The sequence below is a fragment of the Acinetobacter bouvetii genome (assembly GCF_902753875.1).
GTDB lineage: Bacteria > Pseudomonadota > Gammaproteobacteria > Pseudomonadales > Moraxellaceae > Acinetobacter > Acinetobacter bouvetii_A.
This window is the reverse complement of the sequence record NZ_CADDTS010000019.1, coordinates 1-41,773: the sequence shown is the minus strand read 5'-3', so window position 1 is coordinate 41,773 and position 41,773 is coordinate 1. Positions and strand designations below refer to the sequence as shown.

The window sequence follows — 41,773 nt, the reverse complement described above, 5'->3', positions numbered from 1 at the left end:
TAACGAATGACGGCTTTGTTTGAGAAATTTCCAATAAGTTGCTTCAAATTTCAGAAAGAAATCATCAATTACGCAGAATAATTCGGTACTATTGAACATCAGGACTAGGGCTTTAGGTTTTGTGTGGTAACTCAACTGATGGCTCTAGTCCTCTTATTTTTCAAGTCATTTTCTTATCCGCGATTCGGGTTATCTAGTGCTTATCCTCTACAAATAACGTAACCTTAACTTTAGAGAGCCTTGGTTGCAAAAACCACTTTTTCGGAAATTATTCAGCCATATAATGCCTATAGGAATGCGCTTACATCTAAAATTTATCGCATTTTTTATATTGATATTGGCAAAATATTTCTGTTGATTTTGACTGAGTCTGAGGGATCTTTACAGATCCCACAAAATGTATCCTTAAAACCACTGGATCAGGAATCCACCATTTTTCATGGCTTGAAGCAAACAAACCAAATTTGAATCTATTTGATCATGTCATAAAGTGTTTGATTGAAAACCTGTGGCTGTTCAATATTGGAAATATGCGATGCATCAATTTCAAATAGCGCACTGTTTTTTATATGGTTAACCATATATTGACCATCCGCAACGGTGGTTACAGGGTCTTTTTGACCTGCAATGACCAGCACAGGAACAGAAATTTCTTTTAACTGTTCACGTAAATCCGCTTTTGCCAAAGCTTCACAACAACTAGCATAGCCTTCTGGACTACCAGCACCTAGATCACGGCTTAAAGTTTCTACAATCGTTGACTGACTTTGAATGAAAGGTTCAGTAAACCAGCGTGAGGCCGCTGTATCTGCAATGGGTTTAAGCCCTTGTTCACGGACTAAAGCTGCACGCTCATTCCATACTTGTTCCTGACCAATTTTAGCCGCTGTATTGCACACAATCACATGTTTGAAACGTTCAGGATGATGGATTGCTAACCATTGACCTGTCAGTCCGCCCATGGAAATACCGCAAAAAACTGCTTTTTCAATTTTTAAATGATCCAGCAGATTAATCACATCTTCACCAAGTAGATCTAGGCTGTAAGGGCCTTTCGGTGCACTGGATTCACCATGACCGCGAGTGTCGTAGCAAATGACATAGAAATCTGTTTTAAAGAAATCAATTTGTGGTTGCCACATACTGAACTGTGTGCCCAGCGAATTGGAGAAGATAATCGCTGGCTGTGTAGCATCACCAAAAGTTTGATAATTGATTTCAGCATTATTGGATGTAAATTTTGGCATTGAATTCCTCCCGACCTCCCTTTAACAAAGGGAGGAGAAATATTGAAATGATTTTGTGATTTATACTCGTTCAATAATCAGCGCAATGCCTTGACCAACGCCTATACACATTGAGCAAAGCGCATATTTTCCTGAAATGGCTTCTAACTGATTTAACGCTGTAGTCACCAAACGTGCACCGGATGCACCGAGTGGATGACCAATGGCAATCGCCCCACCATTCGGATTTACGTGTAGGGCACCATCTTCCAGCCCCAAGTCACGTGTGACTGCGAGTGCTTGCGCTGCAAAGGCTTCATTCAGCTCAATCACATCCATATGGTCTAAAGTTAAACCGGTTTGTGCCAGTAATTTCTTGATGGCCGGTGCCGGACCAAAGCCCATGATGCGCGGTTCAACCCCGACTACTGTGGCACCAATGATTTTGGCACGTGGCTTAAGGCCGTATTTTGCAACGGCATCATCCGAGGCAATCAGCAGTGCTGCCGCGCCATCATTAATTCCCGAAGCATTACCGGCTGTAACCGTACCCTCGGCTTTCACCACGGGCTTGAGTTTCGCTAAACCTTCTGCAGTGGTCGAGGCACGCGGATGTTCATCCGTATCCACAATAAGCGGATCACCTTTGCGCTGCGCAATTGACACCGGGATGATTTCATTTTGAAAGAACCCACGGGCCTGTGCAGCTGCAGTACGCTGCTGGCTTTCTAGCGCAAATTTGTCCTGATCGGCACGGTTGATGTTGAACTGTTCCGCCACGTTTTCAGCGGTTTGCGGCATGGTTTCCACGCCGTACAACTCTTTGAGTTTCGGATTGATAAAACGCCAGCCCATGGTGGTGTCTTCAATCTTCTGACTGCGTCCGTAAGCGCTTTCCGATTTGCCCATCACAAAAGGTGCACGCGACATGCTTTCCACACCGCCCGCAATGATGAGATCCGCTTCGCCGGCTTTAATCGCACGGGCAGCCATCGCAATGGCATCCAGTGATGAACCACAGAGACGGTTCACGGTAGTCGCAGGTACCTGATACGGCACACCGGCAAGCAGTGCCGACATACGACCGACGTTACGGTTGTCTTCACCGGCCTGATTGGCACAGCCGTAGATCACATCATCCACATTGGCAAAGTCGACCGATGGATTACGTTCCATCAGGGCTTTAATCGGCAGTGCACCCAAGTCATCGGCACGAACCGGGGCAAGACCGCCGGCATATCGGCCGAATGGGGTGCGGATGGCATCAATGATGTATGCGTTTTTCATTTTAATCTTTTCCTTTGAATCCCCCTAAATCCCCCTTTTTCAAAGGGGGACTTTCTCAGGGAGTATTCTTTCATGTCCTAAATTCATTTCGTGTAGCTCCTCCCTTTATCAAAGGGGGGTTGGGAGGGATTTAATGAAGTGGATTTATTCCTTAAATCCTCCCTATTGCGAAGCAAGTGCTTCTCATCCTTTAATAAAGGAGGGACTTCCCCTAAATTTGATTAGGTCGCATCAATCAGCTTCGCACCTGTCATCGCCTGCAATTCTTCAAAGGACAGCCCGTCGACTTTTTCAATCACTTTCATCCCTTCAGGAGTGACATCAATCACGCACAGGTCGGTATAAATGCGGTCTACACATTTCAGGCCGGTAGCCGGATAAGACAGTTCCGCGACAATTTTAGGTTCGCCTTTTTTGGTCACGTGGTCGGTGGTGATAAACACTTTTTTCGCGCCCACGGCCAAATCCATCGCTCCACCTACGGCCGGAATGGCATCCGGTGCACCGGTGTGCCAGTTGGCCAAATCACCATTTTCGGCAATCTGGAAGGCACCAAGGACTGCAATATCCAGATGTCCGCCGCGCATCATGGCGAATGAATCACCATGATGGAAAAAGCAGCCGCCAGTGAGCATGGTGACAAATTCTTTGCCGGCATTGATCAGTTCAGGGTCTTCTTGGCCTTTAGCTGGCGGAGGGCCGAAAGCCAATAAACCATTTTCAGAGTGTAAAAACACATCTTTATCGGAAGGTAAGTAATTCGAAATTTTGGTCGGCAGGCCGATACCTAAGTTGACATAAGCACCGTCTGGAATGTCTTGCGCTACACGCTCGGCAATTTGATCACGGGTCAGTTTGATATAGCTCATAGTATGTTCCTCGCGTGATTAAGCCGATTGCTCAAGTTGTTTAGTGCCCACTGCCACCACATGCTGCACGAAAATGCCCGGGGTGATTATGTGTTCAGGATCAAGCGCACCCAGTTCAACTACTTCTGACACCTGTGCAATGGTGACATCTGCAGCCATGGCCATAATCGGGCCAAAGTTGCGAGCGGACTTGTTATACACCAGGTTGCCCCAGCGGTCGCCTTGATGCGCTTTAATCAAGGCAAAATCGGCCTTGATCGGATTTTCCAGCACAAAATCTTTGCCTTCATAATTCAAGGTCGGTTTGCCTTCAGCCAGCAACGTCCCGAAACCGGTAGGCGTATAGATCGGACCTAGGCCCATGCCTGCGGCCTGAATGCGGCAAGCCAGGTTGCCTTGTGGTACCAGTTCCAGTTCAATTTTTCCGGCACGGTAGATTTCGTCAAATACCCAGGAGTCGGACTGACGCGGGAAAGAACAGATAATTTTACGCACAGCGCCAGCTTTAAGCAGTTTTGCCAAGCCGTAGTCGCCATTACCAGCGTTATTGTTCACAATCACCAAGTCTTTGATCCCGAGTTCAATCAAGCCGTCAATCAATTCAGCCGGTTGACCTGCTGTGCCGAAACCGCCAATCATGATGGTGGAGCCATCCTGAATTTGGGAGAGGACTTCTTTAATCGAAGTCGTGCTTTTATCAATCATAATCGTTCCTAACGCTAAAACTATTTACTTTCTGTTTGCGAAATCACAGTAGATGTTGCTACAGCGGTTTCGGGTTTGGGTTTGCTTAAAATGAGATGGGCGAGGATGCCTATGCAGATCCCCCAAAACACAGAACTGAGTCCAAGGAAATGCATACCTGATGCGGTGGCTAAAAAAGTGATTAATGCAGCATCGCGTTGCTGTTCATCTTTCATGGCGGTAGTAATGTTGATGCCAATTGCACCCAACAAAGCCAGCCCTGCCAGTGCGGCGACCAGCTCTTTTGGCAATAAACTGAACAGCATGACGATGCTGCCTGCAAACAGACCACCTAAGATGTAAAACAGCCCATTGGCAATGCCTGCGATATAGCGTTTGTCTTTGAGTTCATGTGCATCCTTGCCCATACATAAAGCAGCAGTAATCGAGGCTAAAACGATGGTAATGCCACCGACACAGGCCACAGCAAGAGAAGCAATACTGGTTACGGTAATAATGGGTTTGGCAGGTGTGTCATAGCCACTGAGTTTCATAATTGCCATGCCGGGTAAAAATTGACCGCTCAGACTGACTAAAATCAGGGGCAGGGCAAGATTGAGCAGGGCGTTCAGGGTCCAATCGGGTGTAATCCATTGCGGAATGGCAAGACTAAAATCAACTGTAACTGGGTTCATTTTGCCTAGAATCAGGCTTAGAACGATGCCTGAAACCAAAACCCAGATCATGCTGTAGCGGGGGGAAGCGCGTTTGCTGATGAGGAACACTAACAACATACCAAATACAATCAGCGGCATGCTATCGGTTGCAGTGAAAAGTCCTAGACCAAACTGGAATAAAATGCCTGCCATCATGCCTGCAGCAATTGACTGGGGAATCCATTTCAATAATTTGTCAAAATAGCCACTCAGACCTATCAGTAAAATGACAACTGCAGCCGTGATATAGGCTGCAACTGCTTCATTGAGTGAAATATTGGGAAATAGGGTGACTAAAAGAGCTGTACCAGGTGCAGACCAAGCCGTAATTACAGGCACTTTGTATTTGACTGAAAGAAAGATTCCTGCAAGTGCAGCACCAATAGAAATGCCCCAGATCCATGAAATCATCATGCTGGGTGCAACATGGGCCTTTTGTGCGGCCTGGAAAAAGATGATTAGAGGACCTGAATATGAAATCAGTACGGCTAAAAATCCTGCAACCGTAGCTGAAATAGACCAGTCCTCTTTGAGCGTTTGAAACAGGGTCGCCATTGTTTACTGCCTCCATGCTGAGATTTCAATGATCCTGTTAAAATGTAAATGGAATCAGGTTTAACCCTGATCACCGCCACCAACAGGAACCACTGTTCCTGTCATATAAGACGAGTCATCAGATGCCAGGAAAGTGATGGCATTGACCTGTTCCTGAATAGTGCCGTAACGGCCGAGGAAAGTACGGTCGATGGTTTGATCGACCACTTCCTGCATCCATTGCTTTTCATTATCTGAAAGCGGATTGGCATTACGTGGTACTTTGCGCGGTGGCGCTTCTGTACCGCCAGTGGCTACAGCATTGACACGGATACCGTCTTGCGCATGTTCAAAGGCAAGGGCAGCGGTCAAGCCATTCACACCGCCTTTAGATGCAGAATAAGGCACACGGTTAATGCCGCGGGTTGCAATTGAAGAGACGTTTACAATGGTGCCTTTCTGATTTTTGATCATCTCAGGCAATACTGCACGGCAGCACCACATAGTCGGAAACAGTGAACGGTTGACTTCCTTGATGACTTCTTGTTCAGAAAATTCCTGAAAAGGCTTCATCCAGATCGCTCCGCCAACATTGTTGATCAGCACATCCACACGGCCATAAGTTTCAATGGCTTTGGCAACCACTGATTCTGCACCGGCGAAGGTTTCAAGATTGGCCTTGATGATAATGCCATCACCATCATGTGCTTCAATTTCTGCCAGCGTTTCTGATACATAGTCAGACAAATCTGCCAATACAACTTGAGCGCCTTCGCTAGCAACCTGTAGGGCAACACCGCGACCGATACCTTGTGCGGCACCGGTGACAATTACGACTTTATTTAAAAATCTTTGATTTGAAGTCATTTCAAACTCACTTATCATCTTGGTTTAAAGATGACTTTTTAAAATTTATAAATTTAAGGACATGCCGGAGTTTTGAGTTATTTATGTCAACCACCGGATTAACCTTCGGTTCGACTTAGTTTTCTTTAGGGAAAAGTAAGCAAAACCATTGTCATTCGCAAAACTCGTCAAAAACTTTCTAGCTGACCTATATTTCGCCGAAACAGTTCATTTCGAAGTCGTCCTGCCTCAAACAGTTGCGAATGACTTTTCGCGTATCACTTTGCGGTGATCGCTACGCAAATTAATCTAGACATTAATTCGCGGAGAATTTTTCAAACAGGAAGTTTGCAGGCTTAATGCCTTCTGCTTCTAACCAGCCACGTACTGCTTCGACCATCAGCACAGGACCACACAGATAAATATCCACGTCGCCACCGTTGAGCCATTCATTTTCAACATGACCGGTCACATAACCTTTACGTTCATGATTCGATTCAGGGTTGGCAATTACAGTGCGATATTCAAACCAAGAGAATTTTTCTTGCAGTTCATTCAGCTTTTCAATGGCCACCAAGTCAAAGTCATTGGTCACACCAAAAACCAGACGTACAGGTTGTTCAGAACCTTTTTCTTCAAGTACTTGCAGCATAGACAGGAACGGTGCAATACCTGTACCACCTGCCAGCATCAGCACTGGACGCACGACATTACGCAAGTAGAAACTACCGAAAGGACCGGTAAAGCTCATCTTGTCGCCAGCCTGAGCAGTTTTGCTCAAGAATTCACTCATTTTGCCATTAGGCACATTACGCACAACAAAGCTGGTTAAGCGGTTGCCCGGTTTTGAACTAAATGAATAAGAACGGGTTTCAGTAGTGCCTGGAATACCGACATTGACATATTGACCGGCCAGGAAGTGAATGTCCGGTTGACCTTCATCCAGCTCAATATCAAACGTGATGGTAGATTCAGACAGGTTTTCGACACTGGCCAACGTACCTTTAAACTCATGAATTTCAGTTTTGCAGACTTCTGATGAAGCCTGGATCTGGAATACGGCATCCGAAGTTGGCTTACATTGGCAAGCCAGGATATAACCTTCGGCTGCTTCTTCAGGGCTTAATGCATCTTCGATATAAGTATCTTCAGGCATGTCATAAGTACCTGATTCACAAAATGCACGGCATGTTCCACATGCACCGTCACGGCAGTCCAAAGGAATATTGATCTTTTGACGGTAAGCTGCATCAGACAAAGTCTCGCCTTGAGCAACAGAAATAAAACGTGTAACGCCATCTTCAAATTGAAGTGCAACATTGAGGTTTGACATGGCTGAATATCCTATATAAATCTTTGAAACTATGCCTTTCAGCCAAATTTCCTTCTGGCTGAAAGGTTTTACCTTGCTGTATGAACAGTCTTAGAGGTGATAAATATCAATCACCTGATTGATATAATCGTTTTTCAGAACAACGTATTTGCTTAAGATTTTTGGTGTATCGCCTGAAAAATCAATTTCATAGCGAGACATGCCAAAGTAGCTGTAATTGGTTTTGTAACGGAAACTCAAGGTGTTCCAGTTAAAGCGAACCGTTACCTGATCTCCGTTTTGCTCAACAATCTCAATATTGCAGATGTTGTGACTGGTACGGGTGTCCGGCATGGTCGCAGAAGAACGTTCAGTCTTAATACGGAACACACGGTCTTCTAAACCTTGACGGTCAGGATAATAAATCAAAGAGATTTCAGACTCTGGGTCTGTGGTCAATTTGTCATCATCATCCCAAGACGGCATCCAGAACGAAGCAGATGGGGCATAGCACTGTAACCAGTCATCCCATTGTTCATCATCCAGAAAGCGCGCTTCTTTGTAGAGGAATTGAGCAATATTTTCTAAAGTAATCGCGCTCATGCGTTTTCTCCTTCAGTTGCAGCAAGTTCTTTTTCAGAAGCAATCGCGTCTTTCATTAGATGTAACCAGTGTTCATGTTGAGCCAGGTATAGACCTTCATCTTCAGTTTTAATGCCTGAAAGTTTTGGTTTTAAACCAATTTCATTGGCTGCATCATCCGGACCTTGAATCCAATGCTTAGAACCACGGCTCATATCATTCCATTCAAGGGCAATACCTGCATATCCGGCTTGGCATGCACGGAATTCTTCCAGGTCATCTGGTGTTGCCATGCCTGAAGCGTTGAAGAAGTCTTCATACTGGCGAATACGGCGTGTACGTGCTTCTTTTTCTTCACCCACAGGGGCGATACAGTAAATGGTGACTTCAGTCTTAGAGGGAGATAAAGGACGAAGTACACGAATTTGTGAACCGAACTGATCCATAAAATAGACGTTTGGATAAATACACAGGTTACGAGAGCGCTCGATCATCCATTTCGCCATTGCAGCACCGAATTTCTCGGTATATTCGGCTGCTTTCGGGAAGTTTGGACGGTCTTCAGGATTGCCCCATTGCGTCCAAAGCAGCATGTGACCATTGTCAAAGCCGTAAGAACCACCGCCTTGTTTGCCCCAAGATCCTGCACTCATGGCGCGGACATTATCACCAGCTTCTTTTTCTTTACGCTGTTGAGTGGTCGCTGCATAGTTCCAGTGCACCGCAGAAACGTGGTAACCATCGGCACCATTTTCGGCAGTCAGCTTCCAGTTACCTTCATAGGTATAAGTAGACGCACCACGTAAAACTTCAAGACCTTGATCAGACTGATCAACAATCATGTCCATAATTTTGGTGGCTTCGCCAAGATATTCTTCCAATGGTGGAACATCCGGGTTTAAGCTACCAAACAGGAAACCTTTATAGCTTTCAAAACGGGCTACTTTCTTAAGATCGTGAGAACCGTCTTTGTTAAAGCAGTCAGAATAGCCTGCATCACTAGGATCTTTAACTTTGAGCAATTTACCCGAGTTGTTAAATGTCCAACCGTGGAAAGGGCAAGTATAGGTTGCTTTATTGCCTTTCTTGTGACGACAAAGTTGTGCGCCACGGTGTGAACAGGCATTGATCATGGCATTGAGTTCACCTTGGCGGTTACGTGCAATGATGATCGGTTGGCGACCCATATAGGTCGTATAAAAATCATTATTGTTCGGAATTTGGCTCTCATGTGCCAAGTACACCCAGTTGCCTTCAAAGATGTATTTCATCTCTAGGTCAAAGAGGGCTTGATCTGTGAATACTGAACGATGAAGCTTAAATTCACCGGTTTCATAGTTTTCAACAAGTAATTCATCAATACGATCGAGATGGCTAGTATTAATTACTGGAATACGTGGCATGTCCGTTCTCCGACTTTCCAAATTTGGGCAAGTCACCCAGATGTCATCAAACTGACATCTGGGTTTCCTATCATGGTTTTATTAAGCGCTTGCGCGGCGACGTTCAACTTCAGTTGATGGTGCAGCGGCTTGATCTTTTACAAGTTCAACATTGAATTGAATATGCTTGAAAGGTTTGTCCAGACCACGTTTTGCAATTTCTGCCGGATCAGTGACATCTTCTGCAGTTGCAACCAGACCTTCACGAGTAGCGAAAGCGAAGTCATCCCACAGGTATTTGTCGCCTTCGATGTTGAATTGAGTTGTCAGCTTGCGGTAGCCCGGTGCAGAGATGAAATAATGCACATGCGAAGGACGGTTACCGTGACGGCCAAGTTTGTCCAGAACAAACTGGGTTGTACCTTGAGGCGGGCAGCCGTAGCCTACAGGCATAGTGGTTTGTGCTACATATTGACCATTGGCATCGCTAAAGATTGAACGGCGCAGGTTGAAGTCAGACTGAGACTTGTCAAAGAACGAGTAGTTACCCAGGCTGTTGGCATGCCAAATTTCTACTTTAGCGCCTTCAATGATGTTGCCATTGGTATCGGTCACTGTACCTTCGATAAATAAAGTCGGGATTTTATCAATTTCAGTACCGTCGTCCATGCGTGCAAAACCAACTGATTCTGGTGCACCTGCAACATACAAAGGACCTTCAATGGTACGTGGTGTACCGCCAGTAATACCTGCTTTGGCATCGGCTTCATCAGCACGTAAATCCAGGTAATGCTCAAGACCTAAGCCTGCTGCCAAAAGCCCCAATTCGTTGGCTTGGCCAGCATCGGTAAAATATTCAAGACCTTTCCAAAGCTCGGTCTGTGTGATGTCCAAGTCTTCAATGGCTTGAAATAAATCACCGAGTAAACGCACGACAATTTGCTGTACGCGCGCGTCGACAGGCTTAGTAGCGGTGTCGACATTCATTTCTTTAACCAATGCATCAATTTGCTGACGGTTCATACTATTGCTCCTGAAGTATGCTTTTTCATTTGGTGGCTGTATGATCCTGTTTGGGGATCTTTAGCTGCCACTATCCTTGTTTCATTAATTAGAAGCTGTATAAAAAATATACGCCTTAAATTTCAAATTAACTGTCGTCATCACGTATCGAAGAGGGATGACGGTTCAAAGCCATCACTTCAATATCCATGTAGGGATAAAGAGGGAGGCCCTGTAAAATGTTGTGTAACTCTTCATTGCTTTCGACATCAAAAATACTGATGTTTGAATACTGGCCAGTGATGCGCCAGATATGGCGCCATTTGCCCTGACGCTGCAAATCTTGTGAATAGGCTTTTTCAACGGCTTTAATTTCGTTGGCTTTTTCCGCTGGCATATCCAGTGGAATATTTACATCCATTCGTACTTGAAAAAGCATGGCAAACTCCTTTAATTACTGTCGACGCAGGTTGTCAATTTTGTCTTCATCTAGCGCAATACCCAGTCCGGCTGTTTTTGGTACAGTCAGTTCAAAGTTTTGGTATTGCAGTGGTGTTTTGAGAATTTCTTCGGTTAGTAGCAATGGGCCAAACAGCTCGGTGCCATAGGCCAGATTTTCAAACGTTGAAAATGCATGGGCAGAGGCGATGGTGCCGACCGGGCCTTCCAGCATGGTGCCGCCATACAGGTCAATACCGGCCAGTTTGGCAATTTTGCCTACTTCGCAAGCTTCAATCAGACCCGCCGACTGTGCGACCTTGACTGCAAAAACCGATGCGCCATTGTTGCGCGCAATTTGATAAGCACTCTGCGGACCGCATAGCGATTCATCCGCCATAATCGCAATATCAAATTTGCGAGTTAAACGACGCATGGCATCCAGATTTTCAATCGCACACGGCTGTTCAATCAGGTCAACACCACCGTCCTGTAGCAATTGAATGCCTTTGATGGCTTGCAGTTCAGACCAGGCACGGTTGACATCAACACGAATCGAAACATCTGCGCCTAATGCTTTCTTAATGGCCAGTACATGTTCAACATCGGCTTCTACAGCACGGGAACCGATTTTCAGCTTGAAAATATTGTGGCGTTTGGCTTCAACCATTTTTTGCGCTTCAGCAATATCTTTGTCAGTGTTGCCGGAAGCCAGCACCCAAAGTACAGGGACGCTGTCACGCAGACGGCCACCTAACAATTCACTCAGTGGCAGACCTAAACGTTGCGCCTGAATATCCAGTAATGCTGTTTGAATGGCACATTTGGCAAAACGGTTGCCATTAATATTCTTTTTAATCACCTGTAAAGTCTGAGCGACATTTAAACCAGTGAGTGTCTTTAATAAGGGCGCAAAATAAGTTTCAATATTGGTTTTAACGCTTTCAGGGCTTTCTTCACCGTAGCCTAAACCACCAATCGTGGTCGCTTCGCCCCAGCCGATGAATCCATCTTCAGTTGTGACTTTAACCAGAACTAATGTTTGAGTCTGCATCGTCGCAACCGCCATCTTGTGAGGGCGGATGGTTGGAATTTCGACAAGCAACGTTTCTATGGATTTATACATCTTTAAGCTTCCCAATCTTGCTTTGTGCATCTCTTTCGGTATACCTTAAAGGAATGAGTTTGTGCTGTCTAAGATTAAATTTGCATTTTATTATGCTTTAAAGGTATACAAAATTATGGAACTGAGACATTTACGCTATTTTGTAGCGGTGGTAGAAGAGCAGAGTTTTACCAAGGCGGCAGAAAAACTGTTTATTGCTCAACCTCCTTTGAGTCGTCAGATACAAAACCTTGAAGCGGAACTCGGTATCCAGCTGTTTGAGCGGGGTAGCCGGCCATTATTGACCACGGAAGCGGGTCAGTTTTTCTACCAGCATGCGGTTAAACTTTTGTCTAATGCAGAAGAAATTAAGGCCATGACACAACGTGTTGGTATGGCTGAAAAGACGGTTACCATGGGTTTTGTTGGCTCCTTGCTTTATGGTTTATTGCCTAAAATTGTGTATCTGTTCCGCCAGCAGCAGCCACATTTAAAAATTGAACTGATCGAAATGAGTACCAAAGAACAGATTCAGGCCTTAAAAGAAGGACGGATTGATGTCGGTTTTGGTCGATTGCGCATTTCAGATCCGGCAGTCAGACGAGTACTGTTACGTGAGGAACCGCTGATGGTCGCGGTGCATGCCAGCCATCCGCTTGCCATACAAAATAAAGGGGTTTTTCTGACCGATATTGTTGATGAAAACCTGTTTTTATATCCCAGTCATCCTAAACCGAATTTTTCGACTCAGGTCAGATCGCTGTTTTCAGAATACAGTCTGGACCCGAAAAGTATGAAAGAAGTCCGTGAAATCCAGCTGGCTTTGGGACTTGTAGCCGCAGGCGAAGGGATTTGTGTGGTTCCGGAAAGTGCTAAAACCATTCAGTTGCCGCATCTGCATTACATTCCGTTGCTGGATGATGCTGCGGTGAGTCCGCTTTTTCTGGCGCTGCGCAGTATGGACGAGAGTGAACATATCCGTTCGCTGTTTGATTGTATCTATCAGGTATATGATCTGGAAGCGATTAAATATGACCGTGTTGTAATTTAAATCACTATTTATCATAGGTTTATAATAAATAGCCCTATGATGCTTAAAATATGGATTAAAAAATGCAGACTGTTCCGATGAGTGGCGTCTGCATTTTTTATATTTTTAAGGTCTTGTTTTTGTTTTTTAAATCGACCGCATAACTTTTAAGGTATGAATATATATGTAATCGGTTTTGGACAATAAAAACACTTTGCCGCATTGTTTGAACCAATCTAAAGGTTCATATGCAGGAGCGCAAAGTGAATACCAATAAACTCAACATAAATACATTAGTGGATGAAGCCAAATTTACGCCTTTTCACTGGGGCGTCTTAATCTGGTGTTTAATGATTATTATTTTTGACGGTTATGATCTGGTCATTTATGGCGTAGTTTTGCCTGTATTGATGCAGGAGTGGGCACTCAGTGCGGTGCAGGCCGGACTGCTTGCCAGTACCGCATTATTTGGCATGATGTTTGGTGCCATGAGTTTTGGCACACTTTCGGACAAACTGGGCCGTAAAAAAACCATCATGATCTGTATTGCCATTTTTAGTGGCTTTACCTTTATGGGTGCATTTGCCAGTACTCCAACTGAATTTGGCGTGTTACGTTTTCTAGCCGGGCTAGGAATTGGCGGTGTGATGCCAAATGTCGTGGCACTGATGACAGAATATGCCCCTAAACGCATCCGCAGTACACTGGTCGCTATCATGTTTAGTGGTTATGCCATTGGTGGAATGGCTTCTGCACTATTGGGAACATGGCTGGTGGCAGATTATGGCTGGAAAATCATGTTCTATATTGCCAGTATTCCTTTATTCACTTTGCCTTTGATCTGGAAATTCCTGCCTGAATCGCTGATGTTTTTAACCAAAAAAGGTGAAACAGAAAAGACCCTTGCCATTGTGCAAAAAATTGCACCTCAACAAGAGATCAGCGCACAGACCAGCTTTGTTTTAAATGAAGCCACTGCAGGAAATGATGCACCTTTACGCGCACTGTTTCAGCAAGGCCGTACGTTTAGTACCTTGATGTTCTGGGTGGCATTTTTCATGTGCCTGTTAATGGTTTATGCCCTAGGCAGCTGGTTACCAAAACTGATGATTCAAGCCGGATATTCATTGGGTGCAAGTCTGATGTTCCTGTTCGCCCTGAATATTGGTGGAATGATTGGTGCCATAGGCGGAGGTGTATTAGCCGATCGGTTCCACTTAAAACCAGTATTGAGCACAATGTTTATTGTTGGGGCGATTGCTTTAATTTTACTCGGTTTTAATAGTCCACAAGCAGTACTTTATAGCCTGATTGCAGTTGCTGGTGCAGCAACCATTGGCTCACAAATTTTACTCTATACCTTTGTCGCACAGTTTTATCCTACAGCAGTTCGTTCAACAGGTATGGGCTGGGCCTCAGGCATTGGACGAATCGGTGCCATCGTAGGACCGGTTTTAACAGGTGCATTGCTCACGCTTGAATTACCCCATCAAATGAACTTCTTGGTTATCGCGATTCCTGGTGTATTGGCAGCAATAGCGATATTCCTCGTAAATTTAAAAGCTTCTGTAGATGGAGCTCAGCAAGCAAAAAAAGACTTAAAACATAAAGCTTTACTTGAAAATGTAACGCAATAAATCATCAACACAAACAGGCTAAAACATTTTTAGCCTGTAATGGATTTGTATCAAATTAAGGGAATATTATGGATATTAAATTAAAACCGCTTTTAGCAATTATGCTTGGAAATATGGCGTTATGTAATGCTGTACATGCAGAGAGCAATGAAAACCAATTTAAATTAGTGTTAAAAAATGCATTCATTGAACGCAATTTTGATCATGAAAACATTAAAGATTCAGGCAGCTGGTCACAAGGTATTTCAGGTTTTTATCAGTCTAAATATATTCCTACTGTGTTAACTGTTGCAGAAAAACCGATTGAAATAGGCATGGATGCTTCACTTCAGTACGCTTTACGTTTAAGTGATGACCGTCATATAGATGATACGGTTTTACCTTTTAATACCAATACACAAACTCAAGACCGTAATTTCTTGAAATATGGTGGAACCCTTAAACTCAAATACGATACGACTGAATTCAAAGTGGGTGAATTGTTTCTGGATTTACCGATTACTTCAGTCGATACCAGTCGTCAATTAATCAGTTCATATTGGGGTGGTCAAATAAAGTCTAAAGTGACCGATCAACTGCAACTAGAGCTGGGTCGTATTACTCAAGTTTCTCCACGTTATGAAGAAGGTTTCCATGAGTTTTCAGTGACAAAAAACGGAGTGAAACAATATTCGGATGGTCTTAATTATCTTGATTTAAAATATGATGTTTCGCCCAAGCTGAAGGCAGAGTACTACTATGGCAATTTAGAAGATTTATACGATAAACACTATTTAGGTTTAGAATATTCTTGGAAAAATGAATATTTAAAATCTCAAACCCGTTTGAAGTATTTTAGATCACAAGATTCTGGCGAGGCTAAAGCTGGAGAAATTGATAACCATAATATTGGGTTATTGGAAAATGTTTCTGTGGGTAATCATAGCGTAGGATTGGGCTACCAACAGATTTTTGGCGATACCGGCTATCCTTTACCTGATGGATTCTTGCCAGAACTGTATTTCATTAACTGGAATACCACTGGATTCTTCAAAAAAGATGAAAAATCGGTACATTTTTTATATGGATATGATTTTAAAGACTACGTACCGGGTTTAAATACAATGGTCAAATACGTTTATGGTACAGATTTTAAAGATGCCCAAGGACGAGATAATCATGAATCAGAAACCAACTTTATTTTAACTTATGATATACAAAATCCAAAATTAAAAGGCTTGTCATTCAGATGGTTATATGTGAATTATGATGTCGAACATGGTAATTCTTTTCAGGAAAATCGTGTACTCACAACATATACCAAGAAATTCTAAGCAGCGTTTATAAGAAATTAAGTCAATAAAAAATCTCAGTATGATCACTGAGATTTTTTATAAACAAATTTTCTTGGACTTTTTAGCTACACTATTTTTAGATTCTATCTATTCATAAATATTATTCTACAACTATTTTGACTTGATCAATTTTGAATCGGCCAGCGACGATTGACCGACGTCCCGGCATTATTATAATGAATCACTTTGGCATAGTTGCCGACAGCAGTTGCATTTTCTGGAATATCTTTGGTGACCACGCTACCTGCACCAATGGTGGCATTATTGCCTATATGCACATTGTCGATAATACAAACATTCGGTCCAATATAGACATTGTCACCAATGATGGCTGCCTGAGCACCACCGTTGGCACCAATAGTCGTATATTGAGAAAGATTGACATTGTTGCCAATGATCGTGGTGGGATTGACCACTAAGGGGCCGCCGTGACCAATGTAGAGTCCATAGCCAATTTTTGTGCTGCAGTGAATATCGATGCCGTATTTTTTCTTTTTATAATAAAAAATTGGATAGGCGAACTTTGCAATTATTGAATTCGAAGCGGCAAGACGCATCCAAACACTGAAGTTGAAGCCACGATTAAAAAAATAATTTTTAAGCAATGAACTGAATTTGGTATTGCCACAATATCGATATAAGTCGCTTAAAATTAATTGCACTAACATTGAGTCAGACTCGTCAAAAATACTGGGTCATTTTACTCGATTCATTGAAATAATCATGAGTATTTGATGTGGCTTAGCATGATGAATGAAATTTATAAAATATCAATTGTATTTTTTTTACTCAATTGTTTGAGAGTGTCAACGGCACTTGCCAATAAAAAAATATCCCCTTATATTAAAAATACAGTAGGTCGTTGAAGACGCTACAAAGAGGTTGGACGGATCAATGACAGCTCGTTGAGTTTATAACCTTAGGGTTAAAACAAGAAATCAGCACTAGCCTTCCAACATTAAAGCCCGCAGTAATGCGGGCTTTCCTATTTTAGATCAAAAAAAACTATTGCTCATTGAACATCCCGAAATACTAATTTTTATGTGGTCTACATGACATCATCAAGACATGGATTGCGGCTCGGTTTTTAAATTTGGCCCTTTAAATTAAAGTAAATGTGACGTATTGATTTATAAAAAATTACATTGCCAAAAAATCTAACATCTCTAAATTATCGATAAATAAAACTTATGCTATAAAAAGATTGGCTAAATAAATTTAAGCAGAGGACAACATGAAGCAAATGATCGAGGTGAAAGTCAAAGACCAGTTTAGCAATATTCATGCAGTGCAAGCCTTGTTGCGTGTTATTCCGGAACACTCTGAATTGCATAAACTTTCATTATTCCAAAAAATCGAACATATTGTGGTGAACGGTGAAATTATTCGACCGAGTATTGAGCTGCTTTTTGAAAGCCGTACCTCCGACAGTATTTATCGGGTAATTGAAGAATAAAATTAATTGAATAGTGAAATATTTAAATGCTTAGACTGATTTAAGGTGGGTTTTTAGGATCAAAAAAATCATTGATTCATCAATGAGATTAAAAAAAGCCCACCGAAGTGAGCCAAGGGCTAAAACCTAAACAAAATTGACTTCTACATCATATTTTTCAAATTCTTGAATGATACTCTGGATGACTTTTATACCCATCTCATCAGCACAGTTTAAGATTTCATCTTTGCCTTGAAAGCTGTCATAGCAGACAATTTGCTGAATCAGCCAGCGATTTTCGATCTCGCTCTGCTGGATAACGACGCGAATCGGTTGCAGGTTTTCACTGACTTGACGGGGCAATACACTGGTAATGGCCAGTTGAACATCACTCTTTTCATCTTGAGGACTTAAAAAAGTCAGCACCCAGTTGCCTACTTTTTTTAAGTACACGGGATTGTCTGCTGGATGAAATTCTAAATAATGGAATGCTGTCATCATGAATTCCCCTGAAATATATACTATATGGGGCTTTGAGCTGATATTTGCCATGCAGCGAAGGTCGTATTCAGTTTAAAACTGTAGCTGTAATTAGCATCAATTTTCAATGTGCTTAATCTAATCTTATTGTTTTATAAGCATAAAAATTTATAAGGTCAAAAGGCTTAAGACCTTAAATAAATCACGAAACAGAAAAAAACTCTTAAGTGGAATTAACTGATAAGTTTTTGTAGAGAAAAGTTAATTTGATTTAAATAGCTGTTTAAATCCTTAGGAGCTAGACGACTTTCCTGTAGAGCAGTAATCCATTGCATTTGACACAGTTTTAAACTGCGTAAATCATTGGCAGCCAGTATGCGATTAATCAACTGCTTAGCCATTAAACCACAATGCCGTTGTAGCAATTGAGCCATGAACTGTTTGACCTGTTCAAAATCCAGTACTTCGAGCGTAGTTTGCATTTCATTTGAAGCTAATACCTGTGGAACAGCTGTTTCTGTTGTTATAGCCAGTGAGCTACTTGACGTGTTAATGGATTCAGCAAACTGATCTTGAACGGGGGGAGCGCTTTGTAAAGGTAAGTGGGTTTCAATTTCTGTATCAAGCAGATGAGGTGAAGTTTCTGACAGAATATGTGGTATAGCCGGACAGTGAATCAATCCCATCTCGATCAATTGTTCGAGTAATTCGGGTGGGGCAATACGACGTTTAAACTGCTCGGAAAGCAGATCAAAATCATCAGTGCCAATCAGCAGTAACAAGCGGCGTTGACGGGCATTCAGATTAAGTGAACGTTGCTTTAGACTTTGAATGCCCAAATCTGTTTTTTGATATTGATCCATGCCTTAATGGCTTCCCCGTTAAATTAAGGCAAATTGTAAATAGAGAAAATGACAATATTATTTAAATAATATTACAAATCAAAAGATTATAGGGTGACAATGCTGGCTTTTTCCAGAGCTTTGCGTAAATAGGGATCCAAATCTTCTTGGCGCAGCAGCCACTGCATATAATCGGCAGGCAAATCGGCAATGGCCGTACCGCGGTGTTTACCAAAATTAATGCTGCGTGGAATACGTGCATCTTCAGATGCCAGATAAAGTTCTTCAATGTTTTGAATATTTAAATGATGAATTTCGTGCATCAAAATATTGGCCGTTAAAATAATATCCATATCAGCACGATGTGCTTTCTTAATCATCTCGCGGGCTTTTTCACTGCCTTTACTAATCATATAAATGAGTGCGGAAATATTATGCGCTTCAGCATCTGGCCAAACCAAACGCGCAAGGGCAAGGGTACAAATCGCTTTAATCTTGCTGGTATCTACACCACATTTTTCAATAGCGCGAATGTCATAGTCAATATTGTGACCAATAATATAGGTGGTGTCATCGGGAAGGCTAAAGCTGGTGTAATGTGGTTGACCGACCAGCTCAGATTCCAAAATATGATGCACCGCCATGGCCGCATAAGAAATTGGTTCATCGACACTATAGAGTTGGTCAAAAATTTGACTTTTATCTAAGGTAAGTTTGCTGTCATGGATTTGCACCGGTGCATAAGCAATCTCAATCGGTTGTCCATTTAAGGTATGGGTTTCGGTATCGAGAATAATTGCTTGCATGACTGGGCCATCACCGTTGCGAGAGTTTGCATGAATTTAACATTTTCAAAGATGCTGACACAAACGGAAAAACATTGACTTTGTGGCATTCATTGCCATTTATGCTTATTTCTGCGTAGAGATGATGCTTAAATAGTCTTGTTTTAATTCATCGCTCGAAATTAAACCTTTATAAAGATATAAGGGTAGTCCATCCTCCTGATCAATCAATTTCATGGCTTGAGTACCATCGCGGTATTCAAATATTGCACATGGCATATAATCGCGGTCTAAAATGATAAAGCGTGTTTGTTTGATCGCAATTTCGTGATGGGTAAAGGTCTGTTTGAGTAGCCGTAAAAATACGCTTTGATTTCGGTTTAACTGATTCAGTTCACGAATTCGGTCACTATCAGTTTGATGATGGCTTTTGAGCAGCAATTTTTGCTGATAAGTATTTGCAGCAGGCATACTTTTATAAATGACTTTTGTAGAATGGGTATTGGCTTTTAATCCACGAACAAAATAGCCCAATACAAAACCTAAAACTAAGAAAATCAAGGTGGCCCACATGTGTATGTCCGAAATTTTATATTGTTAAAAAATGTAATTTTATAGTTGAAATTATAAATTAAATCAAAATGTTATGAAAATAAAATAAATTAAGATTGAATAGAATGATCAATGGCACTGAAACGACTTGAACTTATTGAAATTCCATGCGATTAATCCAAAGGAATGACTTTAAAACAACAAATAGAAGGAACAAGGGATGATGAACCAACTTAAGTTAACGGTATTGGTCAGTAGTACACTCTTTCTCGTCGCGTGCGGAGGAGGAAGTGATGGCAATTCTACATTTATTATTGATGATGGGATTCCGAAAAATAATATTGCTGAGCCTGTTGTAAAAACTCAGGCCTATATTGATGCTGATGCAATTGCTAATGCCTTTTTAGATACGGTAAGTGCCAATAAAACATTGATGACCTATAAAATGCTTGGTGTGAATGGGACAGAAACTCAAGCGACGGCTTTGCTCTTTACACCTAAAACGCCAAAACCAGCAGGAGGGTGGCCAATTGTGGCGTGGGCGCATGGTACTACAGGGGTTGCTGATGCATGTGCTCCGAGCCAACAAGGCTTAAAAGGTAATGAATATTTTATTGCAAAACTTTTGGCAGCGGGTTACGCGGTAGTCGCGCCTGATTATGAAGGTTTGGGTGAACCGAGTGGTAAAGAGTTGCATCCATTCTTAAATTTAAAAAGTGAAGCCTATTCCATTACCGATGCTGTTGTTGCAGCGCGTAAAAATTTAGGTAATACAACAGAGCAACGATGGGCAACGGTTGGACATTCACAAGGCGGGCAGGCAGCATTAGGGGCTGCACAATATGCCTCCCGAGCTCAGCTAACATATAAAGGTACAGTTGCTGTTGCACCTGCATCTTATTTAAGTATGATTTTAAAAGGCGGCGAGCAAAAAGCCGCAGCTGAATCTGACTTAAACACTAAGATTAGTATTCTTGCGCCTTTAGATACCTTTACAGCACTGATTACTGCTGGATTAAGAAACCCGCATCCGGCTTTGAAATATAGTGAAGTATTTGCATCACCGACTGATCTGGTTGCGGCTGAGGCGGAAAGCATTTGTTATGATGTGCTGGGTCAGAATCTGTATGGCGCAATGATGAAATTTAAAACCCAAAATGGGACTTTAGATAATTATCCACGCACTCAGCCAAATTTCATGACGAGTGTTAAAGTGGTTCAGCAGTTTTTAACCACAGATTCACAGCCGCTGCAGACTGCAGTGACAACTCCAATATTTATTTATCAAGGTTCAGATGATGATACTGTGCCAAAAGGCGCTACCGATTTACTGGTAAGCGTCGCTGCAGGTAAAGGCACTAAAATTAATTATGTGACGGATGCGGATAATACAATCACGCCAAAATGGACACATGCAACGGTATATACCAACAATTTGGATGAATTTGTTAAAGATATAAAATCTATCATGCCAATTCAATAATTTGATTTAAACAAAAAGCTCATCTTTCTGACGAAGATGAGCTTTTTTTATTAAAAACTGAGCAAACATCTTAGTCAAAATTTATAAACTTCATGCTACAATACGCGCCAATCTTAGCACGGCTTAAAAGCCCTAATTTAATAGGACCTCGCTAATGTTTGCCAATATCTCTATTGCTGAATTTGATCCGGAAATCGCTCAAGCAATCGCTAACGAAGATGCTCGCCAAGAAGCGCACATCGAGTTAATTGCTTCTGAAAACTATTGCTCACCAGCAGTGATGGAAGCTCAAGGATCAAAACTGACTAACAAATATGCGGAAGGCTACCCAGGCAAACGCTATTACGGCGGCTGCGAATATGTAGACGTTATTGAACAATTGGCAATTGACCGTGCTAAAGAACTTTTTGGTGCCGATTATGCTAACGTTCAACCGCATGCCGGTTCTCAAGCGAACTCTGCTGTTTACTTAGCGCTTCTTAACCCGGGCGACACAGTTTTGGGTATGAGCTTGGCTCACGGTGGTCATTTGACTCACGGTGCGAAAGTTAGCTTCTCTGGTAAAACATATAACGCAATTCAGTACGGTTTGAACCCAGAAACTGGTGAAATCGATTACGAAGAAGTTGAACGTTTGGCAGAAGAGCACAAACCACGCATGATCGTTGCTGGTTTCTCTGCATATAGCCAAGTTGTAGATTGGCAGCGTTTCCGTGACATCGCGGACAAAGTTGGCGCTTACCTATTTGTAGATATGGCACACGTTGCTGGTCTTGTTGCTGCTGGCGTTTACCCAAGCCCAGTTCAAATTGCTGACGTAACAACAACAACGACTCACAAAACTCTTCGTGGCCCACGTTCAGGTTTAATCCTTGCGAAAGCAAACGAAGAAATCGAGAAAAAATTACAATCAGCTGTATTCCCAGGTAACCAAGGTGGTCCTTTGGTTCACGCTGTAGCTGCTAAAGCAATTTGCTTTAAAGAAGCAATGGCACCTGAATACAAAACTTACCAACAACAAGTGGTTAAGAACGCTCAAGCAATGGCTGAAGTTCTAATCGCTCGTGGTTATGACGTAGTATCTGGTGGTACTGAAAACCACTTGTTCCTATTGTCTTTAATCAAACAAGGCGATATCACTGGTAAAGAAGCTGATGCATGGTTAGGTGCGGCGCACATTACTGTGAACAAAAACTCTGTACCTAACGATCCACGTTCTCCATTCGTTACTTCTGGTATCCGTATCGGTACTCCAGCTGTAACAACTCGTGGTTTTGGTGAAGCTGAAGTACGTGACCTTGCAGGCTGGATCGCTGATATCCTTGATGCGAAAGGTGACGAAGCTGTAATTAACGCTGTAAAAGCGAAAGTAGAGGTTGTTTGCGCTAAATTCCCTGTTTACGCAAAATAAGTTTTTGATTTAGAAAAAAGCTCCCGTCATCGGGAGCTTTTTTTATGCATTTTCAGAGAAACCAGATGGATAAGGATGTTTTTCAGGTTTGTAATGGTGTTTCCACACTTTACGTTCATCAGGCAGGACGGATTCATAATCTTCAATGCCTGCAAAAAAAGCATGCATCTGATTTAAAATTTGAGGCATCTGCTGTTGCGTTACGAGATCAGAGGCACTGACATAAGGCTGAATAATTTCAAAGCCTTGATAATGGAAGATAGGGAAGAAAGGAACTACCAAATGCAGGTTGATCGCATGTTCACCATAATTACGGATATGTAACGAAATAGCATCTGTCCGAAGGTGTGGCAGACAGGCATACATTTCATAGGCCAATACATTATAGGGGTGATTGGCAGGATTTTGTTCCAACTCTTTTAATCCAGGATCTGGACCTTCTAGATGTGCATAAAATGTTTGTCCAGCCGGAAACGTTGTTGGGGTGATATTATCTTCGGCATTATAACGTGGTAGAACACCATGAATTTTCTGAAAAACAAAACCAAGTAGAAAACCAGCTTGATGCAGAGCTTGATTAATTGGCGATTCTTTCTGAGCAGTATTCGAAGTTTGCTTTACAGCATATATTGGAGGGCGTGTTACAAGGAGTTCTTGAATAATGCCTTTTGCATATTGAAGTGATGAGGTTTGAATCACTGATGAAAACAAGAAATCCGTAATATGACCCGTAGTAAAGTATATACGGTCGTGAATTTGTGCGACACGAAGAGTAACTAATTCAGTCGGAACTTCATTATTTACAATACGACTGACTTGCTGCGGAGTTAGCCATCGCAAAGCACATCCAGCGTGTTGTGCGATTACACGACCTAAATAGCCACTTAAATATAAAATAAAATAGAAATTTGATTGTTCTGATAAAAATGCTTGAGGTGAGACAATATAATTTTGGCGTAACTCACGCATTAATTCATCTAAACGATCTAAGCTTTTCAGACTATAATCTAGATCAGATATACGCACCAAATTTTCAAAGTTGATCCCACAGCTAAACGGAATACTATTTTGATACATATGCTGGATTGCATGCATTTCTTCAGCAACTTTATTTTGATTGGCTGCAGTTACCACAAGCAATTGTAATAATTCGGTTTCAAGCTGCTGACTGATTGTGCGCTCAGGTTGAGCTTGTTTAAATTGCTGCTGAACAATGAGTAAGGGAAATAAAACCTTATGGGGAAGTTCAATAGCGACATCATACACAAACGAAGTAGGTAGGGTGTTTAATTGAGGAAATTTTTCAGCTAAATCCTCACGATTCAGCCATTTCTCGGTTTGCCCACTTTTTATGGCGAGAAATGAACCAACATGACTAGCCAGCAATTTTAATGTGTCTATTTGAGCTGGGTTGGATTGCTCATTGATCTCTAAACTACCGACCTGTTTTTTGAAAGCCTCAAACATTTGATCCAATCGTTTAAAGCTTGTAAAAGATCCATCTAAATCAACAGTTTTTAGTGCAGATGCAATATAAAATTTATGCTGATGCTCAGGGGAGTGAAAGCGTTGTCGAAATTGTTGCATGTATTCAGTTGAGCTGAGTAATGTTTTTTCCAAAATTATGTTATTGGTCATAGCGTTGTAGTTTTGAATGAAGTTATGGTTATTAATCGCTATACTAACAATGAAATATTAAATCGTATATCTGATAAAGAAAAATTTTTTAAAAATATACTGATAAAACAGCAGGATAAATTGTTATGAATAAACCCACTATTATTATTTCAAAGCAAGATCTGGAACGTTTAGAAACCATGCTGGAGCATCAATCTAAAATCACTCCAACCATGCAACACCTTGAAGATGAACTTGCGCGTGCAGAAGTGGTTGCACCAAAAGATGTTCCTGCAAATGTGGTGACCATGAATGCACGTGTGCTGATTACCATTGCACCTGCGAGTGAACCGACCACTATTACTCTGGTATATCCGCATGACTTTATGGGTGAGAAAGGGCAGGTGAATGTACTGGCACCCGTTGGAGCAGCAATTTTAGGATTAACGGAAGGGCAGGAAATAGAATGGCCACAGCCGGATGGTCATTTAATGAAAGTCAAAATTGAAAAAGTGCTGTATCAGCCGGAACGTGAAGGTGATTATCTATAATTTTTTACAGCATCTGTTTAAATCAATTATTTCCGTTGTATGAATAGTCTTGATCTATCCAGCCATCGCTCCAAATGGCTTTTTTATGTCAATCTGAAACTGATTTTAAAAGATGATTTCTTAGATCAAAATCTTCACTTTGAAATGACATCTGTATTTTTTGAGATTTATATTTTTGTCGAATAGATAGAAGGCAGCTGGTTAGATATTTTTATATCGGTTCAGAAATTCAAGCAGTAAGGCATTAGCAAAAGTATAAATCTTAAAAACAGCTGGCTTTAAGCAATAAAAAAGGCAAAGTAAATACTTTGCCTTTTATGACCGGAACCGATCTTAGTGGTGATGACCACCCGCACCGTGTACGTGACCGTGTTCTAATTCTTCAGCAGAAGCTGCACGAATTTCAACGATTTCAACTTCGAAAGTCAAATCTTGACCAGCAAGTGGGAAGTTTGCATCTACAACAACATTGTCGCCTTCAACAGCTTTAACAGTGACGATTTGAACACCATCATCAGTTTGAGCTTGGAATTGCATACCAGGTTGGATGTTATCTACACCTTGGAACATTTGTGCAGGAACTTCTTGTACTAGGTCAGGGTTGTATTCGCCATAACCTTCAGCAGCAGGAACGTTTACAGTGAATTTTTCACCAACAGTTTTGCCTTCTAAAGCATTTTCTAAACCAGGGATGATGTTACCTGCACCGTGCAAATATGCAAGTGGTTCACCTTGTGATTGGTCGAGAGTTTCGCCTTCTGCGTTAGTCAACGTGTAGTGGAAAGAAACCACGAGGTCATTTGCAATAGCAGTCATGTTATTGATCCATTCAATTTTTTAAGGGTACATCATAAAGTGAAAAGCAGGTTTTGTAGACTAGATTTATCAAAAATCTGCATTTTTCAGGTTTTTATGACATTTTGTTAATAATAGGGACGGTTTTTAAAATTTCAATGCAATTTTATCTTTGGACCGGTTTTTCTTGTCACAAAATCCTTAACCGTCAACAGCCCTGCATGCGTATAACCATGAATCGCAGCTTGATGCAGCCGATATAAAGACACATACATGGTTTTTGCCAGAAATCCTTGCACATTCACTTGCCCGAGTAATTCTCCAACAGCTTTATGATGGCTTAATGACACCAGTGAACCTTTGTCGGAAAATTTGAACATGGGCTGAGGCTTGCCTTGAACCCGAGCCTTCATGGCATCGACCAGAAAACTGGCTTGCTGGCTGGCCACTTGGGCACGCGGACCGAGCACCGGTTCATCCGCGACAGGCTGACAATGCGCACAGTCTCCAAAGGCAAACACATTCGGGTCAGACAGGGTTTGCAGCGTGGCATACACTTTTAGACGGTGAATGTTGTCTTTTTCAAAGCTGTTTAACTGTGCCAGTACCGCCGGTGCTTTAATACCGGCTGCCCAGACTTTCAGGTCTGAATCAATGGATGATCCATCTGCAAAGTAAATCTTGTCAGCATCAACTTTGGCCACCCGATGCTGGGTCAATACCTGAATGCCAAATTGCTCAAGTTGATGCTGCGTATGCCCGGCCACGGTTTCTGAAAGTGCAGGCAAAATCCGTTTAGCGGCTTCAATCAGCGTGATCTTGACCTGTTGCGGGTCAATTTTATTTAAACCATATTTAAAAAAACTCTGTTTGGCTTCGGCCAGTTCAGCAGCCAGCTCAACGCCGGTAGCACCTGCACCCACAATAGCAATGTTCAATTTACGGCTATGATCATGGTTTTGTGCGGCCAGATATAAATGCAGTAAATCTTGTTGAAACACATCTGCTTGCTTGCGGTTATCAAGGAAATGGCAATACTGTTTCACGCCCTCAGTATTAAAATCGTTGGATGTTGAGCCGATGCTAATAATCAGGGTGTCGTAATCTAAACGCAGGGTGTTTTGAGCTTGAGCATATTTGGATGGTTCAGTTTCAAGAATGACTTGTTTGCTGTCTGAGTCGATATCGATAAAACGGCCCAAAACAAACTGATAATGATGTTTGGAGGCATGGGCAAAATAATTGGTTTCTTCAGCGTGAGGGTTGAGGCTACCGGCTGCAATTTCATGGAGCAGCGGTTTCCAGATATGAGTCAGTTTCTGGTCGACTAAAGTGATTTGTGCTTTATTCGTTTTACCTAAAGCACTGCCCAGTTGAGTGGCCAGTTCCAGTCCACCTGCGCCACCACCAATAATTACGATTTTATGAAGAGTACTCATTTTTAACCTGTTTATTATTTTAAAGACGAAAAAAAAGATGGTATTAGGGTCTGTTGACATTTCATAAATGGCTTGCGTTGTAGGCTAAAATTGAACAGACAAGGAAGGAAATGCAAAAAATGGTGGTTCCATTTTCAAGTTTCATGACGAAGTCTGTGATAATTTTAGCCACAACCCTTCGGGACTAGAGTATTTTTTGACGCTACGTCGTTGTGAACTACGCATTTAGAATGACTAAATTTTGTATTTCACGCCTTGTATCGCCTAAAAATACTCGCAGTCGCAAACATAGATGAAGTATCAACAGACCCGAATATGCCATCTTCAATGTATTGCTTCGGTTGAAATTGTTATACAACTTACATAATTTAAAGAAATGTCACCTAATTAGCCTAGAGGATAAGTTTTGACTTTAACTTCATCACTGGAGAAAAAAGAAAAAAGCTGTTTAAACCAGATCGCGATTTTCTGGAAAAAATTGGCTTCTTCAATCTGCACATCATCTTCAATGGCAATGGTTCGAATCAACTGATTGTTCTGATAGACCTGTACCGTAGCCAGTTGCATAACTTTGGCCAAAGGGGCAGTCAGTAACTGTTCATTAATTTTCACATTTAAGTGGGTCTTGGTTTCCTGTAAAGGTTCAATGGCTTGAATGGTGCCATTACCGGTATTCAGCATAATCCGCTGATTGACCGTGTCGTAAGCTTTCAGGTCAATGGCGTAAGGTTGTTCATATAAAGAAGTGGTCACAATTTGCGGTTGTTTGGTTTCCAGCTTAAACATTTTTAGAGTGGATTTGATTACCGGTAATTCGGCAATCAGTTGTTTATCTTTAATGGCCACTTCGTTGCGGGTATAGGTATAAGCCATGTCCAAGAGGGTATGCGCCACTTCAGCACGTTTTAAGGCATTTTTGGTGCCCATAACCACCACAATCAGGCGACGTTCCGGTAATGCCGGATTTCCAGTCGGTCGGTGTGCGGTCAATGCCAGGTTATAACCGGCCGCTTTGGTAAAGCCGGTTTTTAAACCATCTACACTTGGATCGAATTTGAGTGCCAGATTGGTTGCACGGTGAAAGCGTTGGTTAAAGCTGAAACTTGGCATTACTGAATAGTGCAGATATTCAGGGGTTTGAATCGTTAATGCCTGTCCCAGGAGTGCCATATCATGCGCAGAGGAAAAATGATCCGGCATGGTCACACCTGGTGCATTGGCAAAATGCGTATCCTTCATTCCCAAAGCTTGGGCTTCTTTATTCATGCGTGCAATGAAAGCCGGAACAGTACCGGAAATTCGTTCTGCTAAAGTCACCGCAGCATCATTGGCTGACATCACCACCAAGCCTGCCAATAACTGATCGACTGAAATCTGTTGTCCTTCTTTAAGGAACATCTGTGATTCATCCCACTGCACCATTTTGACCACAGGTGTAGCGGTGATGATTTCATCTTTCTTTAAATGTCCTGCTTGAATTTCTTTGAGTGCAATGTATGCAACCATCATTTTGGTCATGGATGCCGGAGCACGTTGTTCATGACTGTTATGCTCTGCAATAACTTGGCCTGATTGGGTATCCAGAATGGTCCACGCCGGGGCTTCGACACTTTCAGGAACAAGGTTCAGTAATGCGGCATTGACTAGCGTGGAGCACAATAAACTGAGTGATGCGAGGAGGTAGATGACAGCTTTCAATGATCTTCCTTAGTGGCCAATCCGTTGGCATTCAAAATGCAAAAAATATGAGGCATGCTATGCCTTTTTTTGCAGAATGGCTAGTCGGAATTGTAGACAATTGCGACAGTTCAGCATTGCTTGATAAAAAAATGCTAAGCTAATTGTTAAGTTCACTTTTTTAAATTTTATATTGCCCATTATGTTGCATTATCAAATCGAATTTGACGACTATCGTCAGCATCTTATTCACGTGACTCTTCGTTTTTTAGCAGATCCTACCCAAGTTCTATCTTTACCGACCTGGATTCCGGGAAGCTATTTGATTCGTGAATTTTCAAAACATCTTGAGTCAGTCAAGGCCTCTGATGAAGCGGGGCGCACTTTAAAAATTCAAAAATTTGAAAAAAATAAATGGCGTTTGTTCAATACTGATCACGAGCTGATTACGGTGGAATATGATGTATATGCCTATGACCTGTCAGTGCGTGGAGCCTATGTCGATCAAACCCGTTTGTATGTCAATCCGGCCTGTGTCTGTCTTGGTCTGGAAGGGCATGAACAGAAAGCGGTTGAAGTCGAAGTCTTTCTGCCGGATGAGTTAAAGCATTTTCAGCTGGCGACCGGACTGGCTGCAAAAAGTCTGGTTAAAGGCCGTTTTACCTTAAAAGCTGAAAATTATGCAGAACTGATTGATGCACCCTTTGAACTGGCCGATCAGACCCGTTTTAGTTTTGAGGCCAATGGCATTCCGCACGAGTTTGTGGTTTCAGGCAAACATGCCATGAATGCACAGCGTATGCAGCAGGATATTGAAAAAATCTGTAGTACAGAAATTTCCATGTTTGGTTCAGCGCCATTTTCCAACTATACCTTTATGACCATGGCAACGGGCAATAGTTATGGTGGTCTGGAACATCCCAACAGCACCAGTCTGATTACACCGCGTGAAGACTTGCCGAAAGCAGATGAACCGGCTGAACCGTCTGCAGATTATCAGCGTTTCTTGGGACTGTGTAGCCACGAATATTTTCACTCATGGCTGGTGAAATTTATTCGTCCTGAAAACTTTGTCAATTACGACCTGAACAGGGAAGGCTATACTTCGCTGCTTTGGATTTTTGAAGGTTTTACTTCGTACTACGATGACCTGATCTTGCTACGCAGCGGCGTTATTTCTCAGGAATCTTATCTGAAACTGTTAAAAGCACAGATTGACCGCTATTTACAAAACCCCGGTCATGCCATTCAAACCGTGGCTGAATCCAGTTTTGATGCCTGGGTCAAGTTCTACCGTCAGGATGAAAACTCGAATAACGCGGGTACCAGCTATTACAACAAAGGCTGTTTGGTGGCCCTGTGTCTGGATCTAGGGTTACGTTTACGTGGTTCAAGTCTGGATGCTTTGATGCGTAAGTTGTATGAAAATGCGCAAAATGGCATTCAGGTGAATGAGCGCACCATCTTCGAGTTATGTAAAGCCCTGACTGGCGATGATTGGTTAGAACAAATTAATCACCTGATTAACACCACAGATGAGTTGCCGCTGGATCAGTTGTTCCCTGAGTTTGGTTTAAGTTACAACCTTAAAAATGACAAGTCTTTGCCGTTTGGACTCAAAGTTGCTGATAAAGCTGAAGGTGTGATGATTCAACAAGTGCGCCGTGACAGTGCAGCCGCACAAGCAGGTCTGTCTGCCAATGACGTGATTATTGCCATAGACGGTCTTAAGGCCTCTGAAAAGCTGCTGGCCAAATATGTAAAACACGCCGGTGATTACACGGTATATGCATTCCGCCGTGATGAATTGATGCAGTTTGAACTGAGCGGACTAGCCAATGAATTGACTGAAGTTGAACTGAAAGTTGAAGATCAAGTCAAAGCTGAAAAATGGTTAAGTGCTTAAGATTTCAAAAAAGTTTGTTTAAAGAAAAACCGGTGCTTAGGCATCGGTTTTTTATTGTATACAATAGCTATTGATCTATATGGATGGATTGGATACAGATGGTATTATTTAGTGAATTCTTTAGCGTTCAAAATATGCAAATAGATTTTGACCTAAAGTTATTTCATCATGCCTTAAAATAGTGATGTGGTTTTTAGATCATTTATCAGCCAGTTAAAACAGCAGACACAAAATAGTTTTAAGATAAAAATATATTGCAGGAAATTGCTGTCTAAAGTTATTTAGATTTCATATCTATAATAATGAGAGTTAAGAACGATCAATCGCAGTATTTTTCATTCGCCTAAAAGTAGAAATTTGCATTGTATTGCGTCAGTAATAATTTATTTCCATGATACCCAACATGTTGCAAGTAATTAGTTTGTAAATGGTTAAAACAAATAGCCTATTTTTTGATCAGTAAAAGCACGTGTAATCATATATAACAATTTGATAAATATAGTTAATATTTGTTTTTTAAGCTAAAACATCGTTGATACAATAAACACAGCATTTAGGTGCCAAAATAGAGCCTTAACCAGTCCTGTATTCGAAATGAGAGGAAATTTCAAGTAGAATATGCGCATTGGTGAACCACACTGATGTATTCGAATTTTCAGCCACACAGCAATATGCAAAGATATTGCTGTGTGGCTGAGGTGCAAAGGCACCGATACTTTCAATGTATTATTTAAGCAAACCGGTTCGAAGGACTGAGCCAAAAGTTCAGTTCTAAAAAACTCAATCCAACGCAAAGGGGCTATATATGGCTGGTGGAAAGTCAACAATCATTTACACTTTGACCGATGAGGCGCCACTGTTAGCGACCTACTCACTACTGCCGATTATTGAGACCTTTACTAAGCCGGCTGGCATCGAGATTGTTAAAACTGACATCTCTGTAGCTGCACGCGTGCTCGCAGAATTCGCAGACTACCTAAGCGACGAGCAAAAGGTACCAAACAACCTAGCTGAGCTAGGCCGTCTGACTCAAAATCCAGACACTAACATCATCAAACTTCCAAATATCAGTGCTTCTGTTGGTCAGTTGACAGCATGTATCAAGGAACTTCAGTCTAAAGGCTATGCATTGCCGGACTATCCTGAAAACCCGACTACAGAAGACGAAAAAGCAATTAAAGCACGTTACAGCAAATGTTTAGGTTCTGCTGTTAACCCAGTACTACGTGAAGGTAACTCTGACCGTCGTGCACCTACTGCTGTTAAAAACTATGCGAAAAAACACCCGCACTCTATGAGCGAGTGGAAGCAATGGTCACAAACTCACGTGTCTCACATGGATGAAGGCGACTTCTACCACGGTGAAAAATCTATGACACTTGATCGTGCACGCAATGTAAAAATGGAACTTATCACCAAGTCTGGTGAAACCATTGTGCTTAAGCCAAAAGTTACGCTTCTTGATGGCGAAATCATTGACTCAATGTTTATGAGCAAAAAAGCACTTTGCGATTTCTATGAAAAAGAACTCGAAGATTGTCGCGAAGCTGGCATCTTGTTCTCATTGCACGTGAAAGCGACAATGATGAAAGTGTCACACCCAATCGTATTTGGTCACTGTGTTAAGATTTACTACAAAGAAGCTTTTGAAAAGCACGGCAAACTGTTTGATGAGTTAGGTATTAACATCAACAATGGTATGGCTGGTCTTTACGAAAAAATCGAGACTCTTCCAACTTCTTTACGTGAAGAAATCATCGAAGACTTACATGCTTGTCAAGAACACCGTCCTGCACTTGCAATGGTTGATTCTGCTAAAGGCATCACAAACTTCCATTCACCTAACGACGTAATTGTAGATGCTTCTATGCCTGCAATGATCCGTGGTGGCGGTAAAATGTGGGGCGCTGACGGCAAACCTTATGACTGTAAAGCTGTAATGCCTGAATCTACATTCGCACGTATTTACCAAGAAATGATCAATTTCTGTAAATGGAATGGTAACTTCGATCCACGTACTATGGGTACTGTACCTAACGTTGGTTTGATGGCGCAAAAAGCTGAAGAATACGGTTCACACGATAAAACATTTGAAATCGCTCAAGCTGGCGTTGCAAACATCGTTGATATCGAAACTGGCGAAGTATTGATGTCTCAAAACGTTGAAGAAGGCGATATCTGGCGTATGTGTCAGGTGAAAGACGCTCCGATTCAAGATTGGGTTAAACTTGCTGTAACACGTGCTCGTAACTCTGGTATGCCAGCGATCTTCTGGTTAGATCCGTACCGTCCACACGAAAACGAAGTGATCAAAAAAGTTGAAAAATACTTGAAAGATCATGACACAGACGGTCTAGACATCCAAATCATGTCTCAAGTACGTGCTATGCGTTACACACTTGAACGTGTTGCTCGCGGTCTGGATACTATTTCAGTAACTGGTAACATCTTACGTGATTACCTAACAGACTTGTTCCCAATCATGGAATTGGGTACTTCAGCGAAAATGTTGTCTATCGTTCCGTTAATGGCGGGCGGCGGCATGTACGAAACAGGTGCAGGCGGTTCGGCTCCTAAACACGTACAACAGTTGGTTGAAGAAAACCACTTGCGTTGGGATTCACTTGGTGAGTTCTTGGCTCTAGCAGTTTCTCTAGAAGAGCTTGGCTTGAAAGAAGACAATGCACGTGCGAAATTGCTTGCTAAGTCACTTGACCAAGCAACGGGTAAACTTCTAGACAACGACAAGTCACCATCACGTCGTACTGGCGAGCTTGATAACCGTGGCAGCCACTTCTATCTTGCTAAATTCTGGGCTGAAGCACTTGCTGCTCAAGACGAAGATGCTGAGTTGAAAGCGAAATTCGCTCCACTTGCAAAAGCGTTGGCTGAAAACGAAGACAAAATCGTTGCTGAACTTGCACAAGTTCAAGGTCAAGCTGCAGATATCGGTGGTTACTATGCTGTAGATACAGCGAAAGTAAATGCTGTAATGCGTCCAAGTGCAACTTTAAATGCAGCACTTGAATCTGCTCAATAAGTTGATCCTTCACTCAGGAAACTGAGAGAAATATAAAAAACCGGTGCTTAGGCGCCGGTTTTTTATTGTCTGTCATTTTGAGTTGATTGAGGTTGATTGAGAGGGGAACCATCAAAAAAAAAACAAGAATGGGCTGCTTCAAACCTGTTTTTTTATGCACAGGATTAGGGTGCGTAGTTTGTGTGAGTGCACATATTTATGGCGCATATTTGGCTGGAATAATTAAAAAACTGTGCAAAATGCATATAAAAATAGAAAAAACAGACTAAAAAAACAGCTTTTAAAAGTCGGCACGCCTCTTGCAATTCACGTGTATTCCTTAATGACTGTGACACCGAGGTGTGATGATGAATGCACACGATGAAAGCCCGCTGACCGAAACTCCCGAAAGTCAGCGCAAAGGTTTTGTTCCTATTGCATTGGTACTGTTCAGTTTCACTTTTTTTACCGGCACCATGTTTGCCGGCGGAAAAATTGGTGTGGCTTTTAACTTTATCGATATTCTGTGGATTACCGCGATTGGTAATTTTCTCTTGGCTTTATATGCGGCTTCACTGGGTCTAATTTCTGCCCGTAGCGGTTTAAATACCGTACTGATGGGCCGTTTTTGCTTCGGCAATCTTGGTAGCAAACTTTCCGACTTCCTCTTGGGCTTTGCTGAACTGGGCTGGTTTGCATGGGGGACCGCAACCCTGGCGATTTCTTTGGCCAAGATTATTCATTTGCCTGAAGCGTGGAATATGCCCTTGATGGTGTTGTTCGGCCTGGGCTTTTCCGTTACCGCTTTAATTGGTTTTAAAGGTTTGGAATATCTGTCCCGGGTGTCTATTCCAATGATGTTTTTGCTGTTGCTCGGTTCGATTTATCTAGCCACCAAAGAAGTTGGCGGATGGGTTGGGCTGAATAGCGTCAAGCCGACGGAAAGTCTGACTTTCGCCACAGCGATTACCATGGTTTTCGGAACTTTTGCCAGTGGTGCAACCCAAATCACCAACTGGACCCGTATGGCAAAAAGCAGCCGTATAGCCGTTTGGGCGTGTTTGGTGAGTTTTGTGATCGGTAACGGTCTGATGGTATTGGCAGGCGCATGGATGGCAATTGTCTATCAACAACCGGATATCGTCGAAGTACTGATTTTACAAGGCTTGTCTGTTGCAGCCATCATTATGCTGTGCCTGAACCTCTGGACCATTCAAGGCCCGACCATTTACAACGTCTCAGCAGCCGCTTGCCACTTGGTTCGCAGCGAACGCCGTAAAACCATGGTGCTGATTTCTGCGGTGCTGGGCATTATTTTGGCCGTGCTGGGCATGTATGAATTTCTGATTCCCTTCCTGTTGCTGCTGGGTGCGATTATTCCACCTCTAGGCGGTGTGATTATAGCGGATTACTGGGTGCGCTATAAGGGCAAGTATCCACGTTTAAATGATGCAGTATTGCCAAACTTTAATTGGATCGGTCTGGCTGCTTACACAGTAGGAGCAGTCTGTGCCTACACTTCACCTTGGATTGCACCGATCGTTGGTATTGCTGTGGCATTCACGGTCTATGCTGTATTGAATAGCCTTTTCCCGCTCAAGCAGTTGGCCATGAAAGAGGCAGTGGAGTAAGCGAATGAGCATGACGGTTCAGGATGTGCTGGATTTGCCGCCACTGTATGAAATGACGCTGCGTGCAGGAAGCCAAAATCTTCAGAATAATGTGCGCTGGTTTTATGTGGCGGAAAATGAAGGCATTGCAGAATGGATTGAAGGCGGTGAGCTGGTTTTTGTCACCGGCATCAATTATGTCCGTGATGAAAATAACCTGCTCACGCTACTGGAACAGGCGCATCAGCGTAAAGTTGCGGGTCTGGTGGTGATGACAGGAGAGGAGTTTATTCATGACATTCCTGCAAGCGTCATTCAGCGTGCAGAAGCATTGGGATTACCTTTAATTGAACAGCCTTACAGTCTGAAAATGATTGAGGTGACACATATTATTGGCACGCGCCTGGTGCAGCTGTCACAAGTGAAAAAATCAGCAGAAGATGTGGTGACACAACTGCTGATGGGCGATTATCCCTCTCTTGAAACCATTCAGCTGCGGGCAAAGCATCTGGAACTTCAAGTCTTGGGTAGACATGTCATTGCTGTCCTGAAGCTCAGCAATATCCACGCGCTGTTTCATGCTGCCGCAAATGCAGCCAATGAAAGCCATTTCTTTAAAATGAAACAGCAATGTTATGAATTGCTTGAACAATGGCGCAAGCAGCATGCGCAAAGCTTTCCGATTATCCGCCAAGGCGATCAGTTCAACATGGTGCTGTCTTTGGAACAGCTGAATGTCGATGACTGGATGAAGTCTTTATCTGCACTCATCCAGCACATGAACAGTCTGGATTCAGAACTGAACGTCTTTGCAGGTCTATCCAATGAAGTCAATTCCGCTGTGGCTTTTCAGCGCGGATTTTGGGAAGCCTCACAAGCGCAGGAAATTGCTGCCGATGTACAGGTCGATGCAGGTGTCTGCCTGTATAAAGATTTAGGCATTTTAAAGCTGCTCAAAGCGATTCCGAATAAATCGGTCATGCAGCAGTTTATGCAGGAAACTTTGGGCATGTTAATGCTGAACGATAAAAAGCATCCCTATGTGCTGCTGGAAACCTTAGATGCCTTGTTGAAAGAAAACAGCAATCTGGCTGCAGCTGCGCAGCGTCTGAGCATACACCGCAATACCCTGAATCAACGCATTCAAAAAATAGAGACCTTAACCGGTCAATCCATAAATTCTGCCAATTTCCGTTTAAATGCATCGGTTGCATTGCTGATTTGGCAAATCAGTCATAGATAAAAGAGAAGATGATGAAAGTTATTAACGCAAAATTACGCCATAAAGACGGTCTTTACACTGTAAGTTATCAGCAAGGTACTTTTGACAGTATTGAGCTGCAAACTGGCTTGTTAAATGAGGCAGTATCTGCCGATGTGATCGATGCCAAACAGCAATTATTAATGGCACCGCTGATTGATCCGCATATTCACCTAGATGCTGTGCTGACTGCAGGTGAACCGGAGTGGAATATGTCCGGTACGCTATTTGAAGGAATTGAGCGTTGGGGACAACGTAAAGAAACCATCACCTTTGAAGATACCAAGCAGCGCGCTAAAAAAACTGTGGATATGCTGACAGCACACGGCATACAGCATGTACGGACGCATGTGGATGTGACGGATCCTGCATTAACCGCTTTGCACGCCATGCTGGAAGTGAAAGAAGAAATTAAAGACAAGGTCAATCTACAGATTGTAGCCTTTCCGCAAGAAGGTATTGAGTCCTATAAAAACGGTCATGGCTTGATGGAAGAAGCGGTGAAGCTCGGTGCGGATGTGGTCGGCGGGATTCCACATTTTGAATACACACGTGAAAAGGGTGTCAGTTCGGTACATTTTCTGATGGATTTAGCCGAGAAATACGACCGCTTAGTCGATGTGCACTGTGATGAAATTGATGATCCTGCCTCACGTTTTCTGGAAGTACTTGCAGATGAAGCTCGTGTGCGTGGCATGGGTGAGCGTGTCACGGCTAGTCATACCACAGCCATGGGTTCGTATGACAATGCCTACTGCTACAAGTTATTTCGCCTTTTAAAACGTTCGAAAATTAATTTTATTTCCTGCCCGACTGAAAGTATTCATTTGCAAGGCCGTTTTGATACTTATCCGAAGCGCCGTGGTTTAACACGCGTTGCGGAAATTGACCGTGCTGGCATGAATATCAGTTTTGCACAGGATTCAATTCGTGACCCTTGGTATCCGGTAGGGAATGGCAATATTATTCGCATATTGGATGCCGGGCTGCATATTTGCCACATGTTGGGTTATGAAGATTTACAGCGTTGCTTAGATTTCGTATCTGATAATTCTGCCAAAACATTATGCTTGGGCGATCAATACGGGATTGAAGTAGGCCGTCCAGCCAGCTTTATTATTATGAATGCGCAAAATGATTATGATGTAGTCGCGAATCAAGCCAAAGCGGTGTTAAGTGTGCGCAATGGTGCAGTGATTATGCGCCGTCAGGAAGAGCAGGTGGAAATCTTTGCTTAATTTGCATAGTATATAAAAACCATGTAAAACCCATACTTAGGTATGGGTTTTTTAGTATAAAAATATGATAGAACTGGATGTACATGAACTCAATGTATTGGCCAATCTAGCCGACGAATTAATATTGGATAAAAATAGGAAAGATGAATTAATTCAATTATTCAAAGAATATACAGAAAAATCTTTCAACTTTGAAAATGCTACTTGTGAAGGCTATTTTTATTATATTTTAGGGAATTGTAGTTCTGAAATATATCAATATCATGGTGAAGATTGGTATTCTCGATATCTGATTAATACGGTTAATCTTTATCAAAATGCGGTTTATTGTTTGAAAAAAGAAAAAAGAGCCGTGAGCTTACTTTCATGTACTTTAACAAATTTAGGTAACTTTTTGTCGTCACAAGGACGCTGTTTTTGTGCCCAATATTATTGGGATCAAGCAATTGAGATTGATAGAAATACTGTTGCTATAGTTGCTAAAGCAAGAGATATTTTGTTTAGAGCTGAGCAATTATATGATGATTCTCATACATTTATCCATTACTTCTTTGCTAATAAGCTGATAACAGAAGGCTATGAAAATATAGATTTATTGGATGTGGAGCAAAAAATACCACTTCAAAAAGATGGTAGATTACATACTTTCCAGCAATGGTATCAGAAGAACTTTAAGAATGATGATTTTAATTATTTAAGGAACTATAAACAGAAGACTAAAACCAAACAGGAATCTCTGTATTTGCATTGGGTTGCCCAGAATAAACTATTTATTAACGATTTGAATGATCTTTTGAGTGAAGAAATAGTTTTTCAAGATATATTAGGGCTTCCATCTATGACTAGAAAAATTAATAGCGCATTAAGTTTAAAAGAGGATTTAGTATTTCATTCAAATTTTGATGAATTACGTAATGAGTTCACGTATGCACGATTTTTGGTTTTTCAAGTTTCAAAAATAAAGGAAGAATCTAAACATTTTTATAATAAAACATACCAGCATGTTTACGATAAATTACATGCTATAGATAATTTAAAGACTTCACATATGAAATCCGCATTCCGTATTCTTTACTCTATATTTGATAAAATATCGTATTTCATTGCTAAATATTTTAATTTAGAAATTGATGATCGGAAGGTGAGTTTTCAAAAAATATTTGGAGAGTATAAATATGGAGAGTTCAAACCAAATAAGATTTTTCAAAATTCGAAGAATTATTTCATTCATGCATTATTTTATATTCTTAAAGAGATAGAGGGAAATTCCCCTAGCCTTGACCTTTATTCAAACCCAAAAACATATAAATTAGCAAAAATAAGAAATCATCTTGAGCATAGATCATTTAGGATTATTGATGACTTTGGGTATGAGTTAAATACGAAATATAATTCTTGTGAAGTATTGAGGCATCAAGCGTTATTAAGGAAACAAGATGAATTAGAAGAGAATAACCTTCAAAGTTCTGCTGAATACATGGAGGTTATTGAGAAAATCAAAGAAAAAAAGATAAAATCTAAATATATTTTAGAAATGCCAATTTCAGAATTTGAGCAGTCTTTAATGGATTTACTACGCATTGTTAGGAATTCGTTAATGTATTTATCTTTAGCGGTACATTATGAAGAGAAAGAGAAGCCAATTGACGGTGAGTTGATTATAACGAAAGCAGTACCAATAAAATAAAAGCCCACTTACGTGAGCTTTAATTTAAAACAAAACCTTAACGACCATTGCGCCCACGACCACGCGGTGCTTTAGTATTTGGACGTGTTGTACCATTGGTCTTACGACGTGGTTTTTCACTCTCATCCATTTGCCAGATACGTTTAGTCCCAGATTTTTTCACTGAACCATCTTTGTTCTTGCGAACCATCGGTTTACCGCCAGTACCACCCGGTTTTTTCACATAAGAACGTGAACGGTATGGCTCTTCGGCAGGGACATCTTTAAAGTCTGGGTATAACAGCGGTTCAATTTCTTTGGTTTCACCCGGTTGTAAAGCCAATTGAACAAGATCAATAGCACCAATTTTAGTACGAATTAAACGTAAAGTTGGAAAGCCCACAGCAGCAGTCATACGACGAACCTGACGGTTACGACCCTCACATATTGAAATTTCAACCCAAGAGGTTGGAACTGAGGCACGGAAACGGACAGGAGGATCACGATCCCATAACCATTCAGGTTGCTGCACTTTAATGGCTTTGCCAGGCAGGGTCATGCCGTCTTTAAGTTCAACACCTTGACGTAACTGTTCAAGTGCTTCTTCAGTCACATCACCTTCAACCTGAACCAGATAAGTCTTGAACTTCTTGTTAGCAGGATTGGTAATGTATTGGTTTAAGCCACCATGATCGGTTAAAAAAACTAAACCTTCAGAGTCCATATCCAGACGGCCAGCCAAACGTAAGCTTGGGTCGTCCACGAAGTCAGACACGGTCATGTGGGCTTCGTCTTTACGGAATTGGGAGAGGACGTCATAAGGTTTATTAAGAATGACAATTTTCATTATAACCAACTGAAAAATAAAAAAATTAATTTTAGGTGTATGCGGGGTTACCCGTTTTGTTACCCGTTTTTGAAAAGGTGGGTGGGGTATAGAGTAAAAAGCCCACTGGAATGTGGGCAATTATAGCAGATTTAAATTTTATGCTCTTCAACTTTATTTTTTACATAAGATGAATATCAAAATACATTTTTGTCGAAAAGCCAAACAGGTTGAGCAATATCATCTTTGCATCAATATTCGACTCATCATTTCAAGAAATGCAGTTATTAACAATGAGATAAAATTGCTCGGTTTCTTTATGACTGAATTGAAAGTGATTTTCGCAGATTAACTGAATAGATAACACTCTCGAATGTCTTTATATCAATTCAATATCTATCATGCGCGCTCCATTTGGCTTCTTTAAACTTCGCATCAGTGACCAACTCTTCAATTTCACCGAACTGTACATGACAACATTCAAGTTTTTGAACTGCGGCCAGTGCAGCAAAAGCTGTAGCTCAAGTTTTGATTGAGTGAGAAAAGGGTATTTAATTTATTGCTGTGCAGCCTGTGAACTAGCTATATAGTACATTCAATTTCAATAAAGGTGCATGTCCACTGTCTGTGTGCATTGTGGATTGAAAAGCTCTAAAAAATAAAATGAGGACTAGATTAGGTCACTGGTTTAGTTTGAAAAATACTCAAAAATACTTTATAAGTGGTTTTTACAATAAATAAAAATAAACATACTGATTTGTATGTGTTTTTAGGGGGAGTCGAATTTTTTTGCTGAGTAAAATAGTTTGCTCAATTGTATTTGGCAGCAAAGAAATGAGATTGCAGGATTATTATTATCCTTATTAACCAAATGTATCTATAGCCATTACCTTAAACCACAATTATCCAATTGATATGATTGGTAAAAATACAATGAGGCATCCATAATGGATGACACTTACATATTAGATAATTGTCAAATATATAATGATTTTTTTACTATTGAACCCGAATCGCGGATAAGAAAATGACTTGAAAAATAAGAGGACTAGAGCCATCAGTTGAGTTACCACACAAAACCTAAAGCCCTAGTCCTGATGTTCAATAGTACCGAATTATTCTGCGTAATTGATGATTTCTTTCTGAAATTTGAAGCAACTTATTGGAAATTTCTCAAACAAAGCCGTCATTCGTTA

35 protein-coding genes and 2 pseudogenes are annotated in these 41,773 nt (G+C 41.6%); 14 read left to right on the top strand and 23 right to left on the bottom strand.

The window, feature by feature from the left end:
• The 13 genes and pseudogenes from FB6_RS04950 to FB6_RS04890 form a co-directional block, all read right to left on the bottom strand.
• Positions 1-99, bottom strand: a pseudogene (locus FB6_RS04950) (IS982 family transposase); the annotation flags it as partial.
• A 371-nt stretch (positions 100-470) separates the two neighbouring features.
• Positions 471-1,247 (bottom strand): 3-oxoadipate enol-lactonase, encoded by a 777-nt coding sequence (gene pcaD / locus FB6_RS04945; RefSeq protein WP_174558935.1) that lies wholly within the window; start codon positions 1,245-1,247, stop codon positions 471-473.
• A gap of 60 nt (positions 1,248-1,307) precedes the next feature.
• On the bottom strand, positions 1,308-2,513 hold the full coding sequence (pcaF, locus tag FB6_RS04940; protein WP_174558934.1) for a 3-oxoadipyl-CoA thiolase: 1,206 nt from the start codon (positions 2,511-2,513) through the stop codon (positions 1,308-1,310).
• A 221-nt stretch (positions 2,514-2,734) separates the two neighbouring features.
• Positions 2,735-3,382, bottom strand: coding sequence for a 3-oxoacid CoA-transferase subunit B (locus tag FB6_RS04935; RefSeq protein ID WP_174558933.1), 648 nt, complete (start codon positions 3,380-3,382; stop codon positions 2,735-2,737).
• 18 nt (positions 3,383-3,400) lie between these two features.
• Positions 3,401-4,087, bottom strand: a complete 687-nt coding sequence (locus FB6_RS04930; protein WP_174558932.1) for a 3-oxoacid CoA-transferase subunit A — start codon at positions 4,085-4,087, stop codon at positions 3,401-3,403.
• A gap of 20 nt (positions 4,088-4,107) precedes the next feature.
• Positions 4,108-5,337, bottom strand: a complete 1,230-nt coding sequence (gene benE, locus FB6_RS04925) for a benzoate/H(+) symporter BenE (RefSeq protein WP_174558931.1) — start codon at positions 5,335-5,337, stop codon at positions 4,108-4,110.
• Positions 5,338-5,397: 60 nt separating this feature from the next.
• Positions 5,398-6,183: a benzoate diol dehydrogenase BenD gene (benD, locus tag FB6_RS04920; protein WP_174558930.1), complete on the bottom strand. Its 786-nt coding sequence runs from the start codon at positions 6,181-6,183 to the stop codon at positions 5,398-5,400.
• Positions 6,184-6,478: 295 nt separating this feature from the next.
• On the bottom strand, positions 6,479-7,495 hold the full coding sequence (gene benC, locus FB6_RS04915) for a benzoate 1,2-dioxygenase electron transfer component BenC (RefSeq protein ID WP_174558929.1): 1,017 nt from the start codon (positions 7,493-7,495) through the stop codon (positions 6,479-6,481).
• Between the two features lie 90 nt (positions 7,496-7,585).
• Entirely contained in the window at positions 7,586-8,077 is a 492-nt protein-coding gene (gene benB, locus FB6_RS04910) for a benzoate 1,2-dioxygenase small subunit (RefSeq protein WP_174558928.1), read from the bottom strand.
• On the bottom strand, positions 8,074-9,459 hold the full coding sequence (gene benA, locus FB6_RS04905; RefSeq protein ID WP_174558927.1) for a benzoate 1,2-dioxygenase large subunit: 1,386 nt from the start codon (positions 9,457-9,459) through the stop codon (positions 8,074-8,076). Before benA ends, benB begins: the two co-directional genes overlap by 4 nt.
• A gap of 81 nt (positions 9,460-9,540) precedes the next feature.
• Positions 9,541-10,461, bottom strand: a complete 921-nt coding sequence (gene catA, locus FB6_RS04900; protein ID WP_174558926.1) for a catechol 1,2-dioxygenase — start codon at positions 10,459-10,461, stop codon at positions 9,541-9,543.
• A gap of 127 nt (positions 10,462-10,588) precedes the next feature.
• Positions 10,589-10,879, bottom strand: coding sequence for a muconolactone Delta-isomerase (gene catC, locus FB6_RS04895; RefSeq protein WP_174558925.1), 291 nt, complete (start codon positions 10,877-10,879; stop codon positions 10,589-10,591).
• Between the two features lie 15 nt (positions 10,880-10,894).
• Positions 10,895-12,004 carry a muconate/chloromuconate family cycloisomerase gene (locus tag FB6_RS04890; protein WP_174558924.1) on the bottom strand — a complete coding sequence of 370 codons (1,110 nt, stop codon included), beginning with the start codon at positions 12,002-12,004 and terminating at the stop codon, positions 10,895-10,897.
• 115 nt (positions 12,005-12,119) lie between these two features.
• On the opposite strand from FB6_RS04890, the gene FB6_RS04885 reads away from it, so the two are divergent.
• The 3 genes from FB6_RS04885 (at position 12,120) to FB6_RS04875 (ending at position 15,963) form a co-directional block, all read left to right on the top strand.
• Complete coding sequence (locus FB6_RS04885; protein ID WP_174558923.1) at positions 12,120-13,034, top strand: LysR family transcriptional regulator; 915 nt, start codon at positions 12,120-12,122, stop codon at positions 13,032-13,034.
• A gap of 242 nt (positions 13,035-13,276) precedes the next feature.
• A complete protein-coding gene (locus FB6_RS04880; protein WP_174558922.1) occupies positions 13,277-14,650 on the top strand; it encodes an MFS transporter in 1,374 nt (457 codons plus the stop codon).
• A gap of 68 nt (positions 14,651-14,718) precedes the next feature.
• Positions 14,719-15,963 carry an OprD family outer membrane porin gene (locus FB6_RS04875; protein WP_174558921.1) on the top strand — a complete coding sequence of 415 codons (1,245 nt, stop codon included), beginning with the start codon at positions 14,719-14,721 and terminating at the stop codon, positions 15,961-15,963.
• A 146-nt stretch (positions 15,964-16,109) separates the two neighbouring features.
• Here FB6_RS04875 and FB6_RS04870 read toward each other — a convergent pair whose 3' ends face one another.
• Complete coding sequence (locus FB6_RS04870) at positions 16,110-16,652, bottom strand: serine O-acetyltransferase (protein ID WP_174558920.1); 543 nt, start codon at positions 16,650-16,652, stop codon at positions 16,110-16,112.
• Positions 16,653-17,218: 566 nt separating this feature from the next.
• On the opposite strand from FB6_RS04870, the gene FB6_RS04865 reads away from it, so the two are divergent.
• Complete coding sequence (locus tag FB6_RS04865; RefSeq protein WP_174558919.1) at positions 17,219-17,440, top strand: hypothetical protein; 222 nt, start codon at positions 17,219-17,221, stop codon at positions 17,438-17,440.
• A 126-nt stretch (positions 17,441-17,566) separates the two neighbouring features.
• On the opposite strand, the gene FB6_RS04860 is transcribed toward FB6_RS04865, so the two are convergent.
• The 4 genes from FB6_RS04860 to FB6_RS04845 all read right to left on the bottom strand — a co-directional run bounded on the left by FB6_RS04860 (position 17,567) and on the right by FB6_RS04845 (position 20,099).
• The gene (locus FB6_RS04860; RefSeq protein WP_174558937.1) at positions 17,567-17,917 is read right to left on the bottom strand and encodes a hypothetical protein; all 351 of its coding nucleotides are present in this window, start codon (positions 17,915-17,917) and stop codon (positions 17,567-17,569) included.
• Between the two features lie 215 nt (positions 17,918-18,132).
• Entirely contained in the window at positions 18,133-18,762 is a 630-nt protein-coding gene (locus tag FB6_RS04855) for a hypothetical protein (RefSeq protein ID WP_174558918.1), read from the bottom strand.
• An 86-nt stretch (positions 18,763-18,848) separates the two neighbouring features.
• On the bottom strand, positions 18,849-19,547 hold the full coding sequence (locus tag FB6_RS04850; RefSeq protein ID WP_174558917.1) for a putative quorum-sensing-regulated virulence factor: 699 nt from the start codon (positions 19,545-19,547) through the stop codon (positions 18,849-18,851).
• A gap of 105 nt (positions 19,548-19,652) precedes the next feature.
• Positions 19,653-20,099 (bottom strand): hypothetical protein, encoded by a 447-nt coding sequence (locus FB6_RS04845; protein WP_174558916.1) that lies wholly within the window; start codon positions 20,097-20,099, stop codon positions 19,653-19,655.
• Between the two features lie 199 nt (positions 20,100-20,298).
• Here FB6_RS04845 and FB6_RS04840 point away from each other — a divergent pair, with 199 nt between their 5' ends.
• Positions 20,299-21,561, top strand: coding sequence for an alpha/beta fold hydrolase (locus FB6_RS04840; RefSeq protein WP_438819955.1), 1,263 nt, complete (start codon positions 20,299-20,301; stop codon positions 21,559-21,561).
• A 154-nt stretch (positions 21,562-21,715) separates the two neighbouring features.
• Positions 21,716-22,972 (top strand): serine hydroxymethyltransferase, encoded by a 1,257-nt coding sequence (glyA, locus tag FB6_RS04835; RefSeq protein ID WP_174558915.1) that lies wholly within the window; start codon positions 21,716-21,718, stop codon positions 22,970-22,972.
• Between the two features lie 42 nt (positions 22,973-23,014).
• On the opposite strand, the gene FB6_RS04830 is transcribed toward glyA, so the two are convergent.
• Positions 23,015-24,610, bottom strand: coding sequence for a hypothetical protein (locus tag FB6_RS04830; protein ID WP_174558914.1), 1,596 nt, complete (start codon positions 24,608-24,610; stop codon positions 23,015-23,017).
• A 125-nt stretch (positions 24,611-24,735) separates the two neighbouring features.
• Here FB6_RS04830 and rnk point away from each other — a divergent pair, with 125 nt between their 5' ends.
• Positions 24,736-25,140 carry a nucleoside diphosphate kinase regulator gene (gene rnk / locus FB6_RS04825; protein ID WP_174558913.1) on the top strand — a complete coding sequence of 135 codons (405 nt, stop codon included), beginning with the start codon at positions 24,736-24,738 and terminating at the stop codon, positions 25,138-25,140.
• A 333-nt stretch (positions 25,141-25,473) separates the two neighbouring features.
• Here rnk and slyD read toward each other — a convergent pair whose 3' ends face one another.
• From slyD to FB6_RS04810, 3 genes are all read right to left on the bottom strand, one after another.
• A complete protein-coding gene (gene slyD, locus FB6_RS04820) occupies positions 25,474-25,956 on the bottom strand; it encodes a peptidylprolyl isomerase (RefSeq protein ID WP_092819263.1) in 483 nt (160 codons plus the stop codon).
• 134 nt (positions 25,957-26,090) lie between these two features.
• Entirely contained in the window at positions 26,091-27,374 is a 1,284-nt protein-coding gene (locus FB6_RS04815) for an NAD(P)/FAD-dependent oxidoreductase (RefSeq protein WP_174558912.1), read from the bottom strand.
• Between the two features lie 387 nt (positions 27,375-27,761).
• Complete coding sequence (locus FB6_RS04810; protein WP_174558911.1) at positions 27,762-29,072, bottom strand: D-alanyl-D-alanine carboxypeptidase PBP6B; 1,311 nt, start codon at positions 29,070-29,072, stop codon at positions 27,762-27,764.
• A gap of 181 nt (positions 29,073-29,253) precedes the next feature.
• Between FB6_RS04810 and FB6_RS04805 the strand changes: the two genes are divergently transcribed.
• From FB6_RS04805 to FB6_RS04780, 6 genes are all read left to right on the top strand, one after another.
• On the top strand, positions 29,254-30,957 hold the full coding sequence (locus tag FB6_RS04805) for a M61 family metallopeptidase (protein ID WP_174558910.1): 1,704 nt from the start codon (positions 29,254-29,256) through the stop codon (positions 30,955-30,957).
• Between the two features lie 805 nt (positions 30,958-31,762).
• On the top strand, positions 31,763-33,997 hold the full coding sequence (locus tag FB6_RS04800; protein WP_174558909.1) for an NADP-dependent isocitrate dehydrogenase: 2,235 nt from the start codon (positions 31,763-31,765) through the stop codon (positions 33,995-33,997).
• Positions 33,998-34,344: 347 nt separating this feature from the next.
• On the top strand, positions 34,345-35,607 hold the full coding sequence (gene codB, locus FB6_RS04795; RefSeq protein ID WP_174558908.1) for a cytosine permease: 1,263 nt from the start codon (positions 34,345-34,347) through the stop codon (positions 35,605-35,607).
• A 4-nt stretch (positions 35,608-35,611) separates the two neighbouring features.
• Positions 35,612-36,829, top strand: a complete 1,218-nt coding sequence (locus tag FB6_RS04790; RefSeq protein WP_174558907.1) for a PucR family transcriptional regulator — start codon at positions 35,612-35,614, stop codon at positions 36,827-36,829.
• An 11-nt stretch (positions 36,830-36,840) separates the two neighbouring features.
• Entirely contained in the window at positions 36,841-38,085 is a 1,245-nt protein-coding gene (gene codA, locus FB6_RS04785; protein WP_174558906.1) for a cytosine deaminase, read from the top strand.
• A gap of 64 nt (positions 38,086-38,149) precedes the next feature.
• Positions 38,150-39,772, top strand: a complete 1,623-nt coding sequence (locus FB6_RS04780) for an LA2681 family HEPN domain-containing protein (RefSeq protein WP_174558905.1) — start codon at positions 38,150-38,152, stop codon at positions 39,770-39,772.
• A gap of 37 nt (positions 39,773-39,809) precedes the next feature.
• Here the strand turns inward: FB6_RS04780 and FB6_RS04775 are convergent, their stop codons facing one another.
• Positions 39,810-40,598, bottom strand: coding sequence for an rRNA large subunit pseudouridine synthase E (locus FB6_RS04775; RefSeq protein ID WP_174558904.1), 789 nt, complete (start codon positions 40,596-40,598; stop codon positions 39,810-39,812).
• Between the two features lie 1,076 nt (positions 40,599-41,674).
• Here FB6_RS04775 and FB6_RS04770 point away from each other — a divergent pair.
• Positions 41,675-41,773 (top strand): annotated as a pseudogene (locus tag FB6_RS04770) (IS982 family transposase); the annotation flags it as partial.

Excerpts from the sequence above, each read along its gene's own strand:
- pcaD (WP_174558935.1), bottom strand. The coding sequence starts at position 1,247 with ATGCCAAAATTTACATCCAATAATGCTGAAATCAATTATCAAACTTTT.
- pcaF (WP_174558934.1), bottom strand. The coding sequence starts at position 2,513 with ATGAAAAACGCATACATCATTGATGCCATCCGCACCCCATTCGGCCGA.
- FB6_RS04935 (WP_174558933.1), bottom strand. The coding sequence starts at position 3,382 with ATGAGCTATATCAAACTGACCCGTGATCAAATTGCCGAGCGTGTAGCG.
- FB6_RS04930 (WP_174558932.1), bottom strand. The coding sequence starts at position 4,087 with ATGATTGATAAAAGCACGACTTCGATTAAAGAAGTCCTCTCCCAAATT.
- benE (WP_174558931.1), bottom strand. The coding sequence starts at position 5,337 with ATGGCGACCCTGTTTCAAACGCTCAAAGAGGACTGGTCTATTTCAGCT.
- benD (WP_174558930.1), bottom strand. The coding sequence starts at position 6,183 with ATGACTTCAAATCAAAGATTTTTAAATAAAGTCGTAATTGTCACCGGT.
- benC (WP_174558929.1), bottom strand. The coding sequence starts at position 7,495 with ATGTCAAACCTCAATGTTGCACTTCAATTTGAAGATGGCGTTACACGT.
- benB (WP_174558928.1), bottom strand. The coding sequence starts at position 8,077 with ATGAGCGCGATTACTTTAGAAAATATTGCTCAATTCCTCTACAAAGAA.
- benA (WP_174558927.1), bottom strand. The coding sequence starts at position 9,459 with ATGCCACGTATTCCAGTAATTAATACTAGCCATCTCGATCGTATTGAT.
- catA (WP_174558926.1), bottom strand. The coding sequence starts at position 10,461 with ATGAACCGTCAGCAAATTGATGCATTGGTTAAAGAAATGAATGTCGAC.
- catC (WP_174558925.1), bottom strand. The coding sequence starts at position 10,879 with ATGCTTTTTCAAGTACGAATGGATGTAAATATTCCACTGGATATGCCA.
- FB6_RS04890 (WP_174558924.1), bottom strand. The coding sequence starts at position 12,004 with ATGTATAAATCCATAGAAACGTTGCTTGTCGAAATTCCAACCATCCGC.
- FB6_RS04885 (WP_174558923.1), top strand. The coding sequence starts at position 12,120 with ATGGAACTGAGACATTTACGCTATTTTGTAGCGGTGGTAGAAGAGCAG.
- FB6_RS04875 (WP_174558921.1), top strand. The coding sequence starts at position 14,719 with ATGGATATTAAATTAAAACCGCTTTTAGCAATTATGCTTGGAAATATG.
- FB6_RS04870 (WP_174558920.1), bottom strand. The coding sequence starts at position 16,652 with ATGTTAGTGCAATTAATTTTAAGCGACTTATATCGATATTGTGGCAAT.
- FB6_RS04865 (WP_174558919.1), top strand. The coding sequence starts at position 17,219 with ATGAAGCAAATGATCGAGGTGAAAGTCAAAGACCAGTTTAGCAATATT.
- FB6_RS04860 (WP_174558937.1), bottom strand. The coding sequence starts at position 17,917 with ATGACAGCATTCCATTATTTAGAATTTCATCCAGCAGACAATCCCGTG.
- FB6_RS04855 (WP_174558918.1), bottom strand. The coding sequence starts at position 18,762 with ATGGATCAATATCAAAAAACAGATTTGGGCATTCAAAGTCTAAAGCAA.
- FB6_RS04850 (WP_174558917.1), bottom strand. The coding sequence starts at position 19,547 with ATGCAAGCAATTATTCTCGATACCGAAACCCATACCTTAAATGGACAA.
- FB6_RS04845 (WP_174558916.1), bottom strand. The coding sequence starts at position 20,099 with ATGTGGGCCACCTTGATTTTCTTAGTTTTAGGTTTTGTATTGGGCTAT.
- FB6_RS04840 (WP_438819955.1), top strand. The coding sequence starts at position 20,299 with ATGATGAACCAACTTAAGTTAACGGTATTGGTCAGTAGTACACTCTTT.
- glyA (WP_174558915.1), top strand. The coding sequence starts at position 21,716 with ATGTTTGCCAATATCTCTATTGCTGAATTTGATCCGGAAATCGCTCAA.
- FB6_RS04830 (WP_174558914.1), bottom strand. The coding sequence starts at position 24,610 with ATGACCAATAACATAATTTTGGAAAAAACATTACTCAGCTCAACTGAA.
- rnk (WP_174558913.1), top strand. The coding sequence starts at position 24,736 with ATGAATAAACCCACTATTATTATTTCAAAGCAAGATCTGGAACGTTTA.
- slyD (WP_092819263.1), bottom strand. The coding sequence starts at position 25,956 with ATGACTGCTATTGCAAATGACCTCGTGGTTTCTTTCCACTACACGTTG.
- FB6_RS04815 (WP_174558912.1), bottom strand. The coding sequence starts at position 27,374 with ATGAGTACTCTTCATAAAATCGTAATTATTGGTGGTGGCGCAGGTGGA.
- FB6_RS04805 (WP_174558910.1), top strand. The coding sequence starts at position 29,254 with ATGTTGCATTATCAAATCGAATTTGACGACTATCGTCAGCATCTTATT.
- FB6_RS04800 (WP_174558909.1), top strand. The coding sequence starts at position 31,763 with ATGGCTGGTGGAAAGTCAACAATCATTTACACTTTGACCGATGAGGCG.
- codB (WP_174558908.1), top strand. The coding sequence starts at position 34,345 with ATGAATGCACACGATGAAAGCCCGCTGACCGAAACTCCCGAAAGTCAG.
- FB6_RS04790 (WP_174558907.1), top strand. The coding sequence starts at position 35,612 with ATGAGCATGACGGTTCAGGATGTGCTGGATTTGCCGCCACTGTATGAA.
- codA (WP_174558906.1), top strand. The coding sequence starts at position 36,841 with ATGAAAGTTATTAACGCAAAATTACGCCATAAAGACGGTCTTTACACT.
- FB6_RS04780 (WP_174558905.1), top strand. The coding sequence starts at position 38,150 with ATGATAGAACTGGATGTACATGAACTCAATGTATTGGCCAATCTAGCC.
- FB6_RS04775 (WP_174558904.1), bottom strand. The coding sequence starts at position 40,598 with ATGAAAATTGTCATTCTTAATAAACCTTATGACGTCCTCTCCCAATTC.